Below are 57,671 nucleotides of genomic sequence, written 5' to 3' on the forward strand. Positions count from 1 at the left end.
AAGGCTGCACATTGCGTCGTCATCCCTCGCGAGACCTCCCCCGCCTCAGCCACAGTGTGCGGCGAGGCACAAGTGTGAACGTCATCGGAGACCCCGGAAGCGGGCGCTCCACACTGCTCCGCGGGCTGGATGACTCGCTCGTTGGCCGTGACTGGACAGTGGTCCGGATCCTGGGCCACGCAACGTTCCGAAACACCCCACTGGCCGCCCTCGCCCTCGCGGGCGTTGGCCCGGGAAAAGACACCCGGCAGCAAGCATTCATCGCCTCCCTCACCACCGCCATCGACGAGCTCGTGACCAAGCTTGTGCCCGATCGCTCCGCGATTCTTGTTGACGACTGGGACGACCTCGATGATGCGAGCTGGGGCGTGATCTCCGCGGTCCGGGCCCGAACCGGCGTCCCCGTCATCACCGCGCGGCACCCACCGCGCCCCGGAAGCGAGCTCACCACGCGCTCCGCCCAGACAAGTTACGGCACCGCACACGAGCTTCGGATCCAGCCGCTCTCGTTCTCCGAGCTCGCGCAGATCCTGCAGTCGCGCCTGGACGCACCCCTCAGCCAGAACACACTGAGCAGGATCTACGCGAAAAGCGGGGGCAACCCCGGACTCGCCCTCGCGCTCGTCGACGCCGCGGTCTCGGGCGGGAAACTCGTGTTGCAAGATGGTCTGTGGTGCGGTGCGCAGGATCTCTGGACCAATACGCTGGGTGCCGCAGCCCGCGTGCTCCTCGATCGGCTCACCCCTCGCCAGCGCGACCTGCTCGAGGTGCTCGCAACGGTGGGCACAGTGAACCTCGACACGGTGGCCCAGCACTCCGATCTGGAGGACATTGAGCAGCTCGAAACCGAGGGGTTCATCGCCCTATTCCCCTCCGACAGCGCGACGTTTGTGACCGTCGAGCCGCCCCTGCTCGTCGAGTACTTCCGCCACGAAACCGCGTACGCGCGTCGATACCGCTTGGCGACCGCGGTCGCATCGGGGCTCGGCACCGCCGACGGAATGATGGAGGCCGTCCGCGCGGCACCGCGCGGGGAAACCCGAGATGCCCGCCTTGTCAGGTTGGTACATGAGCGGGCCCGCGAAGAGCAGCTTGCCGCGCAGCAGGCCTGGCGCGTTCGGCCGTCAATTGCCACCGCAACGCGGGCGATGCGCGCCGGGATGCTTGCCACGGCGGCGGCTCCCGCGGATCTCGAGAGCATCGTGGCCGAGGCTGAACACCTGCCACGCACCGAGCTCGAAGAACTCGAGTGGGTCCTTGCCCGGACCGATGCGCTCATCGCATTCGACATGGACACCGAGCGTGCCATTGAGCTGCTCCGGGAGGCAGCCCCCCGCTGCGGCGCCTACACCGATGTGCTCGTGGCGCGAGAAGCCTACATTGCCCTCGTCTATGCGGACTCCCTGGAACCCGCACGCGCACTCCAAGATGCACCGGCAGATGCACCGCCGCGATCCCGCGCAGCAGTCTGGGTGGGGCAGGCCATCCTCGCGCTCATCGAAGGCAGACTTTCCGAGTGCCGAGAGCTCTGGGACCGGATCGCCGCCCTGCCCGCACACGTTCTCGCCCCGGACCCCTCGATCCGGGCGGCTACCCTCGTCTTCCAGGGCGCTGCGGACTACCTCGATGGCGATCCCGCTGCGGCCATTGAGACCGCGCTCGCCGAATTCTCCCGCGCACTGAGCAGCCGGGACGTCACGACGATCCTGGCACAGGGATCGCTCTGCGCTACGCTGCTCCTGCTGGAGAGCCGACATGAGGAGGCCGCCGAGGTGCTGGAGTGCACCACGATGCTCGGTATGCCCGCGATCACACCGGCGTTTGTGCCGCTGACGCTCGCCATTTCCGGGTCGGTGCTCGCCTCCCGACGCGGGAATCGTGGCCTCGCAGAGCAGCATCTCGCGGAGTTCGACCGCATCACCAACGGCGCAGTGCACCTCCCGGGAGCCAGCCGCAGCTGGGCGAGTATGCAGGCGCTCACGAGCGTCGGAAAACGCCGAGAGGCCGCCGACCTCTCCCTGGCCGCGGGCGACGAACACTGGAGCCGGGGCCGGGCCCTCGCCGCGGCCTACGCCTACCTCGCGGCGCTCGACGTCGACCCGAGCGTCGAGCGCCTGGCGCACGCCGAGGCGCGCCTCGCGGCTGTCGACAGCAACACAATTCGAGTGCTGACGCAGAACGCCCGAGCCTGGGCACTGCGGGACCGCACTGAACTGGTGCGGCTGGCCGAGCAGTACGCGCAGCAGGGGCAAACGTCGCTCGCGATCTCCGCGTACCGCCGCGCCGCGGTGATCGCCCGGACGGACGGACAACCCGGCGAGGTGCGCGACATCGATGCCCGTCTGGCCCTTGTGCTCGCCCACGTTCCGGCGGGCCGCTACGACCCGCGGCGCGGCAGCCACACGATCGTGGAGCTCAGTAACCGCGAGCTCCGGATCGCGCAGCTCGCACGCACAGGCCTCACAAACCAGCAGATCGCAGACGAGCTGATCCTGTCGGTGCGGACTGTCGAGAGCCACCTCTACCGGATCATGCGCAAGCTCGGCATCGACCGGCGGGCGGAGCTTGCCGACCACATCGCGAGCGATCACCCCGACGCGCTGTAGCGCGATTGGGTGATGAACACACCCACCACGCGCAGAAAACGAAACAGCCCCGGTCAGAATTGATTCTGACCGGGGCTTCTCGTCGGGATGACAGGATTTGAACCTGCGACCCCGTCGTCAAAAGCCCTGATCAAGATTGCTTTCGAGGCGATACGGATGACTACGGTTCCCTGGCGTTGGTTAGGGATGCGGCGTTGCGCCCGTTCCGAGTGTAGCCGGCCAGTTCGGGGTCGTCACGGTTGATTTACCTGGGTTTTGCGTGCCCCCCCCGGCCCGACCTGTTCGCCAGAAAGGTCGGCACTTCCGAGCTGTCTCGGAGCTAGCCAGTCAGCAAGGATGAGGGTGATCATTCAGAGTCACCGTAAGAACTTGATTCAGCTCCCCGAGGCGCAAGATAGACGGCCCTGCCGAATCGGCGTCATCGTACTGCAGGAACCAACGGTGCCGTCGATTTGACGGATCCGTTCCCGCAAAGGCTCGGTGGGGTCGATTCAACTCCACCGAACCCCCTCCGCAGCCAAGCCGGGGGCGACCCCGCAGATCGACCGTGGGACGAGAGCTACCGGAGGCCGTCACGCCCGCCTTACACGCAGCGTTCCGCTGCACCTTCCCACACGGCGACTTCATCCCGCGGACTAAAGTCAGTGGCCTCTCGTACCATTCAGACCAGGACGCCATTTCCGGAGGCGAGGCATGGCATGACGGATCGAATCTGGCTCTATGTCCCCTACACCCAAAAGGACACCGCAAAGGCGGCTGAGGCATGGTGGGATCCCGAGGCCAAGAGTTGGTACGCATCGCGCCCCGGAATGCGGGCGTTGGATCGCCGGCTGCGTGCACCCAACGCCGAACTCCTCGACTTCTCAACTACCCCAACACCGCTATACAGGGAACCCTCGGCAAACTCAGGCGTGACTCTCGATGCGTCCGATGACCTTGCCACGATACTCCAAGGCGCAACTGCGGATGAACCTCGCCGTGGGCGATACGCGCTCCCTATGGGTGGTTCTGCCACATGCGCGACTCCGACACCCACAGCGAAGAAGCGCAGATCGCCACGGTACGGCGGCGCCCCTTACACAAGCCACTCATCATCACACAGCCGAATGAATGGCGGCACGTACTCCAACACCGCAATGACGTGGATTGGCGATTGAACGCGCATATCACCAACCTGATGAGCCGAGCGATCCCGCCAAATACTGCGGTCAGATGGAACCCGCAAATGCGTTTCTTTGAATCCGTCACAGGAAAGTTCGTCGATTGGAAGGAACTCCGCGCCCGACAAAGCTAAGAGCACCTACCCCCCAGTGACAAATGGCGAGCAGGCGCCTTGCCCGCATCGACCAGGAAGCCTAGCGGACGGGCCCAGAACGCTGTCGTTGACCGGAACGAGGTTGATTTGCGCGCCCGCGGCCCCCGAGCGCATCCGTCGTGAAGGCCTCACCCCCGAGTACGTACACCCACGACTCGGCCCTCCTCGTCACATCGAGAACACCACGCCTACCCGAACACCCGCAGGCTTGCCCCAGAGGCCTCCAGTCCGCAACACCTGCCGCGATGTTAGGTTCTTCGAACACTGCATCGATGTTAGATTATTCGCACACTGCATCGATGTTAATCATACTTGCCATCTTGTCCATGTTATACTTATCTGACATCGATTTGATGTTATGTTTTTGCGACACTTTGATGGAGGAGGCACCATGCGGATCCAGAAGCCAGCTGACCTTGCTCGCCTCATCAAAACCCGACGGCAAGCGCAGGGACTCACCCAACAGGACGTAGCCGCCGCCGCCGGAATCACAAGGCAATCGTTGGCGCGGGTTGAGCGTGGGCACGGTGGGGTTTCGTTTGACACGACGCTCCGCATCTTTGAGCGCCTCGGCATCCAACTCGACGCTGTCTCGCGACCTCAGACTCCTGACGCGTCCCCGGCATGGGCGCGAAATCTTGACGATCTTCGAAGAAAGGATGTTGTAGCTTCGATGCCCACGTCGAGAGTCGACGCCCAGGCGATCATCCAGAACATCGACGTCGCCGCACTCGCCAAGAACCTCAGCAACATCGACACCCAGGCGCTCACCCAAGCGCATATCCGCGATTTGGATGCTTCCCAAACCGCCGCCGTAGCAACAGCGGCTTCTCGGAGTATTGATGCGACTGCCCTGCTAGCGAACTGGCGGCGCTCCTTCGACCGGATCACCACTCAGTTGCAGGAAAACGCCGCGCACACAGGTGCCGTACTCAATGAGAGACAAGCTCGCCATGCCGTTTTGAGCGCAGCGATTGAAGCTGGAGATCCCGACCTCAAACCGTTGACGGATACTCAGAGAGCTCGTCCACCTGAGAACACCAGTGAGGTGAGCAATGACTGACGCGCTCGACGTCTACTTGTACGATCGCCAGATCGCGATCATCACGCGACAGGGGGAAAACCTGCAGCTGCGATATCTTCCCGACTACGTCGCCGAGGAGCACCCAGTTCCCATCTCGGTAACGCTCCCCGTTGTCAGTGGAGTCTCCCCGAGCGACACCACCAAGCGTTTCCTGGAGAACCTTCTCCCTGACCGTCCTGATGTCAAAACCCGGTGGGCCAGAGAAGCCAAACTCACCAGCGATAGCGCCTTTGACCTGCTCTCGGTCTACGGAGCCGACGTCGCAGGTGCGCTTGAGTTCTATCCTGCGGGCACCACTCCTCGCACCGAAGCCAAGCTTACGCCAGTAAGCGACCAGGCAATCGCAGAGAGAATCCGCCAGATCCGGGCAGACGATTCAGATTGGCTCGAACATCACCCGCTTGAAGAAGGATTTTCTCTCGGCGGAGCCCAAGGAAAGTTCGCCCTCGCACGACGGAACGGACAGTGGTTCGAACCCACGGGCCAACATCCTTCTACGCACATCTTCAAACCTGGAGTCCACACGCTCCCCGGATCGGATGTCAGCGAACACGTCACTCTCCAGGTGGCGCGCAGGTTGGGGTTGAACGTCGCCACGACCGAGATCGGGATTTTCAAGGATGAGCATGTACTCATCGTCGAGAGATTCGATCGGCTGCCCGTCGGGGACGGATACATTCGCATTCACCAAGAAGACCTCGCGCAAGCTACCGGAACTTCTTTCGTAAACAAGTACGAGCGAGACAGCGGCCCGAACTATCACGACATCTTCGAGGTTTTCGACCGCGACCTCACTCCCTCCGCGGCGAAACAAGCGAAACAACGCTTTGCCGAGTGCCTCGTCTTCTCGTGGATCATCGGACACAACGATGGACACTCCAAGAACTACTCACTCACGCATACACCCGACGCGTCTTACCTATCCCCCTTCTACGACCTCAACACAGCTCTCCCTTTCGAACTTCCGCACATCGTCCGCGCCAAGAACTACCAGGCCTATGACGGAGTCAAGCTTGCGTTCTCCGTCGACGGGGCCGCGACTCTTGGTGAGTTCGGACCAGAAGCCATCCACGTCCTGGAAGGTGACGCGGAGCTTGACCCCGGGCACCTAACTGTCTTTGCATTCCATATCGGAACGAATCTGCAGACAACTCTCAACGAAGTGATCGGCGAACTGCCCGAGTCCCTTCAAGAACTCAGTGCCGTCAAGCTTTTCCCCTACGCGGCCTTTGCTCAAACGTTGCGGGTTCGCGACCGCCTTGCACCCGCATAACAAAGCAAGACCATACGGCCAGGAGGCCACCATGTTGCTCCTCGATGTCTTCAATCGCACCCGGTGAAGCGCTGCAAGAGCTAGGCAACAAGAGGCGGGAAGAAGCTACATCGGAGGCCGCGCATTTTCCCATGTGCCCTAAATGTGCCCTGTCCGCCTGCTGGAGCTCTTGGGCAACAAAAAACCCCCGGAACTTCCGCATGTTTCTGCGGAAGTTCCGGGGGTTACTGTCGGGATGACAGGATTTGAACCTGCGACCCCGTCGTCCCGAACGACGTGCGCTACCAAACTGCGCCACATCCCGATTGCGCTTTCACGCAGGCTCTACTCTAGCGGGTCAGACACGTTTGCAAGAAATCGGTGTGGCCATTTCGTGAAACTCGCGCGGGTCGCGCCACGGGTCATTCGGGAGCGACGGTGGAGAGCGTGGCGATCGTCACGGGAACCGGCTGTCCGGCCCAACTCGCACGCAGCGCATAGTGGCCGTCGGCCCCCGGCACACCAGCCTGCTGAGCGTCGGTTGGCAGTCCAGCGATCGGCCCTCCCGCAAGCGCGGCCGCGTCGAGCACGTGCGGAATCCGCAGCGTCGCGAAGCCTGTCTCGGCAACAGTGACGCCGCCGAGTTCTGACACTGAGGCGGCCCAGAGCTCGGGAACCGCGTGATCGGGTGCCCCTGAGCCGCGCAGTCGGGTTGCAGGTTCGCGCGGCGTGCGCACACCGGACGCGGATTCCTCCCACTCCTCGGTCTCCCGGCCGCCGTGCACAATCGTCTCAGCGATCACGGTGCGGAATACCGGATCCCCCGTACCGTCGATGATCCACCGCGTCCCAAGCACACCGTGGGCGGTGGTGTCGAGCAGGAAGTCGTCGCCGTCCGCGAGGGCAGCTCCCCGATACGTGAGCGGCACGTGGAAGATCGTGTCGTCCCCCGCGGTGACGAAGTGCCCCTCGATGCCGACCTCGCCCTCGGGGTCATCCACGCGGTAGGCGGCAACGCGTTCCAGGAGTGCCACGTCGCCCCGAAACCAGGGGCGGGTCGGGAGCCAGGCGGCGAGCAACTCGTGCTTGGACGGAGACATTGTCGTGTCGTAGATGAGAGCCATGACGCCGATCATACGCCGACGCGAGGACACACCTCTCACACAGCACGATGCCCCACCCCGGAAATTCCGGGGTGGGGCATCGAGGGCTGCAGACCGGCGCGCACGGCGCCGAGCCGTGTGTTACTTGCTCTGGTTCTTCACACGCGACGCGTTGCGCGCACGCGAGACGGCGTCGAGCTGGACCTTGCGGATGCGGATCGCCTCGGGGGTGACCTCGACGCACTCGTCCTCACGAGCGAACTCGAGCGACTCCTCAAGCGACAGCTGACGCGGGGGCGTCATCGACTCGAAGGAATCGGAGCTCGCAGCACGCATGTTCGTGAGCTTCTTTTCCTTCGTGATGTTCACGTCCATGTCCTCGGAGCGTGAGTTCTCGCCGATGACCATGCCCTCGTACACCTCTTCGGTGGGGTTGACGAAGAACGTCATCCGCTCCTGCAGGTTGATCATCGAGAACGGGGTGACCACACCGGAGCGGTCCGCAACGATCGAGCCGTTGTTGCGGGTCACGATCGGGCCAGCCCACTCACCGTAGCCGTGCGAGATTGCGTTGGCGATACCGGTGCCACGGGTGGTGGTCATGAACTCCGAGCGGAAGCCGATCAGGCCACGCGAGGGGACGATGAACTCCATGCGCACCCAGCCAGTGCCGTTGTTCACCATGTTCTCCATGCGGCCCTTACGCGCGGCGAGGAGCTGCGTGATCGCGCCAAGGTGCTCCTCCGGCGTATCGATCGTCAGGTGCTCGTAGGGCTCGTGCGTCTTGCCGTCGACCTGCTTCGTGACAACCTGCGGCTTGCCCACGGTGAGCTCGAAGCCCTCGCGGCGCATGTTCTCCACGAGGATCGACAGTGCCAGCTCGCCGCGGCCCTGCACCTCCCACGCATCCGGACGCCCCACGTCGACGACCTTGAGCGACACGTTGCCCACGAGCTCGCGGTCCAGGCGGTCCTTGATCATGCGCGCGGTGAGCTTGTGGCCCTTGACCTTGCCGACGAGCGGCGAGGTGTTCGCACCGATCGTCATCGAGATTGCGGGATCGTCAATCTCAATCATCGGCAACGGGCGGACATCCTCGGCGTCGGCAATTGTCTCGCCGATGGTGATGTTCTCGATGCCAGCGATGGCGACAATATCGCCGGGGCCAGCCTTCTCAGCCGGGTAGCGGGTGAGCGCCTTGGTCAGCATCATTTCCGTGATGCGCACGTTCTGAATGGTGCCGTCGTGCTTGACCCAGGCAACGGTTTCGCCCTTGCGGATCTCGCCGTGGTGCACGCGCAGCAGCGCGATACGGCCCAGGAACGGCGAGGAGTCGAGGTTCGTGACGTGCGCCTGCAGCGGGTGCTCGTCATCGTAGGTCGGGGCGGGTACGTGCTCGAGGATCGCACCGAAGAGCGCTTCGAGGGTGTCACCGTCGGGCAGGGTGCCGTTGGCCGGCTCGGTCAGGCTGGATGCACCAGCGCGGCCCGAGAGGTAGACGACGGGCACGTCGAGCACTGCGTCGACGTCGAGGTCCGGGTGGTCTTCTGCGAGGTCGGACGCCAGGCCGAGCAGCAGATCCTGCGCCTCGCTGACAACCTCGGGGATTCGGGCGTCGGGGCGGTCGGTCTTGTTCACCGCGAGAATCACGGGGTGCTTCGCCTCGAGCGCCTTGCGCAGCACGAAGCGGGTCTGAGGCAGCGGGCCCTCGGACGCGTCAACGAGCAGCACGACGCCGTCGACCATCGAGAGTGCGCGCTCAACCTCGCCACCGAAGTCAGCGTGACCCGGGGTGTCAACAACGTTAATCACGATGGGGCCGCTTGTCGCGTGCTCCCCTTCGTAGGTGATCGCCGTGTTCTTCGCGAGGATCGTGATGCCCTTTTCGCGCTCGAGATCGTTCGAGTCCATCACCCGGTCATCGACGTCAGCGTGCGCGTCGAACGAGTTCGTCTGACGCAGCATGGCGTCAACAAGCGTCGTCTTGCCGTGGTCGACGTGCGCGACAATGGCAACATTGCGGAGGTCTTCGCGAGTAGCGAGAGCCATAGAAGTGGTGTCCTAACGTGACGAACGGGTCGTCGACACGGCGGGGTGCCGGGCATCGCGGAAGAACCCCTGACGATGCCGAAGAAGCCGACGCACTAGTATAGCGGATCGAGGCCCGATCCAGCCACTCCCATCGTATATGATCGGACCATGACCGTCCGCCCCAAGCTCACGGCGGGCCTGTTGGCGGTGCTGTCCTTTCTCGCCGCAACCGGGCCTTTCGCCACCGACATGTACCTGTCGTCGTTCACGCAGATCGCAGCGGACCTCGGTGCCCCGGCGTCCTCGGTGCAGCTCACGCTCACCGCGTTTCTGCTCGGCATGGGCGGCGGGCAACTGGTGCTCGGCCCCCTGTCAGATCAGTGGGGCCGTCGCCGGATCCTGCTCGCGGCGCTCACCGTATTCGCGCTTGCAAGCGTCGCGATGGTCTTCTCCCCCACGGTGGGAGTCCTCATCGCGCTCCGCTTTGTGCAGGGCCTTGCTGGCGCGGCCGGAGTTGTCGTGTCGCGTGCCATTGCCGTGGACCTTACCGAGGGTGCCGCGGCGATCCGGGCGATCAGCCTGATCGCGATGTTCGTCGGTCTCGGCCCGCTCATCGCCCCGCCAATCGGCGGTGCTATTGCCGCGGTGGCCGACTGGCGGATCGTGCTGGCGACCCTCGCTTGTCTGGCCGTCGCGATGCTCGTGCTTGCCGCCCTGTTCATCCCGGAGTCGCTGCCCCCCGAGCTGCGCAACGTCGCGGGACTGCGCTCCGCGCTCGGCCACTTCGCGAGCCTGCTGCAGGATCCGGCGTTCCTGCTCCTGATGATTGTGTTCTCGCTCGGCTTCGGCGGGATGATGGCGTATATTTCTGCGTCCCCGTTTGTGGGCCAGGTAATCCTGGGGATGTCACCATTTGTGTACTCGCTCGCCTTCGCGGCGGGTGCCCTCGCAATGATCACCGCAAACTTCATCAACTCGCGCCTCGCCGGCCGCGTCCCCGCGACGCGCATGCTGTTTCTGGGCACCCTCCTCGCGGTGCTCGCTGGGGCGGGCCTGACCGTGCTCGCCGCCACAGATTCGCTGCACCCCGCGTCGTTCATCCTCTGCGCGTTCCTGCTCACCGGCGGCACGGGGTTCATCATGTCGAACGCGAGCGCGCTCGCGCTGGCCCGCGCCCGCGCTGCCAAAGGCTCGGGGTCGGCCCTGCTCGGTGCCGGGCAATTCGCCGTCGGCGGGCTCGCCTCCCCCATCGTGGGTGCTTGGGGGGAGCACACCGCGCTCCCCATGGCGTTGTTTGTGCTCACGGTCGCCCTGCTCGCCTGCGTGGGAGCTACCCTGGTGCACCGCAGCACGCCCCGCTAGTTCGCGTCTGACACGCCCTCGGCCCAGACACCCAGCCGCGCATCCGCACATCCGCGCATCCGCACATCCGCACATCCGCACATCCGCACATCCGCGACAACCAAAACCTCAGAGATCCTGCGCCCGTGCCCGGTTTTTGGCAGAAAATCTCCTAGGATTCCGTGAATCTCCTGGAGTTCGAGCGACGTGCGAACGGGCGCACGCTTCGCGGTCGGGCCGGGCATCACGTCGGAGACGGGAGCCTCTTGGGCGTCTGAGTGGAGCGGAAATCGCGACACGTCATCACCGCGCATAGCCCCGAACTCCGTGGGAGGCACGCCCGCACCTCGCTGCCCTGCCCCCGCGACCTCTCCCGTGCACGTACACGCGCACAATTGGGGCCGGGCGGGGGCCGGGCAAGCGAAGCAAAGCCGGGCGGCTACGCGTCGCGGAGCGCGCGGGCCTCCTCGCGGCGGATCGCCTGCTCGGCCGGATCCGGCACCGGGAGCGAGGCGAGGAGCCGCTGCGTGTACCGCTCCCGCGGGCGCAGCAGTACGTCCTCCGCCGGGCCGCTCTCGACGAGCTCCCCCCGGTAGAGCACCCCGACGCGATCCGCGAGCGCGTCCACGACCGCGAGGTCGTGGGTGATGAAGAGGGTGGCAAAACCGAGCTCAGCCTGCAGCTCCGTGAAGAGTTCCAGCACACGCGCCTGCACGGAGACGTCGAGCGCCGACGTTGGCTCGTCCGCGATCAACAGCTTCGGGTCCAGGGCGAGGCCGCGCGCCAGAGAGGCGCGCTGTCGCTGACCGCCGGAGAGCTCGTGCGGGAAGCGGTCCCCGTACGTGCGCGGCAGCTGCACAGCCTCAAGGAGCTCGTCGACTCGGGAACGTGCTGCCGCCGGGGTCCGGGCGATGCGGTGCACCACGAGCGGCTCAGCCACGTTTTCCGCGATCGTGAGCACCGGGTTGAAGCTCGTTGCGGGGTCCTGGAACACAAACCCGAGATCCTTGCGAGCGGCCCGGAACTGCCGTTCCTTGAACCCAACCATTTCGTGGCCCAGCACGCGGAGCGAACCGCCCGTGGCGGGCGTCAGCCCCGCGATCGCGCGCCCGATTGTCGATTTCCCGGAACCGGACTCGCCGACGAGGCCGTAGACCTCCCCGGCCGCGATCTCGAAATCGACGCCGCGCACCGCTCGGAAGCCGGGCTTGCCGAGGCGTCCCGGGTACTGGATTTCGAGCCCGCGGGCCGAAACCAACACCTCACGCGCCGCCGGCGCCGCAGCTGCGCCACTCGGGCGGTCCGCGACGCGCATGCGACCATCACCGAGTCGCAGCACCGATGCGAGGAGTCGCTTCGTGTACTCCTCACGTGGCGCTGCGAACAGCTCCGCCACGGGCGCGCGCTCGATCACCTCGCCCTGGTACATCACGGCAACGTCATCCGCGAGGTCCGCGACCACGCCCATGTTGTGGGTGATGAGCAGGATCGCCGTCCCAAAGTCTGCCTGGAGCGTGCGCAGCAAGTCGAGGATCTCGGCCTGCACCGTCACGTCAAGGGCGGTGGTGGGCTCGTCCGCCACGATCAGCCCCGGTCGCAAGGCGAGCGCCATCGCAATCATGACGCGCTGCTTCTGCCCGCCGGACAGCTGATGCGGGTACGCGTCCACGCGCTCGTGCGGATCGGGGATCCCGACGCGGTCGAGCATCTCGATCGCCTGCGCCCGTGCCTCCCGCTTGGACAGTTTGCCGTGGGCGCGCAGGCCCTCGGCAATCTGCCAGCCGATCGTGAACACCGGGTTGAGTGCGGTCGATGGCTCCTGGAACACCATCGCCACGTCGCGGCCCCGAACCTGACGGAGCTGCTCCCCAGTGAGGTGCAGCACGTCGTTGGTGCTCTTCCCGTCACGGGAAGACAGGATCACGGAGCCGGAGGCCGTGGCGGTCTCTGGCAGGAGGCCCAACACGGTACGGGCTGAGACTGTCTTGCCCGAACCGGACTCCCCCACCACGGCGAGTACGCGGCCCGGGGCTACGGCGAGGGAAACTCCATCAACGGCGCGCACGGCACCGTGGTCGGTGGCGAACGTCACCTCCAGATCGCGGAGTTCAAGGACCGGTGCTGTGCGCGCCTCGGCTGCAGTTGACGCCTGTGTCTGGCTCATTCGTTCTTTCCTTCCGCACGATCCGGCGTCACAGGCGACACAGCGGTCGTCCCCACTGAGGTGGCTGCGACCGCACCGCTCCCCGCCTTCACTCGGCGGCGGCTGCGCAGCCGAGGGTCTGCGAGATCGTTCAGGCTCTCGCCGGTCAGGGTGAGGCCCATCACCACGAGCACAATCGCGAGGCCGGGCCACAGGCTGGTCCACCAGATCCCGTTCGTGACGTCCGCGATTGCCTTATTCAGGTCATAGCCCCACTCGGCCGCGGAGTTTGGCTCGATGCCAAAGCCCAAGAAGCCGAGACCGGCGAGCGTGAGAATCGCCTCAGAAGCGTTGAGCGTGAACACGAGCGGCAACGAACGGGTCGAGTTGCGCAGCACGTGCCGGAACATGATCCGGCTCCGGCTGGCCCCCACAACGCGGGCCGATTCAACGAACACCTCCGACTTGACGCGCACAACTTCGGAGCGCACCACGCGGAAATACTGCGGGATGAACACCACGGTAATCGACAGAGCCGCCGACCAGATTCCGCCCCAGAGGCTGGACTGACCGCCGGAGATCACGATCGACATGACAATCGCGAGCAGCAGAGAGGGGAACGCGTAGATTGCGTCCGTGATCATCACGAGAACCCGGTCGAGAGCACCGCCCAGGTATCCGGAGACGAGTCCCAGCAGGGTGCCCGCGAAGATTGAAGCGAGCACGGCGATCACGATAACAAGGAGCGCGGTTCGCGATCCCCAGACAACTCGCGAGAGCACGTCATAGCCCGCGATTGTCGTGCCGAACGGATGCGCCGGGCTTGGCGGAGTGCGGGATCCGAAATCCCCGTCCGGGCCTGAGAGCGCGTTGAAGTCGTAGGGCGCGATCAGCGGCGCGAAGATCGCAAGCACAACAAACACGCCAATGAGCACGAGACCCGTCACGAGCATGCCGCGCTGGAGCCCGACACTCTGACGGAGCTGTTTGATGAGCGGCCAGCTGTGCCAGCCCCGGTCGGTCCGCGGTGCGGTGAGGATGGCCTCGGTGTGTGTTTCGGCGGCCATGTCAGTACCTCACTCGGGGATCGATCAGGGCGGCGACCACATCAACAACGAAGTTGCTGACCGCGACAATCACGGCCAGCAGCGCCACGATGCCCTGTACAGCGACGAAGTCGCGCGCGCTGAGGTAGTGGGCCAGCTGAAAGCCCAGCCCCTTCCACTCGAACGTTGTCTCGGTCAGCACCGCGCCGCCGAGCAGCATCGCGATCTGCAGGCCGATCACGGTGATGATCGGGATGAGCGCCGGCCGGTACGCGTGCTTCGTGACAAGTCGGAACTCGCGCACGCCCCGGGAACGTGCGGAGTCCATATACTCACGGCCCAGCGTCCCGATCATGTTCGTGCGGACGAGCCTGAGGAAGATTCCCGCGGTCATCATGCCGAGGGTCAGCGCTGGGAGCACCGCGTGCGCAAGCACGTCGCCCACGTTCGCAAGGTTGCCGGTGCGGAACGCATCAATGAGGTAGAACCCAGACGGGCCGTCGAGCATCTGCAGTTGGAGTTCCGTGCCAATGGAGGCGCGCCCCGAGAGCGGGAGCCAGCCGAGCCAGACACCAAAGATCAGCTTCATGAGCAGGCCGGAGAAGAAAACTGGGGTCGCGTAGGTGAAGATCGCAAACACACGCAGCGCGGCGTCCGGCCCGCGGTCGCGGTAGTACGCGGCAAGCATGCCGAGCGGAATACCGACAACGAAAGCGACGATGAGCGTGAAGAACGCGAGCTCAAGCGTGGCAGCGCCGAACGTGGTGATCACTTCGGTGACAGGGCGATGGTCACTGATCGTGGTGCCGAAGTTCCCCGTAAAGACCTGGCCGAGGTACTCGAGATACTGGGTGATGATCGGGCGGTCGTAGCCGGCGTCGTGGATGCGCTTCGCGAGCTCATCCGGCGGCAACTTGCCACCGACGGCCGCGGTGATCGGGTCACCGATGCTCCGCATGAGCAGGAACACCATCGTGACGAGGATAAAGACGGTGGGAAGGATGAGGACTGCGCGCCAGAGGATATAGCGCAGGAGCCCACCACCGGAGCGGACCGTCGGTGCCTTTGTGGGCACCGGGGCTGCGGACGAGTCAAGAATAGTCATAGTGCAATACCCTGACGGCGGGCGGAAGCGTCACCGCCCCCGCCCGCCACAGGATGCATTGGTTACTGCTTGGTGATCGTTCCGAGGCGGAACTTGAAGGACCCGTCGAGCACGACGCCGTCGATCGCGTCTGTCGTGATCGCGACCTGCGTGCCCTGGAGCAGCGGGATCATCGGGACGTCCTTCGCGACCTCAGCCTGCGCGTCCTCGATTAGCTTGGTGCGCTCAGCCGGATCAACGGTGACGCGCTCCTTGGCGATCAGATCGTTTGTCGTCTCAGAGTTGTAGTGGTTGTTGAAGAAGCCACCGTTCACGAAGAACGGGGTGAGGAAGTTGTCCGCGTCCGAGAAGTCGGGGAACCAGCCCAGCTGGTACATCGGGTACGCATCTGCCGGGAAGTCCTTCGAGTACTGGCCCCACTCGGTCGACTGCAGATCGACAGTGAAGAGGCCGTCGGCCTCAAGCTGCTGCTTGATCAGGGCGTACTCCTCTGCCGAGGCGTCGCCGTAGTGATCCGGGTTGTACTGCAGCTGCAGCGTGACCGGCGTGGTGATGCCTGCTGCGTCGAGGCGAGCCTTGGCCGCCGCGGTGTCCGCGCCGCCCTCAGCGTTGCCGTAGAGGCCCTTGAACGCCTCGGTAGCACCGGTGAAGCCCTGCGCCACCGGGCTGTACAGCGGGGTGAAGGTGTCCTTGTAGACCTGCGATGCGATCTTCTCGCGGTCGATCAGGTCCGCGGCGGCCTGGCGCACGGCCAGCGCCTTCGCGGGATCGGCCTCGGGGGTCTTCGCGCCGAACGGCTGCGTGTCGAAGTTGAAGACGATGTAGCGGATCGCGCCGCCGGGGCCGTCGACGAGCTTCAGGCCGTCGGTCTTGCCGAGCTTCTCCGTGTCGGTCGCCGAAAGGCTCCGGAAGGCCACGTCGATCGCCTTCGTCTCGATCGCCTGGCTGAGGTTCGTCTCGTCCGCGAAGTACTTCACGTTGACATCGGGGGTCTTCGCCGCACCCCACAGGCCGTCATAGCCGTCGTAGGCCTTGTAGGAGGCGAGGTCGTTCTTCTTGAAGTTCTCGAGCGTGTACTGACCGGCGAAGGCCTTGCCCGCGACGATCTCCTCATCGGTGGCGAGCTTGTCCGCGGGGAACACGTCCTCGTCCACGATCGGGGCAACGGGAGTTGACAGCACCTGCGGGAAGGTCTGGTCATTCCCTTCCTTCAACGTGAAGACCACAGTCGTCTCGTCCACGGCCTCGACGCTCGCGAGGTTCCCCAGCAGGCTCGAGGGTCCGCTCGGATCAGCGATCGCAACCTGTCGGTCGAAGCTGTGCTTCACGTCGGAGCTCGTAAGGTCGTTGCCGTTCGCAAACTTCAGGCCGCTCTTGAGCTTGACCGTGTACTCGGTCGGCGAGGTGAATTCCGCAGATTCCGCGATATCCGGTGCCACGTCGCTCGACCCGATCTCGTGGTTCAAGAGGAACGGGTACACACTTGTCATCACGGCAAACGAGCCGTTGTCGTACGAGCCCGCCGGATCGAGGGCCGTCACCACGTCGGTCGTGCCGATCGTGATCGATCCGGCGTCACCGCCGCCCGAGCCGCCTGAACCGCCCGAGCCCCCGCTCGCGCATCCGGTGAACAGGACCGCGGCACCCAGCAGTGCGGCCGCAGACATCATTGTCTTCTTCAAGAGCTTCCTCCAGTGAGTGTTCACGCCTCAACGCTGAGTGAAACCAGCAACGTCGCTGCGTGTGTATATCAACAGCTCTGAGCCTACCCACACTCAGAGCACAGCTTGACCACTCGGAACCAATTTGTAACAAGCTGCTCACTGGGACGCCTGAAAAGCGCAAAATGGCACCCGGAGCCCACAAACTTCGGAACATCATGCACGGAATTCATCTCGGTAGTGCGAACTCGGGTGCGCCGTACTAGTCCATACTTGGCTCCCCGTATCGAATCAGCAGCGCCTCAAGCTCAGTCCGATACTCGTCCACAAACTCCTGTTCGAGCTCGTGCGTGATGCGGGTCAGCTCCGCGTCGTAATCGGCAGACTTCCGACACTCAAGATCGGCGGACGCAACCTCGATTTCGAGAGCCTGGAACCGTTCCTGCTCGCTCTGACTCACAATCTGTTCAAGTTCGCCGGCGTCGGACTGCATCTGCTCGAAGTCCTGGCCCAGAGTGTTGCGCGCATGCGTGGGTGAGGTGTAGGTCGAGTGTCCGACCTTCACCATGCACTGGGTCCAGACCTCATTAAGTGCAACGAGGTCCTCGTTGCTCGGCGCCTCTGGGTCGAGCGGTTCGTTGAGGCGCCGCTCCGCTTCGAACAAGTCTGCAAATTCAGGGTCGTCACGGGCCACCATGGTGCCCGCCTGCTCGCTCCGCGCGATGTCCAATGCCTCGCCCGCGCAGCCGCGACCCTTGATCTCAGTCGTGTTCGCGTCCTCGAGCTCAGCTTGCAGCTCCTCATCGCTGAGTGGAGACCCGTTCAGCGTTTCCCAGTACGCGTCTTGCTCGGACTCCTTCAGCGAGGCGAGGTAGTCACCGTTGATGTCGACAAGTTCCGAGCCCGCTGCGTCGGCGGCGGCGATAGCAGCATCAAAATCCGGGTCTTCGACGATCCCGTAGCCGTAGCTGCGCGCGAACGCTTCCGCCTCAGCATCCGTCTCACTCGTCGGCACTCCCCCGATCATCGCCCCGGTGATCGGCCCGCCCGTGAACGGCCGCGGCGTGTAGTCAAACCCCTCCGCCCGCATACACTCCGCGGTGAGCTCCTGCGCGCGTTCGTGCTCGATCCTGGCAGCTTCCTCGCTGGCCTCCTGGCTCGTGAGGAGCGGGGACAGGTACTCGGCGAGCGGCCCAGTGTCCGCTGCGGCCGGGGTATCGGGCATTGCGCTGCAGCCGGTGAGCAGGAACAGGGCCAGCAGGGTGCCGGCTGCGAGCAGGGCTCTGGCCGTGCGCGAGCGCGGGGGGACGACGTCTGGGTGCATGGGTGGGAGTCCATTCAGATCGCGAGATCACAGACTAACCGCCTGGGAACCCTGAGTACGTGTATCCCCGGACTCGATGAGCACCCACCAGGAGAGTAGCTGCGGCACCGCTAGATCGCAAGAAGGCCCCATTCACCACCATCGTCGACACTACGACGCAGCCCCCGATCCGAATGGACCGGGGGCTGCGTCGTGAAGGGTGTCGCCGTGACGCTAGCTCACGCCAAGCTCAATCCCTGCGCCGGGGATCGCGGCGAGGAGGTTCTTCGTGTACTCCTGCTGCGGGTTCTCGAACACCTCGGCCGTGGTCGCCTGCTCCACGATCTTGCCCTGCTGCATGACGCAGACCCGGTCCGCGATCAACCGCACCACCGCGAGGTCGTGCGTAATGAACAGGTAGGTGAGCCCGAGCTCCCGCTGCAGCTCCGCGAGCAGATCCAGGATCTGTGCCTGCACGAGCACATCGAGCGCGGACACAGCCTCGTCGAGCACGAGAATGTCGGGCTTGAGCGCGAGCCCGCGAGCCACAGCGACGCGCTGGCGCTGACCGCCCGACAGCTCGTTCGGGTAGCGCGTGGCAAGCTCGCGCGGCAGCGCTACCTGATCCAGCAGCTCGTACACGCGCGCCTTGCGGCTCGCAGCATCGCCCACGTTGTGGATCTTCAACGGCTCCATGATCGTGTTGCCGATGTTGTGCAGCGGGTCCAGCGAGCCATACGGGTCCTGGAACACCGGCTGCAGCGTACGGCGTAGTGCAAACAGATCCGATCGCTTCATCCCGGCAGTCTCGCGACCACCGATCCGAATCGAGCCCGAGCTCGAAGGCTCAAGCTGCAGCACCATCTTCGCGATCGTGGACTTGCCCGAACCTGACTCGCCCACGAGCGCCATCGTTTCACCGCGTTTCACCGTGAAGGTGGCCCCGGACACCGCGTGGAAGTCCTCGGATCCGAAGTTGCCCTTACGGATCTTGTACATCTTCCCGAGATCCTTGACCTCGATCATCGGTTCACCGTGCTGCACCGCCCGGTTCGCGCTATCCGCGAGTGCCGCGACGTCAAACGTCTCGGTGGGCGCGGTCGGCATCGTCGAGTCAGCGCCGATCCGCCGCGAGGCGAGGCTCGGGGCCGCAGACACGAGACGCTTGGTGTACGGATGCTGCGGGTTCTGCAGGATCTCGCGGCTCGGGCCCGACTCCACAATGTTGCCCTGGTACATCACGATCAGCTTCTCCGCGCGTTCCGCGGCGAGCCCCAGGTCATGCGTGATGAAGACCACTGCAGTGCCCAGCTGGGAGGTGAGGGTTTCCAGGTGGTCGAGGACCACACGCTGCACGGTCACGTCGAGCGCCGAGGTCGGCTCGTCAGCGATCAACAGCTCGGGCTCAGCCGAAAGGCCGATTCCGATCAGCGCGCGCTGCTTCATCCCGCCCGAGAACTGGTGCGGGTACTGCTTCATGCGCTGCTCGGCGTTCTGGAGGCCAGCCTGCTCAAGCACCTGAACTGCGCGCTCGCGCACCTCCTTGCGACCCTTTGCGATGCCGTTGGCGCGAATCGCTTCTTCGACCTGGAACCCGACCGACCATACCGGGTTCAGGTTCGACATCGGGTCCTGCGGGACGAGACCGATCTCACGACCGCGAATCGTCTCCATGTCCTTACGACCGATGCCGACAAGCTCGCGCCCGCGCCACAGGATCGAGCCGCCGGTTGTGCGGCCGGTACCGGGGAGCAGGTTCATCACCGCGTGCATGGTGGTGGACTTGCCGGATCCGGACTCGCCGACGATTGCCACGGTCTCACCGGGGTACACGTCGAAGGAGACGCCGTGGACAACCTCTTTGAGCTGCTTGTCGACCTTGAACGCGACCTGCAGGTCACGGACGCTGAGCACGGGTTCCGCCGCGGCTGCGGCGTGTTCGGGGTGGGTTGCGTTCATCGACGTGCCCTCGCCTTCGGGTCAAGTGCGTCGCGAACAACCTCACCCAGCAGGATGAAGCCGAGCACCGTGATGGTGAGCGCGAGCGAGGGGTAAATGAGCGGCATGGGGTCGGTGCGCAACGACAGCTGGGCCGCGCTGATGTCGTTGCCCCAGCTGATGAACTCACCGCTCGGCAGGCCGACGCCCAGGAAGGACAGCACCGACTCCGCGACGATGGCGGAGGACAGCGAAATCGTCGTCACCACGATCGCGGGGGCGATCGCGTTCGGGATCACGTGCTTGATCATGGTGCCGATCCGTGACAGGCCGAGAGACTCGGCCGCCATCACGAAGTCCGCGTTTTTCACCCGGAGAATCTCACTCCGCACGATCCGCGCGGTGATTGGCCAGGAGAATCCGCCGATCGCGAAAGCGATGACAAGCGGGTTGCGGTACTCCGACATCACGCTCATCACGACGACTGCCGCAAGGATGTAGGGAATCGAGAAGAAGATGTCGCCGATTCGCGAGAGGACCGCGTCCAGTGCACCGCCGAAGAAGCCGGCCAGCGCGCCCATGACGGTGCCCACCACGAAGGTCAGGGCGATCACGATCAGACCCACCGACACCGAGGTCGAGGTGCCGTAGATGATGCGCGAGTAGACGTCGCAGCCCTGCTTGTTGAAGCCGAGCGGGTGGCCCGCGATCGGGTTTCCGTTCGAGAACTGCAGCGAGCAGGCGCGCGGATCAGCCTGCGTGAAGATCCACGGCAGCAGCGACACCAGGGCGACGATGAGGAGGATGACCGCGGAGATCCAGAACATCGGCCGGCGGCGCATGTCACGCCACGCGTCACGCCACAGCGATGACTTCTTCTCGGAGATGCGGACCGCATCGACCGCAGCAACCGGGGTCTCGGTGACCGGAGCGACGAAGTGCTCCGGGATCGGGCGCGCGCCGGCGGTGCCGGGACGTTCAGCGTTCATGGGCTCAGGCATAACGGATCCTCGGATCGAGAACTGCGTACAGAAGGTCGACGACGAGGTTCACGCCGAGGTAGATGAGCACCATGACGGTGACAAACGAGACCACGGTCGCATTCTCGCCCTTCAAGATCGCTTTGAAGAGCACGTTGCCCACACCGGGGACGTTGAAGATACCCTCGGTGACCGTCGCGCCCACCATCAGGATGCCGAAGTCCGTCGCGGTGTTCGTGATCGTCGGGATCAGCGAGTTGCGGAGCACGTGAACCGGAATCACGCGACTCCGGCTGAGGCCCTTCGCGTACGCGGTGCGCACGAAGTCTTGGTTGAGCGTGTCGATCACCGAGGATCGAGTCAGTCGCATGCTTGTCGCGTAGAGGCTCACACCGAGCACGATCGCGGGGAGCAGTAGATCCTTCATCGGGGCGCCTGCGCCGACAGTCGGACTAAACCAGCCGAGTTTCAACCCGAGTCCGTACTGCGCGATGAACGCGATCACGAAGATCGGGATACTCATGAAGATGAGTCCGACGATCAGGTTGATGTTGTCGAACAGCTTGCCCTTGCGCAGACCCGAGAACAGGCCGATCACAATCGCGAGCGCAAGCGACAGCACAATTGCCATGATCGCGAGTTTGATTGTGACCGGGAAGGCACGCGCGAGGATCTGGGAGACGGGCTCGCCCGAGAAGCTCATCCCGAAGTCGCCGACCAGAATGCCCTTGAGGTAGAGCAGGTACTGGATGAAGAACGGCTGATCGAGGTTGTACTGCTCGCGCAGGCGTTCAAGTACCGCGGGACTCGGGACCTTCTCGCCGAACATCGCGGCGACCGGATCGCCCGGCATCGCGAAGACCATGAAGTAGATCAGGAAGGTGGTGCCCAGGAGGACTGGGATCACTTGGAGGACGCGGAAAAGGATGTATCTCAGCATTGGCTGATCCCCTTCCGCCCGATGGAGCTATGCATGTCGGTATTCTCTCGCAGTTGTTGTGCGCAGCAAACCTGAGACGTCGGTGTCACAGTTTTGCAAGTTCGGGGCCGGGTCGCTCGCACGGGTAGTGGGGCGACACGGCGGCAGGCCCCGGAGAGTGCTCCGGGGCCTGCCTGAGAAGGGTTACTTCTTCGTGATCTCGTTGAAGATCGGGACCGAGTTCCAGCCGAACGCGACGTTGTCGACGTTCTCGCTGAAGCCACCGGTCGTGCCCTGGTACCAGAGCGGGATCGACGGCATTTCGTCGAGCAGGATCTCCTGCGCTTCGTGCAGCTTCGCGATCGACTTGTCGTGATCCGATTCCTGCACAGCTTCTTCGAGCAGAGTGTCGAACTTCTTGTTGCTGTAGAAGCCGTGGTTCGAGCTTGCACCCGTCGCGTACAGCGGCTGCAGGTAGTTGTAGGCACCCGGGTAGTCTGCCTGCCAGCCCGAACGGAACGGTCCGCCGACGGTGTCAGCCTCACGGTCGTCAAGGAATGCCTGGAAGGTCGGGTAGAGCTTCGGAGCCGCGGTCACGCCGAGGTTGTTGGCCCACTGGTTTGCCACTGCTTCGATCCACACCTGGTGCGGGCCGTCGGAGTTTGTCGCGACCTCGAGGGTGCCCTCGTAGGGGCTGATCTTGTCAGCCTCTGCCCACAGCTCCTTGGCCTTGTCCAGGTTGAAGTCGAGGTTCTCGACACCCGTCAGGTCCTCGGTGAAGCCATCAACGATCGGCGAGGTGAAGTCCTTTGCCGGAATGTTGGTGCCCTCGAAGATCACGTCGATGATCTCTTCGCGGTCGACGGCCATCGACAGCGCCTGGCGGCGCAGCTTGCCCTCTTCGCCCGAGAAGTGCTCAAGGTTCTCCGAGATGGTGAGCGTCGTCATGAGCGCGCCAGCCTGGTTGATGGCGCGATCGCCGAGCTCGTCCTGGAAGACCGCGAACGAGGTGTCCGGGATCTGGTCGAGCACATCGAGGTTGTTCGCCAGCAGGTCGGTGTAAGCCGCGTCGAGCGATGCGTAGACCTTGAAGTCGATGCCACCGTTGGTGACCTCGCGGGGGCCTACGTAGTCATCGTTCTTGACGAGCTTGATCTCGACATCGTGCTTCCACGCGTCGTCGCTCGCGAACTTGTACAGGCCGTTGCCGATCGGCGACTGGCCAAAGGCCTCCATGTCCTCGAACGCAACGTCGGGGAGCGGGTAGTAGGCCGAGTAGCCGAGACGGTCCGGGAAGTCCGGGGTGGCCTCGATGGTGAAGGTGTGATCGTCGACGATCTTCAGGCCTTCCATGGCCTCGACGGGCTCGGTCTCGCTGAAGCCCTTGATCGCGCTGAAGAAGTACTGGTTACCCAGTGCGTTGTCCACGTTGGCGGCGTAGTTCCACGCGTCAACAAAGTTCTTCGCGAGCACGGGGGTGCCGTCCGAGAACACCGCGTCATCGCGGAGCTTCACGGTCCAGGTCGTGCCGTTGTCAGACTCGATCGACTCGGCAACACCCATCTGCGTGGCACCGTCGACGTCGTAGTAGACGAGGCCTTCCCAGAGTGCGTCAACGACCTTGCCGCCACCCACTTCGGTGGTGTCTGCAGGGATCAGGCCCTTCTGGGGCTCGGTCGCGTTGACCGTGATGATGCTGTCGCTATCGCCACTGCCGCCTGCGGCCTCGCCGCCGCCCGACGTGCAGCCCGACAGGGCAAGCGCGCTTGCGGCAGCCAGGGCAATAAAGCCCAGAGCCTTCCGTGATCGCTTCACTAGTGTCCTCCTTGAGCATGTCCGCAGGCGGAGGAGACACGACAAGGTGGACCCCATCCCCCAACGGGACTTAATGGTTACTCTGTAAGCCTATCGATCAGGCAAGACCACATCTGACAATCGCGGGGCTGTAACTGCTTCGTAATCGAGAACTGTAGATCCCGGCAACGACGATGCGCCTGATCGGGTCAATGTTTGTGGAAATCAGCCAGGTCACACTAGCTTGCCTGCCCCGCTCCAGCGCTACGCTGGAGCGATGAAGAGCTCCTCGTCCCGGGCCCGGCTGCGCTGGGAAATTGGCATCGTTCTCGCGCTCTCCTACGGCGCCTCCGGCATCTACGCGATCGTCGCGATCATCGAGAACCTCACGCGTGACCAGGCTCTCTCTGAACAGGTCACGACAATCAACCGTTCGCTCTCAGAGCGCCCGGCATTCGATCTCATCTACCAGCTGCTGTCGTTCAGCTTCGGGCTGGCACCGGTCGCACTCGTCGGGTTCTTGCTTTGGCGATCCTCCCGCCCGCACCTCGGTCATCTGGGGTTCGGTACTCCGGTGCAGACGGGCGCACCCGGCGCCTCTCGCCGGTGGTGGCTGGGGGAAACCGGGTGGGGCTTTGGCCTTGCTGCGCTCATCGGGATCCCCGGAATCGCGTTCTATCTGGTGTCAAAGGCGATCGGAATCAACCTCACGGTCATTCCGACTGCCCTCGACACCTACTGGTGGACGGTACCGATCCTCGTACTCCAGGCGTTGCGCGCCGCGCTCGGCGAAGAAGTGATCGTTGTCGCGTATCTCTTTGACAGGCTGCGCCGCCTCGGGGTGGGCCCGCTCGCCACAATTGTCGCGAGCGCGCTGCTGCGCGGCAGCTACCACCTGTACCAGGGGTTCGGCGGCTTCATCGGGAACGTCGTGATGGGGCTCGTCTTCGGTTGGGCGTATCACCGCTACGGCCGGGTGCTGCCCCTCATCGTGGCGCACTGGATCCTCGACATTGTCAGCTTCGCAGGTTTTCCGCTTGCGCTCGCCCTGTGGCCGAGCCTCTTCGGCGCTCCCGCGGGCTAACCGCGCTCACCGGCCGCACCGCACCCGCACCGCACCCGCGCCCGCGCCCGCGCGCCCTGCCCCGCCGAGAACGAGGCGTTTTCGCCAGACGGTGCCGTTTTCCGCGGAATTTGGCTCGGGCCGGAGAAAACGGCTCGTGTAGGGCGCGCGGGCAGGCAGGCACGCAAGCAGGGCAGGGCGGCAGGCAAGCAGGGCAGGGCGGCAGGCAGGCAGGGCGGCAGGCAGAGACGCCCGTTAGCCGGCCTTCATCGTGCCGACCCAGGCGTTGAGCAGGCCCCAGACTTCGTCGTACAGCTCCGGTGCGGCAGTACATTTGCTCGCCGGCTTCGCCACGGCAAAGGAGCCGTCAGGCTGACGACTCGCGCCCCACTCCGTACGCATCGCGGCGCAAGCGTCGGGGAACGAGTTGAAGAGCTCACCCGACAGCCGCAGCTCCGCGTTGTCCGCTCCCGAAAGCGCGTACGTTGCGCCACCGAGGCGCACCGGCCACTGGGAGGTGGCATTCCACTGCGTGATGGGGAAGCCGTAGGTATCCCCCACATCGACGGCGGGCGGCTCGTCCTCATCGGGCTTGTCCGTCTCGGGCTTCTCCGAAGGAGTCGGGGTGGGCTTCGGCGCCTCGGTCGTTGTCGGGGCCTGGGTGGTGGGCCCCGCCGTCGGGGTTGGTTCGTCGCCACCACCGCGTGCGAGGTTCAGCACCACGATCGAGGCGAGGATCGCGACCACAGCGACGATCCCCACAATGATCCAGGGCTTCGCCGACGAACTCCGGTTCCGGCCCGCATCCGAGTCATCGCGGGGCAGGGTCGACGTGCTGCGGGTCGCGCTCCGCTCGGCGGGAAGCTGCGCTGTACGCACCCGCTCAGCTTGCTCATGCGCGAGTCGCTCGCGGGCAGGAACGGGTTCGGGTGTTTCGTCGAACGAGCCGAACAGCTCCTCCAGGGGATCCTTATTCACACCCCCACCCTAACGACTCCCGCGCAAGATCCCAGCCCAGCGGGCACCACACACGATTTCCCCAGGTTTATCGGAGCGCTGCCGCGATGGCAGAAATGTGGGGCACATCCGTGCCGCAGCACCCACCAAACACTGCCGCGTTCGGCGCGTGTTCCCGGAGTGCGAGCTCCCCCGCAGCGAACGACGCCGGCTCATCGCCCGCGCCGTCGTCACCGTGTTCGGCGGCGTTCAGACGGAAGCCGATCACCCGTTCCAGCGCCGCAGACCCGGGGTCGACGGCCAGGCCCCGTGCCACCTCGCGCGGATGCGCGCAGTTGACAAGGAAGCCGACGGCGGCACCGTCCGTGGCCGTATCGACGGTGGCGATCGCGCTCGCCACTGTCGAACCATCGCCGAGCAGCCCGTCGGGTCCCACCGCGAACGATACCGCGACGGGGATCCGCGCGTTCCCAGCCGCCCGCACGATCCCGACCGCCTCCGCCGCGTCAAGCATGGTGACCGCGGTCACACGATCCGCCCCAGCCTCGGCGAGCGCCGTGATCTGCGGTGCGTGGTAGTGCTCAGCCTCAGCCTCGGTCATGCGCTCATTCGCGACGTACTCATCGAATCGGGGGCCAACACACCCGTTGACAAGCGTGTCCACACCGCCAGAGCCTTCAGTGCCGGATTCCTCGATCACCTCGCGCACAAACGCGACAGCGTCGGCGTTGGCACGATCCAGCGCCCCCGCGTCAGCACCGACCCGCGCACCCCAGTCGGGATTCGCCCGCCAGGTTGGCGTGTCCAGCACGAGCGGCAGACGCTGCTCCGCCGCAAGCTCGATGAACGGTGCATAGTAGGCGCGGAGGGCGTCACGTCCCGCGGCCGTTTCGAGCAGCACGAACGCCGCGAACTCCGGCAGTTCCTGCCCGAGTCGATCGGTCAGGGCCGTTTCGATGCCGCCGTCGGCAATCGTCACGGAAATCGTCGCGGGGGCGGCCAGGGTGTCCTCGAGCTGGGTTGTCATGTGTTGCTCCCTCAGTGTGTCGAATGGGCATGCAGTGCGTCGTGAATCTGGTCGCGCCGGGCAGCGAAGCCGGACACCCGCGCGAAGTGTCGCTCCATAATGCCCGCGTCCCGCAGCGCGATCGTCCCCGGGTCGTTCCGTTCAAGGCCAGCCTGCCAGCGTGCGGCGATGAGTGCCATCCGGGCCTCGACCGCGTCAAGCAGCGTCTCTGGAGCGATCCCCCCGTAGGCGTGCGCGGCGAGCGCGATCCGGCGCGCGGCGTCCGATGCGGGGATCTCGCGCAGCAACGGCACCCCGCTCCAGGAGAGAAAGGCGAGATCCTCGATCGGCTGGCCCGGCCCGGCCCGGTCCCAATCGATCATGCCGGCAAACTCACCGCGCTGGACCCCCCAGTTGTAGAGGCCGGGATCGTTATGGCAGATCACTTCGCCGGGCTCCGGCGTCTGGACGCCCTGACGCCACTCGCGCGGTCCCGCGGGGAAGGCCCGCACCGCATCATGGAACCGACGCAGCCATGCCGCTGCGGCCGCTAGCGCTGAGTCAGAAACCTGCTCGGTTTCCGGATCGAGCGTGTCGCCGGGCAGGTACTCGAGCACCTCGCGTGCCTCAGCGTCGACCCCGTGGACCGCAGGGATCCCGTCGAGGCCCGCATCCGCAAGAAAGCCGAGCAGCTCGTGCACGGCGGGGGTCCAGGGACCGGTGGGCCTGTGTACGCGGATCACGCCGTCGGCGTCAACGATGCGCCACACGCCTCCCGATCCGCCCGGCAGGTGTTCGCTCTCCACGTGTCGACCGTATCGCACTCGGGAGCGGCAGGCTACGCCCGATGGATCGTGCGGCGCGGGGGCGAAGTCGGCTGTTCGCCTCGGGTTGTCGTGAGATGGCGCAGCCCGATCGGCCCGGTGTGCGGTGCCGGGGCACCGTGCAATTGGGCGTGCAGCCGCTCCATCCGCGTGTCGAGCTCCGCCGCCGTGTCAGCGGCGTGCTTCAGCTCCTGCGTGAGTGTGTCTGGTACCTGGCGGGCGTACTTGTAATAGATCTTGTGCTCAAGGCTCGCCCAGAAGTCCATCGCGATTGTGCGGAACTGCACCTCTACGGGCACGTCGACCCGTCCCGTCGATAGATACACCGGGATCGACAGGATCGTGTGCAGGCTCTGGTAGCCGTTCAGCTTCGGTGTCTCGATGAAGTCCTCGACCTCGAGGACGGTGATGTCGTCCTGCTGGGTGAGGAGATCGAACAGGCGGTACACGTCATGAATAAACGCGCACGTAACCCGTACCCCGGCGATGTCGTGGATCTCCGCTCGGATCACCTCGAACTCACTGCTGATGCCCCGCCGCTCCAACTTTGCGACAAGGCTATCGACCGACTTCACTCGGCTCGAGACGTGCTCGATCGGGTTGTACTCGTGCATGTGGAGAAACTCTTCGCGCAGGATCGCGAGCTTCGTCTCAACCTCTTGCATCGCGAAGCGGTACTCCAACAGGAAACGCTGCATCTGATCGCCGAGGGTGCGCAAGGCACTGGCGGAGATCGTAATCTCGTCGTTCGCTTCGTCGCCCTCGTCGGTCGCCGAACTGGGGTCAGCTGCGGTGGTGCTCATGTCGTCAGCGTATCGGCGCTGCGTCGGAACCCGCTGTGATTGTGCGCGGTGTCGAAGCCGGCGCGTACCCGGCGCGCCAGTACCAAGTTCCGACTCCCAGTAGGATCGCGCCGGAGATCGGTGCCCACCAGGGGAACCCTGGCACGTCGGGCGCATCACCCATAGCGTCTATTTCGCCCTGCGGGGTCGGGGTGATCCGCTCGCCCGTGATCAAAATGCGTTGCGTGTTGATACCGAGCGGGGTACACGTGATGAGCGTCATCAGATCCTTGCCCGGCACGGCACGGATCCGCTCAGTATCCTCGGGGTCGACAACCTGGATATCGGACACACGGTACGACAGGACCTGTCCCAGCACCTCCACAGAGAAGACGTCGCCGTCCTTCACCCTGTCGAGGTTGGTGAACATCGTCGCGTCAGCTAGGCCTCGGTGCCCCGTGATGACGGATCGCGTCCCCTTCCCGCCGACAGGGAGCGAGGTCCCTTCGAGGTGGCCGAGACCCTTGAGGAGCGTGTCGTCGGCCGTGCCGTGATAGGTCGGAAGATCAAGATCGATCGCCGGGATGCGCAGACGCGCCATGATCCGTGAGGGATCGGCGACGAGCAGCCCCCAGTAGTCGAGTTTCGTGTCACCCGCCCCAGTACCCGAGGCAACGTTCACTCCGGCCTCCACCAGGGCGCCGGATTGGAGGGCGGCGTTGTAGGCCACGGCTTCGTTAAAGCTGCGTGCGAGTTCTGCGGCCGCTTGTTCGGTCGTCGCACGGGTCTGGTCCTCGAGCACCCTGGACTGGTTGTACTGGGTCACCCAGCTCGCGACCGTGGGGTACTCGACAAGGCCGAGTCCGCCAAGCACCAATACGACGAACACCGTGTTGAAGACGCTGAACCGCCACACTCGCTTCGCCGAGTGGCGTCGAGGGGTCCTCGCGCGGTGCCGTGCTGACGTGATTCTCACCCGGGTCCTCTCGTGATTCTGTGGTCTTGTACGGATGGGGCGGGCGCGGAACATTCCCGCCGGACGCCACCGAGGGGTGGGGCTCTGTGCGAGCCCCACCCCTCGGGGAGCGTTGCCGGGAACTAGAGGCTCTGCGTGGCCTTGCGACGACGCAGCGCAAACATCACGCCGGCGGCGGCGAGCAGTGCCGCACCGCTACCGAGCAGGAGCACCTGGCCGGCAGCACCCGTGATGGGCAGCGCCGGGAGGTCACCCTTGTCGACGCCCACCTGCGTGTTCTCCACCTTCAGGAACTCACCCGGAGCTGCAACCGTGAACATGTAGCCGGACGTCTCGCCCTTGAAGCCAGAGGGGATCTTCGTCTCGTAGGCGCAGAACTTCTGACCGTTGGCGAGAGCCATCGTCTTCGTCTTGCCGTCGATGCCGCTCTCGTAGGGTCCGCCCTTGACCTGGGTGATCCCGTTCGCGGGGACCGCGGCCTTGGCCTGCGCATCAGCGAAATTGGTCGGGCAGGTGCTGTCCGTCGTCTTCACGTTGAAAACCTCGAACTGGGCACCCTGGAGCGCTTCAGTGGTACCCGACTTCAGCTTGCCGGTCTTCGCGATCCAGCCCGCGGAGAAGTCCTCGGGGTTCGGGACCTCGGGGGTCACGACCTTGCCGTTGATGGTGACGTCAGCCTTGTTCGTGGTGTCGCCCGTGGCGATCAGGTCGGCGTTGATCGTGAAGACGAGCTTGCCGCCCACTGCACCGTCAACAAGCTTCAGGCCCTCAGGCAGGAGGCTCATCGTCACCGTGCCACCGGAGTTCGACAGCGCGTAGTGCGTGCCCTCCACGAGGGTCACCTCGGGCGCGGGAGCCACGGGGGTCAGCACGACCTTGCCGGTCGTGAACTTGATCGAGCTGGACAGCGTGTCCTTGATCACGAACTGGGTGTGCTTCTGGTCGCCAGGAAGCGAGACGATCGGCACCGTCACGTCGAAGCTGACGGTGTCGCCGACGAGCTTGCCATTCTTGGTCGAGCCCTTACCCAGGATCGAGTTCTTCGGGTAGATGTGCGGGTTGTAGTTCCACTGCACGTTGCCGTTGCCGTCATCCTTGCCCGGGTAGGGCACGGTCAGAATTGTCGCCTGGACGGGGCCGGCCGAGCCAGCGGGGAGCTTGCTCTCGTAGACCATGTAGGCGCGGTCCGCGGGGAGGCTGTGGAACACAGCCTTGCCGGTGCTCGCATCGGTGGTCTGCGTGTCAATGCAGGCGCCAAGCTTCGCAGCATTCGCAGGAGGGGTACTTTCGGTCACCCCGGGCGCGACGTCGGGGTTCCCCACGGCGGTGAGCTTGCTGAGGCGAAGCCAGTCGTCCTGCTTTGCGAGATCGATGTTGTCGATCTCGCAGACGGTGAAGTCGGCAATCAGCGGCAGCGCGCCCGCGATGGTGGCGTCGGGCAGCTTCGAGCCGTCGTTCGGGCCCAGCTCTGCCCCGACGGGCTTTTCGAACTTGTACACGGTGATGCTGCCGTGGCCGGCGTCACCGGGGGCGGCGAGCGCGGGGCTCGCGAGGAGGCCCAGCGAGCCGGCGGCCACGACTGCGGCGCCGAGGAGCGCGGTTGCGCGCACAGTGCGTTTCAGTTTCTTACTCACAACGTATTCCTTTCAATGAATGCGTATTTTGTGGGGAGCTCAGAGAACTCTTCAGCGGGGCCGAGAAGTGCTTAGAGGCTGGGGGATCCGCGCCGGATCCGCGGCCCGGCGAGGCGCCGGGTGCGAACCGCGTATGCGACGGAAGCTATGAGGAGGACAGCGGCACCTGACACCAGGAACTGCCACGATCCAAGCCCGCCGGTGAGCGGGAGGGCCGGGAGGTCGCCACCGGCGACCCAGTTGACTCGGAACACAGTGTGGTGTCCCTGAGGGATGGCGGCGGCGGCGAGCACCGTGCCAGACCCTGCTGGCTCCCAGCAGATTGTCGGGGCCGAGGCGGGATCGTTCGCGGCAGCAGCCTGGCATCCGGCCACGCCGGATTTCAGCCTGTCGTAGCCGACAACGCCGGCTCCAGCGGGTACGCTCGCCGCCACCTTGTAGGTCGCGGGCAACGCCTTCGACACGAAGGTGACGTCATCGAGCGTGAGTCCGAATGCGGGATCTGTGTGGGCCAGTTGCAAGCTCCAGTCGACGCTCGGCGCCTTCGTCTGCCCGCCCGCTCCCCGCGTCACGAATGACACGTTCGCGGTTTGATTGGTGATACTGCAGGCAAGCGGCCCGGGCACGATCGTGCCGCCGGTGGCGTCCAGCGTGATGGTGCCGGTCTGGGCGTCGAAGATCGCCGCCGGTAGCGCCGTTCCCGCGCCGTCAACACATCGCGGAGTTCCCTTCTGGGCGTACAAGCGCGCGCTGAGATTCGGGGCTGGGCTCACTCGGAGCTGCTCGCCGATCGTGTACGGCTTGCCGGGCACAAGTGTGCCCTGCAGGCCACCGCTGATGGGCTGCGTCGTGGGACCCGCGGTCGCCGTAATGAGCCAGTCCGCGGGATCTCCGGTGCTCACCCACTGCGACTGTCCGGGGAAGTTCTCGACGACCTTCGTGCCGGTGACTTGCAATGGGCTGACCACGCCCACATCACAGCTCACCGCGGAATCCTCGGATTCCTTACCCTGAGCATCAACCCAGCGAACCGTGAAGCTGTACTTCCCCTGCGCCAGCGGGGTGGTGTTGGTGAAGGACCAGCTCCGGTTCGCGCCGGATCCCGTGATCGTGGCCTCTGCCCAGAACTTCGGGGTCTGCGCATCGCCGGTCTTCACGTAGAGCAGCACCTTGGCCGCCGTGCTGGGCACTCCCTGACCCGAGAACGCGAGGATGCCACTTTCCGACGGGGTCACGGGGCACACGATGTCGAGGACAGGCTTCTCGATCACGCGCACGGTCTTCGGAGAACCGCATCCGGGCTCGGCCCCTGTGGTGCACCATCTGGTGCCCAAAGTCACTTCGCCGAGGTGCGTCACCTTGGACGTCACCGAGCCTGCCTTGACGGCCTTTACTTGGAGCACGACCGTACGGGATTCACCGGGTTTCAGGTCCGGATTGTCGATCCACCAGGACCCGCTCTTCATGTATCCCGCACCAGAGACGACCTTTTCGTAGGCAATCACACCCTTAGTCAGGAAGTTCGCGATCAGGAAGCGCGCCTCGATGTAGTCGGTCGTCGTGTCGGTGTCGTTGGTGACCGTCAGCGTGTAGGTGAAGGTCTCCCCCACCTCGACTTCAGTCACGCTCGGCTCATGGGTAATCGAGACACCGGTGTATACCTTCTTTGGCCCAAACTCCGCGATCTGGTTACCCACCGGGGTCACGGGTTTCCCGAAGTCAACGCTGGCGGTCATCGGGTACTTCCCCGCGACGTTTGTCGTCAGGGGAATCTCGAAGTCCGCTGAGCTGCTCGACACGTGGGTGCTGCCCCCGCCGATTGTCACCATCGTCGCTGGCGCGCCTTGCGCGGTGGTGACGGACAGTTCGACGGGCTGGTTCAGGATCGGCCGGTTCTTGGTATCACGCAGCTTCACCGTGGCGAAATGCGGTGTTGTCCCGTCTGCGTCTACGATCCCCTCACTGACTGTCAGAGTCGAGTACGTTCCGGACACCAAGGTGAACTCCACCGGAACCGATCCGACACCCACCGGGAGGCCGGCACCGTAGGTCGCGACGACTCGGTAGTCGCCAGGAACCGTGGTCTTCACCCTCGTCTCAACCGTGCCCGTGCTCGGAGTCACTCCTGTCGTCGGCTCGAGCGTGACGAAATCCACGGCCTTGCCGTCGAGATCCACCACGGAGAAGCGGATCGTCTGCCCGGTCGCACCTTGTCCCTGCGCGTTCCGCACCGTCGCGGTCACGACGTGGGTCTCCTTGCCATCCGCGAGCTTGACTCCCGGGGTGACCGTGAGTTCACTGCTGCCCACAGCGTTCGGGTCCGTGACCACGACAGTCCGGTCGGGGGCACACGCCGCGCGGTCGGCGACCGTGCACCAGGTTTTCGCGGGGTTCGTGTCCGCGAGTCCGGTGATCTGGGACACGTAGCTCCCCGGCGTATCCGCCTGCACGGTGATCGTGGCCTGCGCCGATGCGCCGCCCGTCAGGTTCCCCGGATACCACGTTGCGACGTTGGTGGTGCTGTTGAGCATGAATCCGTCGGTCGGAGTCCGACTCAACACTTTGAGACCTTTCGGCACCGCAAACGTCAGCATCGGGTTGCCCGCGGCCATGTTTCCGGTGTTTGTCGCGGTCAGCGTGTAGGTGAAGGTCCCACCGGGTGCAACCTGCGTCTTATCGACTGTGTGCGTCGCGGAAACCGCGAGTGTTGCCTTGTGGAACACTGCCCGTACCGTCTTTGATCCCGCAACGGCGTACTTGGGAAGATCATCCAGGGTCGCCGACACCGGGTAGGAACCTGCCGTGCCCGCCGTGATCTGAATGCTCGCCTTCCCGGTCCCTGCACCGGACACCCCGGTCGTGAGAGTGGTAGCCCCGACGAGCCGTGCGTCGCCTGTAGCCGCGGCAACGGTGGTGCTGTTGTTGGCGAACAGGCCGAACGAAACTTTCCGGCCCGGGACCAAGACACCGGTGTCGGTCTTCAGCGTGACTTCGGCGGTATGCGCCGTGCTGTTGTCCGCGGGTCTGGATTCAGGCGTGATTGTGAGCGTCGCCACCGCCGCAACGAACGGTGCCTTCTGAGTGCGGGATCCTGAGATGTCTGTACCTGAAATCGCGGCGACAACCGGGAAGTCGCCGGCATCGCTGCTCGACGTAATCGTGGTGGAAGCTTTGCCTCCGTTCGCCGTCGTTCGCGTCACGTATTGGGGTGTCGCGCTCGACGAGACGCCACTTCCTGACGGATTGAGGACCTGAAACGTCACTGAGACACCATCCATCGTGTTGCCTGCAGTGTCTTTCACCACGACTGAGGCGGTCTGCGTGTCTGTTGTTTTCGTGAATTTGAACGCGTCGCGCGTCACCGTGAGCGTCGATGCGCGATGGTCGACAACCGGTGCGGGCGGAGTGACCGGGGGCAACGTCGTCATATGGGACGTGGAGAGCACCCAACCGTTTCCCATTGGGGTGCCAGTGTTTCCTCCGGCGGTCAGACGTCCCGCTTTGCTCGGAATGACTTCCGGATTGTACTCGTTCTGAAATCCAAACCACAGGCCTGCAGGCTGGCCGTCGTGAACCGCCTGCAGTGTTGCGGCCGCGCCGTCGTGTCGCCATGCCGTGTGTTGATACTCCGCCAGAGCCTTTCCCGGCTTGCAATCCGGGTGCGAGCCCGGGAGAAGCCGCGTGGGATCGTTGGTTTGGTGCGGCCGCGCCTCGACATACGCAGAGTGCGCTAGGCAAGCACCGTCCTTCTTGCGACTCACGAGCCCTGTACCATCGGCGCCGGGAAACGTCCACACTGAGTCGCTGGCCGCGACAGCATCTGCGAGGACGTAGTAGCCGATATTCCGGCAGACGTTGTACACGCCGAGACTCTCAACGCACTCGGGACCGTTGATGTGGACTGGGAAGTGTGGGGCCTGGTTGAGAGCTGCGCGCATGATGAAGGCCCCCTCGATGCGAGTGGTCGGACTACCGCTTGCCCGTGTCAGGAAATCAGATACAGTCAGTGGCTTCGGCAACCCTGTCTCCAGCAGCGGGGAGTCCAACGACGTCGTGGGCGCACTCTGGTCCGCCACAACAAGCTCCTCTGTTGTTACCGGCGCCTTGTCTGAGGGCACGAGGCCAGTCTCTGGAGTATCCGACTCGGTATCCGCATTGGGAGCCGATGTAGCGTTGGGAGGTTCCGAAACATCGGCGAGTTCAGCCTGGGAGGGCTGTTCCACAGTGTCCACAGATGCGAAGGCCTCGGCAGCGACGGTCGGAATCGTGAGGGAACCGACCGCAACGAGCAAGACCAGCGTCAGCGCCAGGACCGAAGATCCCGCAAATGCGAGTCGGCGGCGCGGGCTCCGTACACGTGTCTTCATCAGTTCCCTTGGTCATGGCAGCAATTTCGCGGTTGGCCGCGCCCAGCGACGCAGCGCGCACCGTTCGGCGGTGGGAAGAACGGCCGGGAGTTCTCGCCGCGCTTTGCACGGGAACCAGCACCTCATCCGCTCAATCCGGTATGTGACGATTACACCCGGAATCCGACCGGGCAACCCCGTGTTCGGGGACGGTGCCGTCCCAAACCCGGTCACGTTCCGCGTCATTTGGGGACACTCAGTAGTGCCACGACGGTGGCTTAGGTGGAGCGTCCCAGGCCGCTGCAGTATCTCCGCACGTCAGTGGTCGTGCAGAGCCGTCGATTATTCGACGCCGGGCCGTCGGCGCAGCTGCTTCGTTGCCGACCGCTGGGTTTTCGCGGCGAGGTGTCGGCGCTTCGAACCCCGCGTGGGCTTCGTAGCTCGGCGTTGTGGGGGATCCTGTGCCAGGGCCGCCGTGATCCGATCCGCAAGTTTCCGCAACGCTGTTTCCCGGTTCCGCAACTGGGAACGCTGTTCTGCCGCGGTCACCGTCAGCACCCCAGCGATGAGGTGTGGCGCGAGCCGCCGGAGCGCGCGCTCCCGCTGCTCCGGACTCAGCGCGGCGGCGAGCGCTCGCGACGCAGCCGCGTCCCATGACAGCTCGACGCGACTGTCTGACGTGTTGACGTGCTGTCCCCCGGGACCCGAGGATCGCGAAAATCGCCATTCGAGTTCCGTTGCCGGAATCGTCAGCGCTCGGGTGATCTGGAGATCCATAGTTCTAGGGTTGCACGGTTAGTCGTCCCGGCAGACTGTCCCTTCCGAGGGCAGCTCACCGTCGAGCAGGAATTGAGTCACCGCAGTATCGATACAGCTGGAGCGCCCCGAATACGACGCCGCGTGTCCTTGACCGTCCAGAGTCAGAAGCCGGGCGTTGCCAAGTTCCTCAACGAGCGCCTGTGCGTAGGGGTAGGGGGTCGCGTGGTCACCCGTGATCCCGATCACAAGGATCGGCTCGGCGTCCGGTGCGTCAAAACTGAAGGTGTCGGTGATGTCGAGCCCGCTCTCCGGCAGGGTGTAGCAGGTGATATCGACAAACGGGGCCAGCACGTCATCAGTGATCTCGGGGCCACCGAGCAAGCGCGGCACCCCGGTCTTCCGAATGTGTTCGAGCAGGCCTGGCACATCTGGCTCGATCGGGAACGAGTGACAGGAGATGATCGACATCGCGAGATCCACCGTGCCATCCGAGTCTGTGAGCGGCGACCCGAGCTCGTCGACCGCCTCTTGATCGCCGAACAGTGCAAGCGCGATCTGGTCGAGCACCCGCCCCCGCTCGAAATGGCTCGCGTAGAGGGTACTCGTGAGGATCGCCCTCAGCGCTGAGCCGTTTATCTGGATGCCGTCGCTGGCCACGAGGGGATCCTCATCTAGCTGGTTCAGCACTGTCAGCAGCGATTCTTCGTCCACGAACGGGCAGACCTCGACCTCGTCCTTGTACGCGGTGCGGCATGACGTGGCGAGCGCGACGGTCGCGTTCGCGATCGCGACATGCTGATCGAAGGTGTGGATCAGGTTGGCCCACTGCGCGTTTTCCGCGCTGTCGAGCACCATTCGCCCCACACGCTCGGGGAAGAGCGTGGAGTACGTGGCCCCGAGCATGGTGCCGTAGGAGTACCCGAGGTAGTCGAGGCGCTCGGCCCCCATGAGGCTCCGCAGCAGTTCCATGTCGCGCGCCACCTGGCTTGTGCCCATTGTGTGCGCGATGGGGTTGTCGGCGATACAGCTCGCCATCTGCACGACCGGCAGCTCGGATCCGGCGCCGTCGCAGTCAAGCGGCGTACTGTCCCCGACGCCGCGGGGGTCAAAACCGAGCAGATCGTAGCGTTCCATGACCTCATCGAACCCCGGGGAGAGTGGCATGCCGATCGTGTAATCGACTCCGCGCTCACCTGGACCGCCCGGGTTCCCAAACAGGGTGCCGAGCGGTTGTGCCCCCGTTGCGGGGACGTGCACGATCGCGAGTTCAATCCGATCCGCGTCCGCTGGATCCTCCCAGTCGAACGGGGCAATGACGGTGCCACAGCGAATCGACTTCGGCGCGACGTCCGCGTCTTTCAGCGCCGCGGCTGTGCCCGCGTCCAGGCCGTCATCCGCGGTGCAATCGCGCCAGGTCACCTCCTGTGCGTAAACGTCCGGAAATGCTGCGGCCTGCTGCGCGGCGACGTCAGCCGGCGAGTCGGAGGCAGCGGTGCCCCCGCCGCCTCCGGTACCCGTCGCGCACCCGGTGCAGACAAGCACGGCGGCGAGCGCCGCTCCGCCAATACGGCGCGTCAAACGCCTCATGCCCGTGCGTACCGCTGAGTGTGCCATGTGCAGCATCGTATCCCGCCGCTGGCATGCCGGTGCCCCCGAGTCCGTTCGGGGGCACCGGCATGCCAGCGGCGGGCCGGTGCTAGGCGCGCCCGGCTTCTGCCTCCGTGACTGCGCGCTGCAGCGCTCCGGTGCGCACAAGCTCGATCGCGGCGCGCACGCGTGGGTACATGACAACGTCCTGTGTGAGGAAGTCGACGTGCCCGCCGTCGGAGGTCGGCGTTGCGCGGATGAGCTCCAGCGCCGCGCGGCTCGCCGTGGAGAGCGCGTCCCGCGATTTCCCGCTCTGCTGCAGGCGCAGTTCAAGTGCCTGCGCGGCGAGCAACAGCTCGATCCCGATGACGGCCTGCACGTTTGCGGCGACCTGCCGGGCGTGCCGGCCTGCGTTGTTCGCCATCGACACGTGATCCTCTTGATTCGCGCTCGTTGGAATCGAGTCGACACTATCGGGATGCGCCAGCGTTTTGCAGTCCGAAACCAGCGCCGCGGCGAGGTACTGCGGCAGCATGTAGCCGCAGTCCATCCCGACCTTCTCACTATCGACGAGCATCTCGGGCAGGCCGCGGTTGAGCGATCCATCAGTCAATCGGAACAACCGACGCTCCGCGATGTTTGCGATTTCCGTCGCGCCGATGGAGATGAAATCCGAGGCGAATGCCACGTACTCAGCGTGGAAGTTGCCACCGGAGACTGCCTTCAGGGTGCGGGTGTCGGGCAGCTCAGGGAAGACAAGCGGGTTGTCAGTCGCCGCATTAATCTCCGTTTCAATGATCCCCCGGGCAAAGGAGAGCGTGTCTTTCACGGGGCCGAGCACCTGCGGCGTGCAGCGCAGCGAGTACGCATCCTGCGGGGGCTGCCGCACCGGATCCGTGTGCTCGTTGCCATCGATGAACTCACTGTCCGCGAGCAGCTCGCGGATCCGCGCTGCCACCGCGATTTGCCCTGCGTGTCCGCGCGCCTCGTGTAGCTGCGGGAGAAACGCGTCGCCGAACCCACACATCGCTTCGATCGACATCGCCGCGGTGATCTGAGCGGCCTCTAACGCGGTCTCGACGTCCGCGAGCGCGAGCGCCGCTTGCGCGGTCGAGAACGAGGTCCCGTTGAGGAGCGCCAGGCCCTCCTTCGGCCCGAGCACGATCCGCTCGATCCCGGCCTCACGCATCGCCACCACTCCGGAAACGATCTGCCCGTTCAGGTGCGCTTCGCCTGATTCTTCCTCCCGGTCCTCCCCCGCGGCGCGCGTCAACACGATGGCGAGGTGCGCCAGCGGAATCAGATCCCCACTTGCGCCAAGCGATCCGAACTCGGGAACCGCCGGGAGTACCCCCTTGTCCATCATCTCGAGTAGCCGATCCAGCAACTCGGGCCGGCAGGCGGAGTGGCCTCTCGCCAAGCTCGCGGCGCGGATGAACATCGCCCCGCGCACAACTTCCTCGTCCAGGTAGCGGCCGATCCCACCCGCGTTCGAGATGATCAAGCGACGCGACAACTCCGCAGCGTCTTCCACACTGTCGAACGCTTGTTTGCCGGCCAGCGACCCAAAGCCCGTGTTGATGCTGTAGATCGGCTCGACTTTCTCGCCCGAGCGCATGCGGTCGGAGATAGCCGAGACCCACGCCTCGCTCGCCTGCATCCGTCCCGTTGCCGCCACCGAGGGCCGCGCGGGCACGCGGTCGCGGGTCGCGGCGAGGAAATCCTCAAGCGTCAGCGTGTTGTCGCCGAGTTCAATTGCATTCACGTCCAGTCCTTTCGTGTGGCGGGGATTCCCGGCCTGCTCAGAGCACTTTCGCGAGGAACGACTTCGTCCGCTCGTGTTTCGGATCCACCATGATCTCGCGGGGGTCACCGCTCTCCACCAGATACCCGTCTGCCATGAAGTGGACCACATCCGCAACGTCTCGCGCAAAGCCCATCTCGTGCGTCACGACGATCATTGTCATGCCGCCGTGTGCGAGGTCTTTCATGACGTCGAGCACTTCCCCAACAAGCTCGGGATCGAGCGCTGAGGTGGGCTCGTCAAACAGCATGAGTGCCGGATCCATCGCGAGTGCGCGGGCGATCGCGACGCGCTGCTGTTGGCCTCCCGACAGCTGCCCCGGGTAGTGCCCCTCGCGGCCGCGCAGGCCAACTTTCGCGAGCAGGTCCATCCCGAGTTCCACCGCCTGCGCCCGTTTCATTCCCTTGACCACTATGGGCCCCTCGGTGATGTTTTGCAGCGCGGTTCGGTGCGGGAAGAGGTTGAAGGACTGAAATACCATCCCGATATTGGCGCGACGCTTCGCGATCTCGCTGCTGCGGAGCTCGTGTAATTTGGACCCGCTCCGGCGGTAGCCGACCCGTTCGCCGTCGACCCACATCTCCCCCGCGTCGAGCTTTTCGAGGTGATTGATGCATCGGAGAAAGGTGCTCTTCCCGGATCCGGATGGGCCGAGCAAGCAGGCAACTTTCCCCCGTTCGACCTCGAGCGAGATCCCCTTGAGTACTTCAACCTTGCCGAACTTCTTGTGTACTTCGATGGCCTCGAACATGGGGCGCTCCTGGGGTACCGCATTCATGACATTCTCCCGACGTGCTGCACGGCCTCATCGTCGACGATGAGCTCCCCGATCTCGACAGGTCGGGTGACGGTGTCGAGCTTTGGCTTGCGTTCGCGAGTGACACGACCAGCCTGGAATCCCTTGCCGTAGTGCCGTTCGATGTAGTACTGGATCACCGAGAGGATCGCGGTGATGAAGAGGTACCAGATCGCGGCAACGATCAAGAGCGGGATCGTCTCGAAGGTGCGCGCGTAGATCAGCGAGGCCGAGGTGAGCAGATCCGCGTACCCAATGACCAAGACCAGGGCGGTGTTCTTCAGCATCCCAATCGTCTCGTTGCCCGTCGGGGGGATGATGATCCGCATGGCCTGCGGGAGGACCACGCGCGACATCGTCTGGAGCCGGGTCATACCGATTGCCTCGGCCGCCTCCGTCTGCCCCTTCGGAACCGAGAGGAGGCCAGCACGCACGATCTCGCTCATATAGGCGGCCTCGTTGAGCGCGAGCCCCAAGATCGCCGCGGAAAACGGGGTGATCAGTGAGTTGGTGTCGATCGCGAACAGCTCGGGGCCAAACGGCACCCCGAGCGCCACCACCGGGAACAGCGCTGAGAGGAAAAACCAGAGCAGTAGCTGCACAAGCAGTGGCGTGCCCCGGAAAAACCAGGAGTACATCCACGCGGCCCCCGAGATGATCTTGTTCGGTGAGAGCCGTGCCACGGCGAGCACGATGCCGAGCAGGATCCCTATCGTCATCGAGATGACTGTCAGCATGAGCGTACGTCCCAGGCCACTCATGATCGAGGGGTTGAACATGTACTTGCCCACAACGTCCCACTGGAATCTGGGGTTTGTGAAAATCGTGTAGACCGTTGCGACCGCGATGATCGCGATCACGATGATGGCGATCCAGCGCCCCGAGTGCCGACTCTCGACAACGGTGAGCGCCTCGCGCGGTGCCGCGGGTGCAGCTGCGTTCATGGTGAGTGTCCCTGTGTGAGGAGGCGGTTAGTGGGTCGACCCGTTGGTGACGAACTTCTCGATCGCAGCGTCGCTCTGCCCGTACTCGGCGAGGATCTCGTCGTAGCTCCCGTCGGCCCGGATCTGCTCAAGCGCCTGCGTGAACGCTTCCATGAGTTGTTCCGAGCCCTTCGGGAAGACGATGCCGAACGGGCCATCCATACGGAACGGCGGCGTGATCGCGAGGGCGTCGTTGCTCGTCTGGGCGATGTAGCCACCCGTGGAGTAGCCGAGCACCACGGCCTCGACGCGGCCGTTCTGCAGTGCCAGGACCGCCTCGTTCTGACCGGGGAAGACTGTGTGGTCGACGGCGTCCTTGCCCTCCGCGACGCACTCCTCGCTCTGAGTATCGGTGAGCTCAGCACCGGTGGTGCCCTTCACCCCGCCCACGGTGATTCCGCAGAGATCGGTGATTGTGGTGATGCTCTTCGGGTTCTCCTTGGTCGTCAAGATTGCCTCGCCGTTCATGAAGTAGTCGAGGAAGTCGACCTGCTTCTGCCGCTCCAGCGTGTCAGACATTGCCGACATGGCGAGGTCGTAGCGCTTCGCCGCGAGCCCGGGCACGATCGAATCGAAGGGCACGTTGTTGAACACGATGGGGACACCGATCTGTTCCTCGATGGCGTCGGCGAGGTCTCGATCCAGGCCGATCACCGTTTCGTTGTCCTCGTCGTAGTACTCAAACGGCGGGTAGCCGATGTAGCTCGCGGCATTCAGCTCGCCGGCCTGCTGTACGGCTTCGGGGAGCTTGTCGTAGAGGGGTGCGTCGGTGTTGACCTCAGCGGCGGACTGTGTGGATTCACCACCCTCCGCGGTGCCACCGCCACTCGAGCACGCTGCGGTGAAGAAAAGCGCGGGGGCGATCAGGGCCGCGGCCGCAATCCGAACGGATGAAGACGTACGCATGGGAGCTCCTTTGCTGGTGCGTGGCGGACCTGTTGGCCCGGTTTCTTCGCGAGTTTCACGGCCGGGCTACTCTGCCCTGGGTGACCGCTGATCCGGCGAATGCTCCCACTGTAGGGGCGAGCATTCACGGGCAGAATAGGCATTCTCAACGTCTGAGAATGCCCAGGCTGCGCGTCAGTAGTCTGGGATGCCAGACGTCGATTCGGGCCCGGAGTGCTCCACCCCAGCCCGACCGCACAGACTGCAGCACGACGACGCTACGCCGCGCGCACCTCGACAGGCAGGCTCTCGTAGCCGCACAGCGTCGTATGGATGAACGGCCGCGGCTCGCCAACGAACTCCACCCGTTTCACTCGCTTCGCAAAGGTTGTCAACAGTACGTCCATCTCGAGCCTGGAGATAGGTTGTCCGACACACTGGTGAATCCCCATCCCGAAGGTCAGGTGTCCCGACGCATCACGGTCGATGTCAAACTCGTGCGCGTTCGGCCCCCACTTCTCCTCGTCTCGATTCGCGGACCCGAGGAACAGCAACACCTTCGTTTCGGCGGGCAGCTCGACGCCGCCGATCTCCGTATCCCGGCTCGTCGTGCGATAGAAGGACTGGAACGGAGAATCGAAACGGAATGCCTCGTCGATGGCGAACTTCATGAGGCGTGGATTTTCGTGCACGCGAGCGTACTGTTCGGGATACTGCGCGAGCCACCGGAGTGTGTTGCCCAGGGCGATGATCGTCGTATCCAGCCCCGCCGAGAGCATCGCACGAACGAGCAGCGTCGCTTCTTCCGGCGGCACATTACCGGCATCGGCTTCGCGCCAGATCCCGGCGCCCATCCCCTCCGGGTCGAGGTTCTCGCGACGGCACGCTTCCAAGACCCAGTCGTACGTTCCCTCCCCCGCACTCAGGTGCTCCTGCGCCACCTCGTTCTGCGGTCCGAAGGTCGCGAAGTTCGCGGCCCCTTGAGCGATGAGATTTGCCTCCCGCCCCTCGCGTGGGATGCCAACGGCATCAGCGAAGACGCGAATGGGGTACACCTGAGAAAAATCGGTCACCGCGTCGAACGTTCCCTGATCCAGCACACGCGTCACGAGCTCGTCTGCAAACTCCTGGAACCCGGCGCGGAGTTTCCGCATCTCCCGCGGATTGATCACCGCGTTCATGGCATCGCGCATTCGGGTGTGCACGGGCGGATCTACCTCAAGAATGCCCGGCTGTCGACGCGGAGGCACCCTATGGATGTTAATTTCCCCCACACCCGCCCCAGAGATAAATGTGCGCCAGTCTTCGAGGATCTCCCGCACCTCCGCGTCGCGCCCGAACGCGGGTACCCCGTATTGCGACAACCAGGCGGTCGGACCCGCCGCGCGGAGCCGGGTAAAGAACGGGTGCGGATCGGCGAGTGTCTCCCGCGCGTACGGATCGTCCGCGAGCTCGGGGACGGCGATGTTCGAAGCAATCATGGGCTGAGATGTCCTCTCTCTGGTGCGTGGTTGCCCCGAGGCTAGCCTCGGCTCCAGCACCCGTCCGAGCGCCCGTCTCACCCTGCGAGAACGACGGTTGGCACCGTGCGTCTGCGAGCGATTCACTCGTCAATCACCGGGACTCAGTGGCGCAGCCGCGCAGCCCCGATCCGCCGCTCCCGAACGCCCAGGAGGCACCGTGCCCGCGAATCTCAGCTCCCGCTCACCGTCGAGCACCCTCCCACCCGGCTTCGTGTCGGCGCGGGTGCTCGACAGGCAAGCCCTCACCCCGCAAGTGACTGCGTTTCGGCTCCGGCTTGACACCCAGGGCATCCCGTTTCACACGACCGCTGGATCACACGTGGAGGTTCTGCTTGATCTAGGTGCCGGCGATGAGGTGCGTCACTATTCGGTGTGCGCGGCGGATGGTCCGGAAATCACGATCGCGGTGTTGCGTGAGGAAGCCGGTCGCGGCGGCTCGCGACACCTGCACGAGTCGGTCCACCCAGGCACAGAGTTGCGGGTACGCGGTCCCCGCAATACGTTCCCGTATCGCGCCTCCGGCCCCGCGTATTTCGTGGCCGGAGGGATCGGCATCACACCGTTTCTCACGATGATTGCCGAGGCAGACGCCGCGGGCATCGACTGGCAACTGCTCTACCTCGGGAAACACCGTGAGCTTATGGCCTACACCGCGGGGCTCGCCGCCCACGGCGACCGAGTCACGCTCTGGGATAGCGCCTCCCGCGGCCGTGCAGACGTCGCCGGGGCACTCCGCGCACTGCCACACGAGACAACGATCTACGCGTGCGGGCCAGAGTCGTTGCAACACGCCCTCCGCGAGGCGGCCGCAGCGACCGGGCACGTCATTGTCATTGAAGACTTCGACGCGGGGAAAACCGCGGACACCTCCGGCACTGCAGACACCGCTGGCCCCTCCGATGCCCCGTTGCCCGGGTCCGACAGTGCGGTGAGCGCGGACGGCCGCCCCTCGCTGCCGTTCACGGTCGAGCTCGCGGACGGCAGCGAAATCGATGTCGCCGCAGATGAGAGCATCCTTGACGCCCTCAACCAGGCGGGCTTTCGGGCACTGAGCTCCTGCAAGCGGGGCACCTGTGGGACCTGCGAAACTCCGATTCTCGAGGGCACCGCGGACCACCGCGACAGCGTCCTCTCCGCGGAGGAACGGGACGCAAACGAAACCATGATGATCTGCGTGTCCCGAGCCTGCGGTTCCCGGATCACCCTCGACCTATGACAGTCTCCGGACGGACGGCACTGCCCGAGCACGGGCAGTGCCACTCAAGCCGGAGGAGCGCCCGTCTGAAACTCTCCCCCGGTCTGCAGCAGCCGGGAAAAACGATCCGCCGCGCTCACCACGACGCGGCGAGCCTCGGCAATCCAGTTCGGCCCACACCGCTGCTGCGGCCCCGCGACGGTCAGCGAGCATACGACCTCATTGCCGGTCGCGAACACTGGCACCGATACCGCGAGTGCGTTTGCGATGTATTCGCCCCGCGACACGCCCCAGCCCTCCTGCCGGATGCGTACAAGTTCACCCGCAAGCGTCGAGGCTGGCAGGGTCCGCTCAGTCAGGGTCCGGACGCGCTCTGCGAGGACGTGGTCGATGACGCTCTGCGGGGCATGGGCGAGGAGGACGCGCTGCGCCACACCCGCATAGAGCGGCAGGAGTTGGTCAAGGCGGAACGCAACGCGCTCCTCATTCGGCGATTCCACCTGGCGGAGGCACACTGCGTTCGTGCCCACCCTGACGGTGAGCGTCGATGTCTCACCTGTGGCCGCCGAGATTTCCTGCATGAACGCGTATCCGAGCTCCAGCAGCCGTGTCCGGGACACGTCGTGCCGCGAAATCTCAGAGAGCCGCCAACCGGTGACGTAGAACCCGCCGTGTTCCTCGACAAGTTCATACTCGCGCAACGTGCGCAGGTAGCGGTAGACGGTACTGAGCGGCAGCCCCAGCTCCTCCGCAATGCTTCCCGCGCGGATCGATCCGTTGTCCGCGATCGAGGACAGCACGCGCAGCCCGCGTTCAAAGGAGCTGTCGGCGCTCCCCGTTTCGGTTCGATTCGCCGTTCCCTGCCTGGTGACTGCTGTTTCCATGGCGCCAGCTCCCTTGCGTTGCGCACCCGCGGTCCAATTTTGAGGACCACCCGACATCGAAAAAGATACCGGATCGCGGCCCGGCCTGATGACCGTAGCCCGCGCTCTGGGCCGCCCGAACAGCCTGACCGCCATTTGACATTCTGGAGATTCCGATGACTCATGACCTTTCCGATGCACAGCCAAACACCCACGCCCTGCATCTCGATGCGGCCCTCCTCAGCGCGCTCCGCGCAGAACTCGGATCGCGGGTCGACACCGCGGCGCAGATGCTCGAGACTGCTCGCGCTGATCGCTCGGGACACATCTCGTCAGGCCCTCCGATTGCAGTGGTTCATGCCGAGAGCGTCGCAGACGTTCAGGCCACGATGCGGATCGCCTCCGCGCATCGCACTCCGGTTGTTGTCCGGGGCGGCGGGACCGGCCTTGCCGGGGCCGCAAACGCGGGACCGGGGCAGCTTGTGCTTTCTACGGCGCGCATGACCCGGCTCCTCGAGGTGCGACCGGAGGATCTCCTCGCCGTTGTCGAACCGGGAATCCTCAACCTCGCTCTCGACGAACAGTTGGCACCGCACGGGCTGTGGTGGGCACCCGATCCCGCAAGCCGCGACATCGCCACCGTAGGCGGCAATATCGCGACCGGTGCCGGCGGCCTCCTGTGCGCGAAATACGGTGTCGTTCGCGACGCTGTGCTCGGCGTCGACCTCGTGCTTGCCGACGGCCGTCTGGTGCGCCTAGGCCGCCGCACGGTCAAGGGCGTCTCTGGGCTTGATCTCACCTCGCTTGTCATCGGTTCGGAGGGGCAGCTCGGAGTTATCGTTGGGGCCACTCTGAAGCTCCGCAAGATCGTTTCCGAGACGCCCTGCACGCTCACCGCGACATTCGCCGAGGTCCGCGACGCTGCGCGCGCGGCCTCAGCTGTCACATCATCCGGGATCCAGCCCGCAGTCATGGAACTCATGGATGCCCTCAGTCTTGCCTCCGCGCACCGGCTGCTGGGCCTCGCCGATCCCGCTGCGGGGGCGTCCCAACTCACGATCCAGACTGACGGACCCGCTGGCCCCGCGGAGGCCGAGCAGATCGCCGAGATCCTGCGCCAGGCGGGCGGAACCGTGTCTATCACGCTCGACTCCGAGGAAGGGGAACGCCTGCTCTCGGTGCGTCGTGCAATGTTGCCCGCAGTGGAGACGCTCGGGACCGCGCTCATCGAGGACGTTGCGGTGCCTCGAAGCGCGCTCGCGGACATGTTTGACGAAGTGGCTCGCGTTGAGCGCCAGTACGGGGTCACGATCCCCACGATCGCGCACGCCGGAGACGGCAATCTCCACCCCACGTTTGTGTTCGCGGGGCCAGAGGTGCCGCCCGTCGTCTGGGACGCGGCGGCGGACCTGTTCCGCTCGGCGCTTCGCCTGGGCGGCACGCTTTCCGGGGAGCACGGTATTGGCCTATTGAAGGCACGCTGGCTCGCGGAGGAGCTCGGCGAGGAACAGTGGGATCTACAGCGCGAGGTGCTTCGGGTTTTCGATCCTGCAGGAATCCTCAACCCCGGAAAGGTATTCGCCGTGGAGTAGCCCCACGGCACGTCTCGGGCGCGCACGGGCCCCCGCGTCCGACTTGTCCGAGATATCGGACAGCACCCGGATTTGACCCGACAATCGGGGTCCTGGCGCGTGGTGGGATGAGAATCATTCGTTCCACTCAGTGTCGAAAGGACGCATCAATGGCTGATCTCCCGTACCCCACCGCTGACTTCTTCGGGTTTGAAGAGCTACTCTCCCCCGCCGAGCAGGCCAAGCTGCAGCAGGTCCGCGCGTGGCTCACCGCCGAGGTGAAGCCGATTGCCGTCGATCACTGGAACCGGCAGGAGTTTCCGCAGCACCTGATCCCCCAGATCGCGGAGCTCGACATCGTCAGCCCCGTTCGTCGTCTTGGCCATTCACACCTCTTCGCGGGCCTCCTGACCGCAGAGATCCACCGCGCCGACGCGTCAGTCGGCACCTTCATGAGTGGCCACGACGGCCTGTTCACCGGGTCGATCGAGGTGCTGGCTTCGGAGGAGCAGAAAGCCGCTTGGCTGCCCGACATCTACGCGATCAAGAAGAAGGGCGTGTTTGCGATCACCGAACCCGACGCGGGATCTGACGTCGCGGGCGGCCTGACCACCACGGCCCGGCGCGATGGTGACTCCTGGGTCCTCAATGGTGTGAAGCGATGGATCGGCAGCGTCACCTTCTCGGACTACGTCATCATCTGGGCTCGCGACGAGGCCGACGGGGAGGTCAAGGGATTCCTCGTTGACACCTCACTCCCCGGGTTCTCCACCACCCTCATCGAGAACAAGATCGCGTTGCGTGCGGTACTGAACGCAAACGTGTTCCTCGACAATGTCCGGATCCCCGCCGATCACAAGCTCGCGGGGGCGAATAGCTTCCGCGACGTGAACCGTGTCCTCAAGGACACCCGTGCGGTCGTCGGCTGGCAGGCGGTTGGCCTCCAGCTCGCCGCGTTTGACATTGCCCGCGCCTACGCGGTGGAGCGCACGCAGTTTGGGAAGCCACTCGCGGCGTTCCAGCTCATTCAGGGACAGCTCTCGGCAATCCTTGCGAATCTCGTCTCGTCGACCTCGATGATGGCGCATCTGGCCCGGTTGCAAGATGCCGGCACGGCCCGCGGCGAACACACCGCACTCGCCAAGGCACACGTCACGAAATTGAGCCGAGAAAGTGCCGCGATCGCCCGATCCATCCTCGGCGGCAACGGCGTTGACACCTCCTACGAAATCGGCAAGGTGTTTGGTGATGCGGAGGCAATCTACTCCTACGAAGGCACGTATGAGGTCAACATGCTCATTGCCGCGCGCTCAGTCACCGGCATCTCGGCGTTTGTGTAAGCCGACAGCATTCAGCTGCGAAAGGACACTCCTATGAGCACTCCCAACCTGGGCAGTCCCATTCCGGGCACGCCCACCCGCTCGCTCGAGGGAGTCCGCGTCCTCGACCTCTCCCGGGTCCTCGCGGGCCCATTCTGCGCCATGATCCTTGCCGATCTCGGCGCGGAGGTCATCAAGGTGGAGAGCCCCGGCGGCGACGACTCCCGCTTCTTTGGTCCGACTATCGGTGAGGACTCTGGGTACTACCGCCTCTTCAACCGGTCAAAGGTGGGCATCACGCTGGATCTGAAGCAGGTGGAGCAGCGTGACACCCTCATCGAACTCGTGCGGCGCAGCGACGTCCTCATCGAGAACTTCCGGCCGGGGGTGCTCGAGCGACTCGGGCTCTCCATCTCCTCGCTCCGGGAGACCAACCCGAAACTTGTGGCAGTGTCCATCAGTGGTTTTGGCCAGGATGGACCCCTCAGTCAGGCACCCGCGTATGATCTCGTCGCGCAGGCGATGAGCGGGCTGATGTCGGTCACGGGGTGGCCCGGCGGTCAGGGCACGCGGATCGGGATCAGCCTAGGGGATCTGATCCCCGGCCTGTACGGGGCCATCGGCGCGCTCGCCGCGCTCCAGGAACGCCACCTGACCGGGGTCGGCCAGCACGTCGACCTCAGCATGCTGGACAGCCTCATCTCCGTACTGGAGTCCGTGGGGATGCGCGCGCTGCACGAGCCCGAGGTGCCCACCGCAGTCGGCAATGATCACGCGCTGACAGTGCCCTTCAGCACGTACGCCGCCGCGGACGGGCCCGTGGTAGTGGCAGTGTCAAACGACCGCCTGTTCGAGAAGCTGGCTGCGGCGCTTGACCAACCGGGTTGGCTCACCGATCCGCGCTTCCATGACTACGACGCGCGCTTCGATCACCGTGACGAGATGCGGGCCGCGATTGAGGCGGCGCTCGCCCCGTTCACCGCGGACGATGCCGTGCGCCGCCTCCAGGAGCACGGGGTGCCGACCGCCAGGGTTGCAAACGTTCGCGAGGCGCTCACGAGCGAGCACGCCCGGCATCGTGGGGTTGTCGCGGTCGAGTCCGACGGATTCCAGACCCTCGCATCCCCGCTCCGACTGCTCGGTTCGGTGCCCCCGTCACCGGCCCCGCGGCTCGGGGAACACAACCACCTGGTTCCCGGGTGGCTCGCGGAGCCGGCCCCCGCTGCAGCGTCACCCGAGGCTGCGGCGAGCGCGCGGTAGTCCCTCCCCCGCTATCCTGGCGAACTATGGACAGCCAGTCGTCGAGAGCACCTGCCGCGCGTCACACGCTGCAGGTGCTCTCGCACCTCGCGAGTCGGCGCGGTCCCGTGGGTGCCGCCACGATCAGCCACGCACTCGGGCTTCCGCGTTCTTCGGTGTACCAGCTGCTCGCGGTGCTGCGGGAGGAGGGCTTCGTGGTGCACTTCCCGGAGGAACGGCTGTTCGGCCTGGGCGTGCGCGCCGCCGAGCTCGCGTTCGCGTACAACCGCCAGGATCCCCTCGCACGTGTGGGAAAGCCCATCATTGAGCGCTTGGTCGACACCACCCGTGAAAATGCCCAGCTCGCCATTATGGACGGCCGCGACATTTACTACGTCGCCACGGAGCGCGCCCCGCACCGCCCCAGTATCGTGGCGCGCGTTGGTGTGCGGTTGCCCTCGCACGCAACGGCGAGCGGTTTGGCGATGCTCGCAGCAATGTCGCGGGATCAGGTCGACGCCCTGTTCACCGGCAAAGGCGTCTTCCCCTCGCTCACCGAACGTCAGGCCGTGGAAAACCGGCGGCAGCTGCACGCGGAGTTGGATCGCACGCGGGCGCGCGGGTACGGAGTTGAAATTGAACTCGTCGAAGAGCACATCGCAACAGTTGCGTGTCCCGTGATTGATCATCTGGGCACTCCCGTGGCTGCCGTGGGTATTTCCTATCTGAGCTGGCGGATCGACGCCGCGCAGGAGGAGGCCTACGCGGCGCTCGCGCGCACGGCGGCCGAGGAGCTGGGGCGACGGATCGGTGCGGGGATCCCCGCGGCGATGCCAGAGGCACCATCTGAGGCACCACCCGAAGAGCTCCCTGCGGACTGACGCAGTCTGGGATCCCGGACGAAACTCTGCGTCTGGGCACCCCGTCAGCCGGCACGGTGCGATGGGATCGAAGCATGGGAACACTGTCGTTTCATTTCGCAACCCAGCCCCCCGTTCAGTGGTGGCTATCCGCGCGCGCGACCGGGGCATCTCGATGAGGCCGGGTGAAGCCCTCGCGCTGCTGAATCTCACGCTGCCGCCCCTGAGCGGGGAGCGACGACGCCTGGCCGCGGCACACACGATTGCCGAGTTCCGCAGCATCGCTCGGCGACGACTTCCCCGGTCAGTCTTCGACTACGTCGATGGCGGGGCAAACGAGGAGCACAGCCTCCGCGGCAATGCGAGCGCGATCCGGGCTTGGCAGTTCCATCCCCGGGCGCTCGTCGACGTGACCGATGCCACCACCGCAACCACGATCCTTGGCCATCCGGCGGCGGCTCCCATCGGCTTTGCGCCGACCGGCTACACCCGGATGATCTCGCCGCTCGGCGAGCCAGCGGTCGCGGCCGCCGCGGCTCGATGCGGCCTCCCCTACGTGCTCTCCACGATGGCCACCACCTCGCTCGAAGATCTCGCGCGCGATCCCGGTGCCGGCGAGACAGATCGGTGGTTCCAGCTCTACGTCTGGAAGGATCGGCGGGTCACTCATGATTTGATCCAGCGCGCCGCCGACAACGGATACCGAGTGCTGGAAATCGCGATCGACACCGCGGTATCGGGAATGCGCGTGCGGGACGTCCGCAACGGCTTCACAATCCCGCCGCAGCTCACCCCCGGCAGCGTGCTCGATATCGGCCTGAAGCCGAACTACTGGATGGGCATGCTCCGCAGCCCCGCCCTCGAATTTGCCAACGTCTCGGGTGGTACCGCCGGTTCCGACGAACCCGGCGGCTTCACAATCGATAACATCTCGCAGCAGTTTGATCCAGCGGTCTCGTGGGACGACATCGCAGACATTCGCGAGCGCTGGCACGGCAAGCTTGTTGTGAAAGGGCCGCTGGGCCCGGACGATGCGGTGCGAGCCCAGGAACTCGGCGTCGACGGCGTTCACCTCTCGAATCACGGGGGCCGGCAACTGGATCGCACGGTTGCGCCGATCGACCTCGTCGCACCGGTGCGCGCCGCAGTTGGGCCGGAGTTCAGCGTGTTCGTCGATTCCGGCTTCAGTCACGGAGACGACATCGCGGTGGCCCTCGCGCTCGGCGCGGACGCAGTGTTTGTGGGTCGAGCGTATCTCTGGGGTCTCGTGGCGGCAGGAGCAGCGGGCGTTGCCCGCGTGGGCTCGCTCCTCACCACAGAGCTGCGCCGCGCGATGCAGCTCCTCGGGGTGACCTCGGTCGAACAACTCCGCGCGCACGGCGCATCCCTTGTGCAGCGGAGCGCGGGATCCGCGGCCCCGCACACCGTCACGGCGCGCACGGGCCACACACCGTGACTGAACCAGACCCCGACACACGTGCGGTCACTGACATCCGCAGACTGATAGACGCACCCGACCGATTTGGAGCCGCCATGGAGCACCCGACCACACCCCAGCTTGCCGCCGCGCCGATCGCTCGCGCCGCAATCAGGCACCTCCCCCAGTACAGCCAATCAGCGGTCGCCGGGCAGGTGCGGTGGCGTGCCTCGTCAAACGAGTCACCTGTTGCGCCCTCCCCCGGAGTCGTAGCCGCCGTAGCCGAGGCCGCCGCCCAATCGAACCGCTACCCCACGGTGTCCGGGGATCTCCTCGCGGCGGACATCGCCGACCGCCTCGGGCTCAGCCCCGCACAGGTCGTCACGGGCGGGGGGTCAAACCCGATCCTGCAGTACACGCTGCTGAGTTACACGAGTCCCGGTCAAGAGGTTATTCTCGCCTGGCGTAGCTATGAGGCGTACCCCATCCTGATCGGCGTGGCCGGCGGGGATCCGGTGCTCGTGCCGCTCGATGACACGCAGGGCCACGACCTCGACGCGATGCTCGCGGCGATCACACCAAACACCGCCGCCATCATCGTCTGCAACCCGAACAACCCCACGGGAACCGAAGTGACACCCGAGCGACTCGTGGCGTTCCTCGACAGGGTCCCCGGTCACGTCCTGGTCGTGCTCGACGAGGCGTACCGCGAGTTTGGTGATTCCGGCGTCGACGGTGTCCCCTTGCTCGCCCAGTATCCCAACCTTGTGGTGCTTCGGACGTTCTCAAAAGCGTATGGCCTGGCCGGAGCGCGGGCCGGGTACATGCTCGCCTCCAAGGACATCGCGAACACAGTCCGGGCCGCCTCCCCACCGTTCGGGCTCAGCCGCATCTCGGAGGCCGCCGCGCGTGCCGCGTGGGCGGACGAGACTCATCTCGACACGATCGTCGATACCGCGCGCACGGGACGATCCAGGCTGAGCGCGGCGCTTCGCGAACGCGGGCATCGCGTCCCCGTGAGCGGGGCAAACTTCGTGTGGGTCGAATCGGGCGACGCCACCCTCGCCCTCGAACAGGCGTGCGCAGACGCCGGCGTCTCGATCCGCGCGTTCCCGGGTGAGGGCCTTCGAGTCACCGTCGGCGAGCGCGCCGCAGAAGACGCCGTGATCAGCGCATTCGATTCCTACACGGCCGAGGTCCCTGCGGTGTAGCGCGACACTCTTTTCCCGGGCATCGCAGGCTGCGCCAGCATTCCGATCCGGCGCAGCCTGCGAACCACACTATGCCCCGTCGTGCTCAGCCCGGAACACGTGCACGAGGGCGTTGGCGTGGCCGTGTCCCATTCCGTGCTCCTTCAGAAATGCGACCTGCTCCATGTGTTTCTGGCCGGCCAGCGGGCGCAACGCGGCGATCCACTCGTCAATTGATTTGCCGTATTTCGCTTCAATCGACGGGAAGTAGGATTTGGGGCCGGTGACGGTCTCGGTCATGTGAGTTCCTTTGGTCAGTCGGGTTCGGGATCGTCGGCTCGCCGGCCTCGCAGGCCGCTAGCGAGCCACTGGGCACGAGAACGACCACATGACGCCGTAGCGGTCAAATACCTGGCCGTACCAGTCGCCCCACGGGGCTTCTTCGAACGGCATACCCACGGTGCCCCCTCCGGCGACAAATGCCTCAATGAAGCCACGTGCCTCATCCGGGGTGTCGGTCGTGTAGAGCAGTGAGTAGGCAGTGCCGCGCACAGGATAGTCAGTGCCGGGATCCATCGAATCCCCGCCCGCGATGATGCCCGCGGGCAGCGTCAACGTGGCGTGCGCAACAGCCTGCGGATCCGGCTCAAACGGCATGCCCTCGAGTTGCATATCGCCATAGCGCAGGATCTCGAGTTCACCGCCCAACACCTCGTGCCAGTGGGTCATCGCGTCACCGGTCGTGCCGTCCAGCGAAATGTAGCTTGCGAGTGAGTGTGTCATGGAAACTCCTTTGACGCTCAGACGGGAACGCCATCGCCCCGTGTGCACACAGTATGCACCCGGGGCACCCCGCAGGTCACCCCCAAATTTGCCGAGGGTTAGCCTGCGCGCTTCACCACGCTGGACTTGAGCTTCATCTTGCCGAAACCGGGAACCCGCGCGTCGATGTCGTGACCGTCAGCCGCACCCGGAACCAGGCGAATCCCGGTCACCTTCGTGCCGACCTTGATGCTGCCACCGCCCGCACCCGATACCTTCACGGTTTTGACAAGCGTCACGGTGTCGCCATCTGCCAAGGCATTACCCACGGCATCTCGGATCTCAGCATCCGCTGCATCACCCGCATGATCCGCGTCGTCCGTACCCGTGGGAGCGGAGCCCGACCACTCATGACCGCACATCGGACACACAAGCAGCGGCCCTGATTCGTACGCGTATTCGCTCGCGCATTCGGGGCACGGCGGCACGGCTTCCGGGTCCGTAGCGGAGGCGGTGTCGGCGGTGGAGTCAGTCATCGTGCGTCCCTTTCTCGGGGGTCGATGGTGCTGCCTGCTCCTTGAGCGAGCGGCACCAGAGTACGGCCGCCCCGATCATACACACGGCGCTCGCCCAGAGCGGCCCCGGTGCGCCGAGCCGACTCAGCGCGACTCCCCCCAAGACTGGGCCGATCACGGCCCCCAGGTTGAGTGCGACGGTCGAGAACGCCCCGCCCAGTGTCGGTGCGGCGCCAGCGCTGGCCAGCACCCGGGATATCAGCGTGCTGCCGACAAGGAACGACACCATCCCCATAGCGCTGCTCAACACCCACACCACCGCCGCGTGCTGCGACCACACCGCAAGACCGACCCACCCCACAATCGCGACGATCATGCCGACGCTCAAGATCCCCGACCAGTGCCTGTCGGCGAATCGGCCCGTCAACGTCACTCCGCACAGCGCACCCACCCCAAAGCCGGCGAGGAGCAGCGGAATCAGCGCTGAGGAGATCCCGGCAGCGCGTTCCGCCACGACTGCGAGATACGTGTAGGAACAGAACACCGCAGCGTTTGCCAGCACCGCGAGCGCGATCATCCGTCGCAACTCGGGCGAGCTGAGCGCCGTCAATTCGCGACGCAGGGACGGTGTGGCACCCTGCTGCCGCGGGTCCCGCATGCGTCCCATCCAGCCGAGCGCGCCGAGCGCCGGGAGGCAGATCGCGGCAACGCCCCACAGGACCGCCCGCCAGCCCCACAGGTTTCCCGCCCACGCGCCCAGCGGCACTCCGGCGATCAGCGCAAGCGTGGTCCCACCGAGCAGCACCGCGAGCGCACGGGCCCGCCGCTGTGGGGGCACAATCCGTGGGATCACAGACATCGCGATTGCGACAAACCCGGCGTTCGCGACCGCGGCGATGACTCGGCTGATGAGCAGCAGGCCAAAACCTGGCGCGAGCGCGCCGATCACGTGTGCGGCCACGAACACGGCCAGAAACCCGAGCAACGCAGACTTCGCAGGGAGATCCCGCACGAGCACCGCCATCGTAGGGGCACCCACGACCATGCCCAGTGCGAATCCAGAGGTCAGAAGTCCTGTCGTTCCGAGTGAGACATTGAGCTCAACTGCCATCCCCGGGAGCAGCCCGGCGAGCATGAACTCCGAAGTTCCTTGCGCAAAAATTGCAAGCGCTAGAAGATATACCAAAAATGGCATGAGAAAAACTTTCCGTGAGGTGACGAACCAGAACCGTTCGGCACCACCGGCAACAGCGACAATTCCCCGGCGCGCAACTGCGCTCACCGCGGAGAAGTTCCCGCTCTCGGGCTACCGGCGTGCCGATAGCCCCACGCGAATTGTTTCAATACACCCCATGCCGTTCAGTCTAGGGCAGCGATAGTTGGAGTGCAGTGATCGTTGCAGTGCAGTGATCGTTTGACCCTGTCGTAGCGTCAAGGTTTAGCGTGACGTTCCATGAGCATTTCAGTGATCGATACCGCCACCACCATGCGCGCCGTTCTGACGGCGCCCGAATCCGCACGCCAGGATCTTCTTCGCGAACTCTGGGCCCCTGTCGCACCGATGTACTCGTTTGTACCCGGAGGCGTCGACCTCGGTGCCGTGCACGCACAGAACTTTGGCTTCCCCACTGCACACTCGACCCCAGAGGTGCTTCAGGCCTGCGACACACTCGCGAACGCCCGGGCCTGGGAACGGATCGATCACGCACTGCACCAAGGGATTGCGGCGCTCCGCGCCGCCAACCCGAGGCTCACGATTCCGGATCTCACCGTGCTCCTGGTTCTCGGCGACCCGTCGAACCCGCACTTCATGGAGGAGGTGCAAGGGCTCTCTGGCTTCGGCGGGATCAGCGGCTACATTGTGATCACCGTGTGGCCCACCGAGCGGATATTGAATCGATTGGAGGCGATCGCGGTGCACGAACTCCACCACAACCTGCGTTACTCCCCCGGCGGCGTGCGTTGGGATCCGCAGACCGTCACCGTCGGGGAGCACATCGTCTCCGAAGGGCTCGCTGACCTGTTTGCCGTTGAGCTCACCGGCGCTGCGGGGTTGACGCATTTTGTCAGCGCCGAGACGCGGGCAGACGATGCGGTGCTTGCACGGGTCGCTACGGGTCTCGACGTCACGGGGATGGGCGACTTTGCGGCGTGGGTACTGGGCGACACGACCGCCCGCCTATTCGGGACGGCACCTGTGGGTCTTCCCACCGGGGCGGGCTACGCTGCGGGGGTGCGGATCGTGCAGGCCTACCTGGCGACCACGGGAACCACCGCGGCCGCCAGCCTGCACGCGCCCGTCGCGGAGATTCTGCGCATTGCGCTCCCGGCTCTGGATCTCGTTCCGTCCCGGCCTGCGACAGACTGAAACACCAACGGAGACACCGGCACCTGCCCGGCGACGAAGGGCGACACGTATGGAATGGACGGTGCAGCAGCTCGCTGAACGCGCCGGCATCAGCGCTCGCACGATCCGTCACTACCATCGGATCGGCCTCCTGCTTCCCGACAGCGTGGGGTCCAACGGATACCGATACTACGGTGCGGTCGCGGTGGCCCGGCTCCAGCGCATTCTGCTGCTCCGGGATACCGGCATGCCGCTCGCCGATATCGCCGAAGCGCTCGCAACGGATCCAAGCCGCCCGGGTGCCGAAGACTCCGAGGCGACCGAAATTGCCGCATTGGAGACGCACCTCACACGATTGGCGGGCGAACAACGGGCCCTGGAGCGTCGGGTACGTGCCGTCGAGCACACCCTCGAGATGCGGCGCGCGGGCCGCGAGCCCCACATGGATGCCATGCTCGACGGATTCAACGACCGCTTCGAGGACGAGGTGGTGCGACGCTGGGGGCGGGAGGCGTTCGAGGCCTCGAACCAGTGGTGGCACGGGAAGTCGTTGTCTCAGCAGCGCGCATGGCAACAGCGTGCAGAGACATTACTGCACACGTGGGCAGCGCTGCATGAGGCCGGGTTTCAGCCGGGGTCGCAGGCGGCGCAGGATCACGCCGCGGCCCACGTCGCCTGGTTCGCTGAGATCCCCGGCACCCCCACTCACGCGGGTGATGTGACGCGATCCGCGGCGATGGTGCGTGGGGTCGCTGCCTCGTACGAAGCGGACCCGAGCTTCCAGCACCACTTCGGCAGCCCGGCGGCAGCGCACCTCGCAGCAGAGTCACTCCGGCAACGTGTTTCC

45 protein-coding genes, 1 tRNA gene and 2 pseudogenes (1 of these 48 cut by a window edge) are annotated in these 57,671 nt (G+C 65.0%); 17 read left to right on the forward strand and 31 right to left on the reverse strand.

The window, feature by feature from the left end; genetic code table 11:
* The first annotated feature begins 74 nt into the window (after positions 1 to 74).
* The 6 genes and pseudogenes from FM113_RS00585 to FM113_RS00600 all read left to right on the forward strand — a co-directional run bounded on the left by FM113_RS00585 (position 75) and on the right by FM113_RS00600 (position 6,278).
* A complete protein-coding gene (locus tag FM113_RS00585) occupies positions 75 to 2,606 on the forward strand; it encodes a LuxR family transcriptional regulator (RefSeq protein ID WP_087010408.1) in 2,532 nt (843 codons plus the stop codon).
* Positions 2,607 to 3,304: 698 nt separating this feature from the next.
* Positions 3,305 to 3,397: pseudogene (locus FM113_RS18580) on the forward strand (DUF5710 domain-containing protein); the annotation flags it as partial.
* 224 nt (positions 3,398 to 3,621) lie between these two features.
* Positions 3,622 to 3,900 (forward strand): hypothetical protein, encoded by a 279-nt coding sequence (locus FM113_RS18040; RefSeq protein ID WP_176387022.1) that lies wholly within the window; start codon positions 3,622 to 3,624, stop codon positions 3,898 to 3,900.
* Between the two features lie 412 nt (positions 3,901 to 4,312).
* Positions 4,313 to 4,447: pseudogene (locus FM113_RS18585) on the forward strand (helix-turn-helix transcriptional regulator); the annotation flags it as partial.
* Between the two features lie 147 nt (positions 4,448 to 4,594).
* The gene (locus FM113_RS18355) at positions 4,595 to 4,984 is read left to right on the forward strand and encodes a hypothetical protein (RefSeq protein WP_254908796.1); all 390 of its coding nucleotides are present in this window, start codon (positions 4,595 to 4,597) and stop codon (positions 4,982 to 4,984) included.
* Entirely contained in the window at positions 4,977 to 6,278 is a 1,302-nt protein-coding gene (locus FM113_RS00600; protein ID WP_087010414.1) for a HipA domain-containing protein, read from the forward strand. Before FM113_RS18355 ends, FM113_RS00600 begins: the two co-directional genes overlap by 8 nt.
* A 230-nt stretch (positions 6,279 to 6,508) precedes the next feature.
* Here the strand turns inward: FM113_RS00600 and FM113_RS00605 are convergent.
* The 3 genes from FM113_RS00605 to typA form a co-directional block, all read right to left on the reverse strand.
* Positions 6,509 to 6,582, reverse strand: a tRNA-Pro gene (locus FM113_RS00605).
* Between the two features lie 97 nt (positions 6,583 to 6,679).
* Entirely contained in the window at positions 6,680 to 7,381 is a 702-nt protein-coding gene (locus FM113_RS00610; RefSeq protein WP_087010530.1) for a hypothetical protein, read from the reverse strand.
* A 120-nt stretch (positions 7,382 to 7,501) separates the two neighbouring features.
* Positions 7,502 to 9,409, reverse strand: coding sequence for a translational GTPase TypA (typA, locus tag FM113_RS00615; RefSeq protein ID WP_087010416.1), 1,908 nt, complete (start codon positions 9,407 to 9,409; stop codon positions 7,502 to 7,504).
* A 150-nt stretch (positions 9,410 to 9,559) separates the two neighbouring features.
* Here typA and FM113_RS00620 point away from each other — a divergent pair, with 150 nt between their 5' ends.
* Positions 9,560 to 10,753: a multidrug effflux MFS transporter gene (locus tag FM113_RS00620; RefSeq protein ID WP_087010418.1), complete on the forward strand. Its 1,194-nt coding sequence runs from the start codon at positions 9,560 to 9,562 to the stop codon at positions 10,751 to 10,753.
* A 418-nt stretch (positions 10,754 to 11,171) separates the two neighbouring features.
* Here the strand turns inward: FM113_RS00620 and FM113_RS00630 are convergent, their stop codons facing one another.
* The 9 genes from FM113_RS00630 to FM113_RS00670 all read right to left on the reverse strand — a co-directional run bounded on the left by FM113_RS00630 (position 11,172) and on the right by FM113_RS00670 (position 23,642).
* On the reverse strand, positions 11,172 to 12,896 hold the full coding sequence (locus FM113_RS00630; RefSeq protein ID WP_087010422.1) for an ABC transporter ATP-binding protein: 1,725 nt from the start codon (positions 12,894 to 12,896) through the stop codon (positions 11,172 to 11,174).
* Positions 12,893 to 13,942: an ABC transporter permease gene (locus tag FM113_RS00635; protein ID WP_254908797.1), complete on the reverse strand. Its 1,050-nt coding sequence runs from the start codon at positions 13,940 to 13,942 to the stop codon at positions 12,893 to 12,895. The genes FM113_RS00630 and FM113_RS00635 overlap by 4 nt, the downstream gene beginning before the upstream one ends.
* A 1-nt stretch (position 13,943) precedes the next feature.
* On the reverse strand, positions 13,944 to 15,026 hold the full coding sequence (locus FM113_RS00640) for an ABC transporter permease (RefSeq protein ID WP_087010424.1): 1,083 nt from the start codon (positions 15,024 to 15,026) through the stop codon (positions 13,944 to 13,946).
* Positions 15,027 to 15,088: 62 nt separating this feature from the next.
* On the reverse strand, positions 15,089 to 16,693 hold the full coding sequence (locus FM113_RS00645) for an ABC transporter substrate-binding protein (RefSeq protein WP_087010532.1): 1,605 nt from the start codon (positions 16,691 to 16,693) through the stop codon (positions 15,089 to 15,091).
* Between the two features lie 256 nt (positions 16,694 to 16,949).
* The gene (locus FM113_RS00650) at positions 16,950 to 18,011 is read right to left on the reverse strand and encodes a hypothetical protein (protein WP_087010426.1); all 1,062 of its coding nucleotides are present in this window, start codon (positions 18,009 to 18,011) and stop codon (positions 16,950 to 16,952) included.
* A 213-nt stretch (positions 18,012 to 18,224) separates the two neighbouring features.
* The gene (locus FM113_RS00655) at positions 18,225 to 19,949 is read right to left on the reverse strand and encodes an ABC transporter ATP-binding protein (RefSeq protein WP_087010427.1); all 1,725 of its coding nucleotides are present in this window, start codon (positions 19,947 to 19,949) and stop codon (positions 18,225 to 18,227) included.
* Positions 19,946 to 20,929: an ABC transporter permease gene (locus tag FM113_RS00660; RefSeq protein WP_254908798.1), complete on the reverse strand. Its 984-nt coding sequence runs from the start codon at positions 20,927 to 20,929 to the stop codon at positions 19,946 to 19,948. The genes FM113_RS00655 and FM113_RS00660 overlap by 4 nt, the downstream gene beginning before the upstream one ends.
* Entirely contained in the window at positions 20,922 to 21,848 is a 927-nt protein-coding gene (locus tag FM113_RS00665; protein ID WP_087010429.1) for an ABC transporter permease, read from the reverse strand. The genes FM113_RS00660 and FM113_RS00665 overlap by 8 nt, the downstream gene beginning before the upstream one ends.
* 183 nt (positions 21,849 to 22,031) lie before the next feature.
* Positions 22,032 to 23,642: an ABC transporter substrate-binding protein gene (locus FM113_RS00670; protein ID WP_176387024.1), complete on the reverse strand. Its 1,611-nt coding sequence runs from the start codon at positions 23,640 to 23,642 to the stop codon at positions 22,032 to 22,034.
* A 256-nt stretch (positions 23,643 to 23,898) separates the two neighbouring features.
* On the opposite strand from FM113_RS00670, the gene FM113_RS00675 reads away from it, so the two are divergent.
* Positions 23,899 to 24,705, forward strand: a complete 807-nt coding sequence (locus FM113_RS00675; protein ID WP_087010433.1) for a CPBP family intramembrane glutamic endopeptidase — start codon at positions 23,899 to 23,901, stop codon at positions 24,703 to 24,705.
* Between the two features lie 234 nt (positions 24,706 to 24,939).
* On the opposite strand, the gene FM113_RS00680 is transcribed toward FM113_RS00675, so the two are convergent.
* The 14 genes from FM113_RS00680 to FM113_RS00745 form a co-directional block, all read right to left on the reverse strand.
* A complete protein-coding gene (locus FM113_RS00680; protein ID WP_254908799.1) occupies positions 24,940 to 25,662 on the reverse strand; it encodes a hypothetical protein in 723 nt (240 codons plus the stop codon).
* A gap of 67 nt (positions 25,663 to 25,729) precedes the next feature.
* Positions 25,730 to 26,668: a homocysteine S-methyltransferase family protein gene (locus FM113_RS00685; protein ID WP_087010435.1), complete on the reverse strand. Its 939-nt coding sequence runs from the start codon at positions 26,666 to 26,668 to the stop codon at positions 25,730 to 25,732.
* Positions 26,669 to 26,679: 11 nt separating this feature from the next.
* On the reverse strand, positions 26,680 to 27,453 hold the full coding sequence (locus FM113_RS00690; protein ID WP_087010437.1) for a phosphotransferase family protein: 774 nt from the start codon (positions 27,451 to 27,453) through the stop codon (positions 26,680 to 26,682).
* Positions 27,454 to 27,485: 32 nt separating this feature from the next.
* Positions 27,486 to 28,274, reverse strand: coding sequence for a GTP pyrophosphokinase family protein (locus tag FM113_RS00695; RefSeq protein WP_087010439.1), 789 nt, complete (start codon positions 28,272 to 28,274; stop codon positions 27,486 to 27,488).
* A 4-nt stretch (positions 28,275 to 28,278) separates the two neighbouring features.
* Entirely contained in the window at positions 28,279 to 29,229 is a 951-nt protein-coding gene (locus tag FM113_RS00700) for a class C sortase (RefSeq protein WP_254908800.1), read from the reverse strand.
* A gap of 122 nt (positions 29,230 to 29,351) precedes the next feature.
* Positions 29,352 to 30,863: a SpaH/EbpB family LPXTG-anchored major pilin gene (locus tag FM113_RS00705; RefSeq protein WP_087010443.1), complete on the reverse strand. Its 1,512-nt coding sequence runs from the start codon at positions 30,861 to 30,863 to the stop codon at positions 29,352 to 29,354.
* A 71-nt stretch (positions 30,864 to 30,934) separates the two neighbouring features.
* A complete protein-coding gene (locus FM113_RS00710; RefSeq protein WP_087010445.1) occupies positions 30,935 to 35,230 on the reverse strand; it encodes an Ig-like domain-containing protein in 4,296 nt (1,431 codons plus the stop codon).
* A gap of 321 nt (positions 35,231 to 35,551) precedes the next feature.
* Positions 35,552 to 35,986 (reverse strand): alternative ribosome rescue aminoacyl-tRNA hydrolase ArfB, encoded by a 435-nt coding sequence (gene arfB / locus FM113_RS00715; RefSeq protein ID WP_087010447.1) that lies wholly within the window; start codon positions 35,984 to 35,986, stop codon positions 35,552 to 35,554.
* Between the two features lie 18 nt (positions 35,987 to 36,004).
* Positions 36,005 to 37,582, reverse strand: a complete 1,578-nt coding sequence (locus tag FM113_RS00720; RefSeq protein ID WP_176387025.1) for an alpha/beta hydrolase — start codon at positions 37,580 to 37,582, stop codon at positions 36,005 to 36,007.
* Between the two features lie 82 nt (positions 37,583 to 37,664).
* Positions 37,665 to 39,320: a histidine ammonia-lyase gene (hutH, locus tag FM113_RS00725; RefSeq protein ID WP_254908801.1), complete on the reverse strand. Its 1,656-nt coding sequence runs from the start codon at positions 39,318 to 39,320 to the stop codon at positions 37,665 to 37,667.
* Positions 39,321 to 39,357: 37 nt separating this feature from the next.
* Complete coding sequence (locus FM113_RS00730; protein WP_303394010.1) at positions 39,358 to 40,137, reverse strand: amino acid ABC transporter ATP-binding protein; 780 nt, start codon at positions 40,135 to 40,137, stop codon at positions 39,358 to 39,360.
* Positions 40,134 to 41,099: an amino acid ABC transporter permease gene (locus FM113_RS00735; RefSeq protein ID WP_087010455.1), complete on the reverse strand. Its 966-nt coding sequence runs from the start codon at positions 41,097 to 41,099 to the stop codon at positions 40,134 to 40,136. The genes FM113_RS00730 and FM113_RS00735 overlap by 4 nt, the downstream gene beginning before the upstream one ends.
* Positions 41,100 to 41,126: 27 nt before the next feature.
* On the reverse strand, positions 41,127 to 42,044 hold the full coding sequence (locus FM113_RS00740) for an ABC transporter substrate-binding protein (protein ID WP_087010457.1): 918 nt from the start codon (positions 42,042 to 42,044) through the stop codon (positions 41,127 to 41,129).
* Positions 42,045 to 42,301: 257 nt separating this feature from the next.
* Positions 42,302 to 43,504 (reverse strand): cytochrome P450, encoded by a 1,203-nt coding sequence (locus FM113_RS00745; protein WP_087010459.1) that lies wholly within the window; start codon positions 43,502 to 43,504, stop codon positions 42,302 to 42,304.
* A gap of 199 nt (positions 43,505 to 43,703) precedes the next feature.
* Here FM113_RS00745 and FM113_RS00750 point away from each other — a divergent pair, with 199 nt between their 5' ends.
* Entirely contained in the window at positions 43,704 to 44,762 is a 1,059-nt protein-coding gene (locus FM113_RS00750; RefSeq protein WP_140393255.1) for a PDR/VanB family oxidoreductase, read from the forward strand.
* A gap of 44 nt (positions 44,763 to 44,806) precedes the next feature.
* Here FM113_RS00750 and FM113_RS00755 read toward each other — a convergent pair whose 3' ends face one another.
* Positions 44,807 to 45,625, reverse strand: coding sequence for an IclR family transcriptional regulator (locus FM113_RS00755; RefSeq protein ID WP_176387026.1), 819 nt, complete (start codon positions 45,623 to 45,625; stop codon positions 44,807 to 44,809).
* Between the two features lie 155 nt (positions 45,626 to 45,780).
* Between FM113_RS00755 and FM113_RS00760 the strand changes: the two genes are divergently transcribed.
* The 6 genes from FM113_RS00760 (at position 45,781) to FM113_RS00785 (ending at position 53,221) form a co-directional block, all read left to right on the forward strand.
* Positions 45,781 to 47,196 (forward strand): FAD-binding oxidoreductase, encoded by a 1,416-nt coding sequence (locus FM113_RS00760; protein WP_087010465.1) that lies wholly within the window; start codon positions 45,781 to 45,783, stop codon positions 47,194 to 47,196.
* Positions 47,197 to 47,345: 149 nt separating this feature from the next.
* Entirely contained in the window at positions 47,346 to 48,515 is a 1,170-nt protein-coding gene (locus tag FM113_RS00765; protein WP_087010467.1) for an acyl-CoA dehydrogenase family protein, read from the forward strand.
* Between the two features lie 33 nt (positions 48,516 to 48,548).
* Positions 48,549 to 49,754, forward strand: a complete 1,206-nt coding sequence (locus FM113_RS00770) for a CaiB/BaiF CoA-transferase family protein (protein WP_087010469.1) — start codon at positions 48,549 to 48,551, stop codon at positions 49,752 to 49,754.
* Between the two features lie 26 nt (positions 49,755 to 49,780).
* On the forward strand, positions 49,781 to 50,614 hold the full coding sequence (locus tag FM113_RS00775) for an IclR family transcriptional regulator (protein ID WP_087010471.1): 834 nt from the start codon (positions 49,781 to 49,783) through the stop codon (positions 50,612 to 50,614).
* 154 nt (positions 50,615 to 50,768) lie between these two features.
* Positions 50,769 to 52,049: an alpha-hydroxy acid oxidase gene (locus tag FM113_RS00780; RefSeq protein ID WP_087010538.1), complete on the forward strand. Its 1,281-nt coding sequence runs from the start codon at positions 50,769 to 50,771 to the stop codon at positions 52,047 to 52,049.
* A 77-nt stretch (positions 52,050 to 52,126) separates the two neighbouring features.
* Positions 52,127 to 53,221, forward strand: coding sequence for a histidinol-phosphate transaminase (locus FM113_RS00785; protein ID WP_087010473.1), 1,095 nt, complete (start codon positions 52,127 to 52,129; stop codon positions 53,219 to 53,221).
* Between the two features lie 69 nt (positions 53,222 to 53,290).
* Here the strand turns inward: FM113_RS00785 and FM113_RS00790 are convergent, their stop codons facing one another.
* The 4 genes from FM113_RS00790 to FM113_RS00805 all read right to left on the reverse strand — a co-directional run bounded on the left by FM113_RS00790 (position 53,291) and on the right by FM113_RS00805 (position 55,672).
* Positions 53,291 to 53,500: a DUF4287 domain-containing protein gene (locus FM113_RS00790; protein ID WP_087010475.1), complete on the reverse strand. Its 210-nt coding sequence runs from the start codon at positions 53,498 to 53,500 to the stop codon at positions 53,291 to 53,293.
* A 57-nt stretch (positions 53,501 to 53,557) separates the two neighbouring features.
* Positions 53,558 to 53,983 (reverse strand): VOC family protein, encoded by a 426-nt coding sequence (locus tag FM113_RS00795; protein ID WP_087010477.1) that lies wholly within the window; start codon positions 53,981 to 53,983, stop codon positions 53,558 to 53,560.
* A gap of 98 nt (positions 53,984 to 54,081) precedes the next feature.
* Positions 54,082 to 54,498, reverse strand: coding sequence for a zinc ribbon domain-containing protein YjdM (locus FM113_RS00800; protein ID WP_087010479.1), 417 nt, complete (start codon positions 54,496 to 54,498; stop codon positions 54,082 to 54,084).
* The gene (locus FM113_RS00805) at positions 54,491 to 55,672 is read right to left on the reverse strand and encodes a Cmx/CmrA family chloramphenicol efflux MFS transporter (RefSeq protein WP_087010540.1); all 1,182 of its coding nucleotides are present in this window, start codon (positions 55,670 to 55,672) and stop codon (positions 54,491 to 54,493) included. Before FM113_RS00805 ends, FM113_RS00800 begins: the two co-directional genes overlap by 8 nt.
* Positions 55,673 to 55,930: 258 nt before the next feature.
* Here FM113_RS00805 and FM113_RS00810 point away from each other — a divergent pair, with 258 nt between their 5' ends.
* Both FM113_RS00810 and FM113_RS00815 read left to right on the forward strand, forming a co-directional pair.
* On the forward strand, positions 55,931 to 56,845 hold the full coding sequence (locus tag FM113_RS00810) for a DUF2268 domain-containing protein (RefSeq protein WP_087010481.1): 915 nt from the start codon (positions 55,931 to 55,933) through the stop codon (positions 56,843 to 56,845).
* Positions 56,846 to 56,894: 49 nt separating this feature from the next.
* A protein-coding gene (locus FM113_RS00815) for a MerR family transcriptional regulator (protein ID WP_087010483.1) crosses the window boundary here: on the forward strand, positions 56,895 to 57,671 show its 5' portion. It continues 12 nt past the right edge of the window; only the first 777 of its 789 coding nucleotides appear in the window; it begins with the start codon at positions 56,895 to 56,897; its stop codon lies beyond the right edge, outside the window.

The organism is Leucobacter sp. 7(1), from assembly GCF_900163635.1.
Lineage (GTDB): Bacteria > Actinomycetota > Actinomycetes > Actinomycetales > Microbacteriaceae > Leucobacter.

Bases quoted from the DNA above. Each gene is read 5' to 3' on its own strand.
- FM113_RS00800 (WP_087010479.1), bottom strand. From the start codon at position 54,498: ATGACTGACTCCACCGCCGACACCGCCTCCGCTACGGACCCGGAAGCC.
- FM113_RS00695 (WP_087010439.1), bottom strand. From the start codon at position 28,274: ATGAGCACCACCGCAGCTGACCCCAGTTCGGCGACCGACGAGGGCGAC.
- FM113_RS00755 (WP_176387026.1), bottom strand. From the start codon at position 45,625: ATGGAAACAGCAGTCACCAGGCAGGGAACGGCGAATCGAACCGAAACG.
- FM113_RS00640 (WP_087010424.1), bottom strand. From the start codon at position 15,026: ATGACTATTCTTGACTCGTCCGCAGCCCCGGTGCCCACAAAGGCACCG.
- FM113_RS00730 (WP_303394010.1), bottom strand. From the start codon at position 40,137: ATGAATGCGGTACCCCAGGAGCGCCCCATGTTCGAGGCCATCGAAGTA.
- FM113_RS00620 (WP_087010418.1), top strand. From the start codon at position 9,560: ATGACCGTCCGCCCCAAGCTCACGGCGGGCCTGTTGGCGGTGCTGTCC.
- FM113_RS00600 (WP_087010414.1), top strand. From the start codon at position 4,977: ATGACTGACGCGCTCGACGTCTACTTGTACGATCGCCAGATCGCGATC.
- typA (WP_087010416.1), bottom strand. From the start codon at position 9,409: ATGGCTCTCGCTACTCGCGAAGACCTCCGCAATGTTGCCATTGTCGCG.
- FM113_RS00740 (WP_087010457.1), bottom strand. From the start codon at position 42,044: ATGCGTACGTCTTCATCCGTTCGGATTGCGGCCGCGGCCCTGATCGCC.
- FM113_RS00775 (WP_087010471.1), top strand. From the start codon at position 49,781: ATGGACAGCCAGTCGTCGAGAGCACCTGCCGCGCGTCACACGCTGCAG.
- FM113_RS00790 (WP_087010475.1), bottom strand. From the start codon at position 53,500: ATGACCGAGACCGTCACCGGCCCCAAATCCTACTTCCCGTCGATTGAA.
- FM113_RS00780 (WP_087010538.1), top strand. From the start codon at position 50,769: ATGAGGCCGGGTGAAGCCCTCGCGCTGCTGAATCTCACGCTGCCGCCC.
- arfB (WP_087010447.1), bottom strand. From the start codon at position 35,986: ATGGATCTCCAGATCACCCGAGCGCTGACGATTCCGGCAACGGAACTC.
- FM113_RS00745 (WP_087010459.1), bottom strand. From the start codon at position 43,504: ATGATTGCTTCGAACATCGCCGTCCCCGAGCTCGCGGACGATCCGTAC.
- FM113_RS00645 (WP_087010532.1), bottom strand. From the start codon at position 16,693: ATGTCTGCGGCCGCACTGCTGGGTGCCGCGGTCCTGTTCACCGGATGC.
- FM113_RS00685 (WP_087010435.1), bottom strand. From the start codon at position 26,668: ATGACAACCCAGCTCGAGGACACCCTGGCCGCCCCCGCGACGATTTCC.
- FM113_RS00795 (WP_087010477.1), bottom strand. From the start codon at position 53,983: ATGACACACTCACTCGCAAGCTACATTTCGCTGGACGGCACGACCGGT.
- FM113_RS00735 (WP_087010455.1), bottom strand. From the start codon at position 41,099: ATGAACGCAGCTGCACCCGCGGCACCGCGCGAGGCGCTCACCGTTGTC.
- FM113_RS00650 (WP_087010426.1), bottom strand. From the start codon at position 18,011: ATGCACCCAGACGTCGTCCCCCCGCGCTCGCGCACGGCCAGAGCCCTG.
- FM113_RS00610 (WP_087010530.1), bottom strand. From the start codon at position 7,381: ATGGCTCTCATCTACGACACGACAATGTCTCCGTCCAAGCACGAGTTG.
- FM113_RS00720 (WP_176387025.1), bottom strand. From the start codon at position 37,582: ATGGCACACTCAGCGGTACGCACGGGCATGAGGCGTTTGACGCGCCGT.
- FM113_RS18040 (WP_176387022.1), top strand. From the start codon at position 3,622: ATGCGCGACTCCGACACCCACAGCGAAGAAGCGCAGATCGCCACGGTA.
- FM113_RS00655 (WP_087010427.1), bottom strand. From the start codon at position 19,949: ATGAACGCAACCCACCCCGAACACGCCGCAGCCGCGGCGGAACCCGTG.
- FM113_RS00630 (WP_087010422.1), bottom strand. From the start codon at position 12,896: ATGAGCCAGACACAGGCGTCAACTGCAGCCGAGGCGCGCACAGCACCG.
- FM113_RS00760 (WP_087010465.1), top strand. From the start codon at position 45,781: ATGACTCATGACCTTTCCGATGCACAGCCAAACACCCACGCCCTGCAT.
- FM113_RS00810 (WP_087010481.1), top strand. From the start codon at position 55,931: ATGAGCATTTCAGTGATCGATACCGCCACCACCATGCGCGCCGTTCTG.
- FM113_RS00665 (WP_087010429.1), bottom strand. From the start codon at position 21,848: ATGCTGAGATACATCCTTTTCCGCGTCCTCCAAGTGATCCCAGTCCTC.
- FM113_RS00765 (WP_087010467.1), top strand. From the start codon at position 47,346: ATGGCTGATCTCCCGTACCCCACCGCTGACTTCTTCGGGTTTGAAGAG.
- FM113_RS00660 (WP_254908798.1), bottom strand. From the start codon at position 20,929: ATGCCTGAGCCCATGAACGCTGAACGTCCCGGCACCGCCGGCGCGCGC.
- FM113_RS00710 (WP_087010445.1), bottom strand. From the start codon at position 35,230: ATGAAGACACGTGTACGGAGCCCGCGCCGCCGACTCGCATTTGCGGGA.
- FM113_RS18355 (WP_254908796.1), top strand. From the start codon at position 4,595: ATGCCCACGTCGAGAGTCGACGCCCAGGCGATCATCCAGAACATCGAC.
- FM113_RS00805 (WP_087010540.1), bottom strand. From the start codon at position 55,672: ATGCCATTTTTGGTATATCTTCTAGCGCTTGCAATTTTTGCGCAAGGA.
- FM113_RS00770 (WP_087010469.1), top strand. From the start codon at position 48,549: ATGAGCACTCCCAACCTGGGCAGTCCCATTCCGGGCACGCCCACCCGC.
- FM113_RS00675 (WP_087010433.1), top strand. From the start codon at position 23,899: ATGAAGAGCTCCTCGTCCCGGGCCCGGCTGCGCTGGGAAATTGGCATC.
- FM113_RS00635 (WP_254908797.1), bottom strand. From the start codon at position 13,942: ATGGCCGCCGAAACACACACCGAGGCCATCCTCACCGCACCGCGGACC.
- FM113_RS00785 (WP_087010473.1), top strand. From the start codon at position 52,127: ATGGAGCACCCGACCACACCCCAGCTTGCCGCCGCGCCGATCGCTCGC.